Source organism: Geodermatophilus sp. SYSU D00691, assembly GCF_054050275.1.
This window is the reverse complement of the sequence record NZ_JBJGYZ010000021.1, coordinates 54,687-95,620: the sequence shown is the minus strand read 5'-3', so window position 1 is coordinate 95,620 and position 40,934 is coordinate 54,687. Positions and strand designations below refer to the sequence as shown.

Annotated in this window: 45 protein-coding genes and 1 tRNA gene (1 of these 46 only partly in view); 30 read left to right on the top strand and 16 right to left on the bottom strand. The window is 74.3% G+C overall.

Features of this window, described 5'->3' with window-relative positions:
• Positions 1–35 precede the first annotated feature (35 nt).
• Entirely contained in the window at positions 36–1,217 is a 1,182-nt protein-coding gene (locus tag ACI797_RS16385; protein WP_456859787.1) for a zinc-dependent alcohol dehydrogenase, read from the bottom strand.
• 313 nt (positions 1,218–1,530) lie between these two features.
• Here ACI797_RS16385 and ACI797_RS16380 point away from each other — a divergent pair, with 313 nt between their 5' ends.
• Positions 1,531–2,754 (top strand): peptidoglycan DD-metalloendopeptidase family protein, encoded by a 1,224-nt coding sequence (locus ACI797_RS16380; RefSeq protein WP_456859786.1) that lies wholly within the window; start codon positions 1,531–1,533, stop codon positions 2,752–2,754.
• 42 nt (positions 2,755–2,796) lie between these two features.
• A complete protein-coding gene (locus ACI797_RS16375) occupies positions 2,797–3,756 on the top strand; it encodes a cytochrome c oxidase assembly protein (RefSeq protein WP_456859785.1) in 960 nt (319 codons plus the stop codon).
• Positions 3,757–3,807: 51 nt separating this feature from the next.
• Here ACI797_RS16375 and ACI797_RS16370 read toward each other — a convergent pair whose 3' ends face one another.
• On the bottom strand, positions 3,808–5,370 hold the full coding sequence (locus ACI797_RS16370; protein WP_456859784.1) for an MFS transporter: 1,563 nt from the start codon (positions 5,368–5,370) through the stop codon (positions 3,808–3,810).
• An 87-nt stretch (positions 5,371–5,457) separates the two neighbouring features.
• Here ACI797_RS16370 and ACI797_RS16365 point away from each other — a divergent pair, with 87 nt between their 5' ends.
• Both ACI797_RS16365 and ACI797_RS16360 read left to right on the top strand, forming a co-directional pair.
• Entirely contained in the window at positions 5,458–5,961 is a 504-nt protein-coding gene (locus ACI797_RS16365) for a metallophosphoesterase family protein (protein WP_456859783.1), read from the top strand.
• A gap of 14 nt (positions 5,962–5,975) precedes the next feature.
• The gene (locus ACI797_RS16360; protein WP_456859790.1) at positions 5,976–6,809 is read left to right on the top strand and encodes a putative RNA methyltransferase; all 834 of its coding nucleotides are present in this window, start codon (positions 5,976–5,978) and stop codon (positions 6,807–6,809) included.
• Here the strand turns inward: ACI797_RS16360 and ACI797_RS16355 are convergent.
• Together ACI797_RS16355 and ACI797_RS16350 are read right to left on the bottom strand one after the other, a co-directional pair.
• Positions 6,787–7,923, bottom strand: coding sequence for a DNA glycosylase AlkZ-like family protein (locus ACI797_RS16355; protein ID WP_456859782.1), 1,137 nt, complete (start codon positions 7,921–7,923; stop codon positions 6,787–6,789). The two genes, ACI797_RS16360 and ACI797_RS16355, sit on opposite strands and share 23 nt — an antisense overlap.
• A 20-nt stretch (positions 7,924–7,943) precedes the next feature.
• Positions 7,944–8,225: a GlsB/YeaQ/YmgE family stress response membrane protein gene (locus ACI797_RS16350; protein WP_456859780.1), complete on the bottom strand. Its 282-nt coding sequence runs from the start codon at positions 8,223–8,225 to the stop codon at positions 7,944–7,946.
• Positions 8,226–8,330: 105 nt separating this feature from the next.
• On the opposite strand from ACI797_RS16350, the gene ctaD reads away from it, so the two are divergent.
• Both ctaD and serB read left to right on the top strand, forming a co-directional pair.
• Positions 8,331–10,088: an aa3-type cytochrome oxidase subunit I gene (gene ctaD / locus ACI797_RS16345; RefSeq protein WP_456859779.1), complete on the top strand. Its 1,758-nt coding sequence runs from the start codon at positions 8,331–8,333 to the stop codon at positions 10,086–10,088.
• 106 nt (positions 10,089–10,194) lie between these two features.
• Complete coding sequence (serB, locus tag ACI797_RS16340) at positions 10,195–11,472, top strand: phosphoserine phosphatase SerB (RefSeq protein ID WP_456859778.1); 1,278 nt, start codon at positions 10,195–10,197, stop codon at positions 11,470–11,472.
• Positions 11,473–11,499: 27 nt separating this feature from the next.
• Here the strand turns inward: serB and ACI797_RS16335 are convergent, their stop codons facing one another.
• A complete protein-coding gene (locus ACI797_RS16335) occupies positions 11,500–12,075 on the bottom strand; it encodes a nicotinamidase (RefSeq protein WP_456859776.1) in 576 nt (191 codons plus the stop codon).
• Entirely contained in the window at positions 12,072–13,373 is a 1,302-nt protein-coding gene (locus tag ACI797_RS16330; RefSeq protein ID WP_456859775.1) for a nicotinate phosphoribosyltransferase, read from the bottom strand. Before ACI797_RS16330 ends, ACI797_RS16335 begins: the two co-directional genes overlap by 4 nt.
• Positions 13,374–13,429: 56 nt before the next feature.
• Between ACI797_RS16330 and clpS the strand changes: the two genes are divergently transcribed.
• Together clpS and ACI797_RS16320 are read left to right on the top strand one after the other, a co-directional pair.
• Complete coding sequence (gene clpS, locus ACI797_RS16325) at positions 13,430–13,726, top strand: ATP-dependent Clp protease adapter ClpS (RefSeq protein ID WP_456540063.1); 297 nt, start codon at positions 13,430–13,432, stop codon at positions 13,724–13,726.
• Entirely contained in the window at positions 13,723–14,220 is a 498-nt protein-coding gene (locus tag ACI797_RS16320) for a DUF2017 family protein (RefSeq protein ID WP_456859774.1), read from the top strand. The genes clpS and ACI797_RS16320 overlap by 4 nt, the downstream gene beginning before the upstream one ends.
• On the opposite strand, the gene ACI797_RS16315 is transcribed toward ACI797_RS16320, so the two are convergent.
• Entirely contained in the window at positions 14,159–14,503 is a 345-nt protein-coding gene (locus ACI797_RS16315) for a hypothetical protein (RefSeq protein WP_456859772.1), read from the bottom strand. The genes ACI797_RS16320 and ACI797_RS16315 overlap by 62 nt on opposite strands.
• A gap of 98 nt (positions 14,504–14,601) precedes the next feature.
• Here ACI797_RS16315 and ACI797_RS16310 point away from each other — a divergent pair, with 98 nt between their 5' ends.
• From ACI797_RS16310 to ACI797_RS16275, 8 genes are all read left to right on the top strand, one after another.
• Positions 14,602–15,075, top strand: a complete 474-nt coding sequence (locus ACI797_RS16310; RefSeq protein WP_456859771.1) for a Mov34/MPN/PAD-1 family protein — start codon at positions 14,602–14,604, stop codon at positions 15,073–15,075.
• 128 nt (positions 15,076–15,203) lie between these two features.
• Positions 15,204–15,482 carry a MoaD/ThiS family protein gene (locus ACI797_RS16305; RefSeq protein WP_456540067.1) on the top strand — a complete coding sequence of 93 codons (279 nt, stop codon included), beginning with the start codon at positions 15,204–15,206 and terminating at the stop codon, positions 15,480–15,482.
• A gap of 44 nt (positions 15,483–15,526) precedes the next feature.
• Positions 15,527–16,477, top strand: coding sequence for a PLP-dependent cysteine synthase family protein (locus ACI797_RS16300; protein ID WP_456859770.1), 951 nt, complete (start codon positions 15,527–15,529; stop codon positions 16,475–16,477).
• 107 nt (positions 16,478–16,584) lie between these two features.
• Positions 16,585–16,821, top strand: a complete 237-nt coding sequence (locus ACI797_RS16295) for a hypothetical protein (RefSeq protein WP_456859769.1) — start codon at positions 16,585–16,587, stop codon at positions 16,819–16,821.
• Between the two features lie 120 nt (positions 16,822–16,941).
• Entirely contained in the window at positions 16,942–17,784 is an 843-nt protein-coding gene (murI, locus tag ACI797_RS16290) for a glutamate racemase (RefSeq protein ID WP_456859768.1), read from the top strand.
• Positions 17,781–18,524 (top strand): MBL fold metallo-hydrolase, encoded by a 744-nt coding sequence (locus ACI797_RS16285; RefSeq protein WP_456859766.1) that lies wholly within the window; start codon positions 17,781–17,783, stop codon positions 18,522–18,524. Before murI ends, ACI797_RS16285 begins: the two co-directional genes overlap by 4 nt.
• A gap of 27 nt (positions 18,525–18,551) precedes the next feature.
• Positions 18,552–19,508 (top strand): DNA polymerase domain-containing protein, encoded by a 957-nt coding sequence (locus ACI797_RS16280; RefSeq protein ID WP_456859765.1) that lies wholly within the window; start codon positions 18,552–18,554, stop codon positions 19,506–19,508.
• Between the two features lie 86 nt (positions 19,509–19,594).
• Positions 19,595–20,080 (top strand): DUF4262 domain-containing protein, encoded by a 486-nt coding sequence (locus ACI797_RS16275; protein WP_456859764.1) that lies wholly within the window; start codon positions 19,595–19,597, stop codon positions 20,078–20,080.
• Positions 20,081–20,088: 8 nt separating this feature from the next.
• Here the strand turns inward: ACI797_RS16275 and ACI797_RS16270 are convergent, their stop codons facing one another.
• The gene (locus ACI797_RS16270; protein ID WP_456859763.1) at positions 20,089–20,499 is read right to left on the bottom strand and encodes a DUF6157 family protein; all 411 of its coding nucleotides are present in this window, start codon (positions 20,497–20,499) and stop codon (positions 20,089–20,091) included.
• Between the two features lie 109 nt (positions 20,500–20,608).
• On the opposite strand from ACI797_RS16270, the gene ACI797_RS16265 reads away from it, so the two are divergent.
• Positions 20,609–21,127 (top strand): DUF4188 domain-containing protein, encoded by a 519-nt coding sequence (locus ACI797_RS16265; protein ID WP_456859762.1) that lies wholly within the window; start codon positions 20,609–20,611, stop codon positions 21,125–21,127.
• A 77-nt stretch (positions 21,128–21,204) separates the two neighbouring features.
• On the opposite strand, the gene gndA is transcribed toward ACI797_RS16265, so the two are convergent.
• The 3 genes from gndA to ACI797_RS16250 are packed head-to-tail and all read right to left on the bottom strand — an operon-like array spanning position 21,205 to position 23,642.
• Positions 21,205–22,638 (bottom strand): NADP-dependent phosphogluconate dehydrogenase, encoded by a 1,434-nt coding sequence (gene gndA / locus ACI797_RS16260; RefSeq protein ID WP_456859760.1) that lies wholly within the window; start codon positions 22,636–22,638, stop codon positions 21,205–21,207.
• A 52-nt stretch (positions 22,639–22,690) separates the two neighbouring features.
• Positions 22,691–23,179, bottom strand: a complete 489-nt coding sequence (gene bcp / locus ACI797_RS16255) for a thioredoxin-dependent thiol peroxidase (protein ID WP_456540077.1) — start codon at positions 23,177–23,179, stop codon at positions 22,691–22,693.
• Between the two features lie 58 nt (positions 23,180–23,237).
• Positions 23,238–23,642, bottom strand: coding sequence for a YjbQ family protein (locus tag ACI797_RS16250; protein ID WP_456859759.1), 405 nt, complete (start codon positions 23,640–23,642; stop codon positions 23,238–23,240).
• Positions 23,643–23,676: 34 nt separating this feature from the next.
• Between ACI797_RS16250 and rph the strand changes: the two genes are divergently transcribed.
• The 4 genes from rph (at position 23,677) to ACI797_RS16230 (ending at position 28,230) form a co-directional block, all read left to right on the top strand.
• Complete coding sequence (rph, locus tag ACI797_RS16245; protein WP_456859758.1) at positions 23,677–24,399, top strand: ribonuclease PH; 723 nt, start codon at positions 23,677–23,679, stop codon at positions 24,397–24,399.
• On the top strand, positions 24,396–25,001 hold the full coding sequence (gene rdgB / locus ACI797_RS16240; RefSeq protein WP_456540080.1) for an RdgB/HAM1 family non-canonical purine NTP pyrophosphatase: 606 nt from the start codon (positions 24,396–24,398) through the stop codon (positions 24,999–25,001). The genes rph and rdgB overlap by 4 nt, the downstream gene beginning before the upstream one ends.
• Positions 25,002–25,171: 170 nt before the next feature.
• A complete protein-coding gene (locus ACI797_RS16235) occupies positions 25,172–27,082 on the top strand; it encodes a putative bifunctional diguanylate cyclase/phosphodiesterase (RefSeq protein WP_456859757.1) in 1,911 nt (636 codons plus the stop codon).
• 56 nt (positions 27,083–27,138) lie between these two features.
• Entirely contained in the window at positions 27,139–28,230 is a 1,092-nt protein-coding gene (locus ACI797_RS16230) for an HPP family protein (RefSeq protein ID WP_456859756.1), read from the top strand.
• Here the strand turns inward: ACI797_RS16230 and ACI797_RS16225 are convergent.
• Positions 28,227–30,230 carry an HNH endonuclease gene (locus ACI797_RS16225; protein ID WP_456859755.1) on the bottom strand — a complete coding sequence of 668 codons (2,004 nt, stop codon included), beginning with the start codon at positions 30,228–30,230 and terminating at the stop codon, positions 28,227–28,229. The genes ACI797_RS16230 and ACI797_RS16225 overlap by 4 nt on opposite strands.
• A gap of 122 nt (positions 30,231–30,352) precedes the next feature.
• Between ACI797_RS16225 and ACI797_RS16220 the strand changes: the two genes are divergently transcribed.
• The 5 genes from ACI797_RS16220 to ACI797_RS16200 all read left to right on the top strand — a co-directional run bounded on the left by ACI797_RS16220 (position 30,353) and on the right by ACI797_RS16200 (position 36,542).
• A complete protein-coding gene (locus tag ACI797_RS16220) occupies positions 30,353–31,207 on the top strand; it encodes an aldo/keto reductase (RefSeq protein ID WP_456859754.1) in 855 nt (284 codons plus the stop codon).
• A gap of 29 nt (positions 31,208–31,236) precedes the next feature.
• Entirely contained in the window at positions 31,237–32,157 is a 921-nt protein-coding gene (locus ACI797_RS16215; RefSeq protein WP_456859752.1) for a DUF6910 family protein, read from the top strand.
• Positions 32,158–32,338: 181 nt separating this feature from the next.
• Positions 32,339–32,575 (top strand): hypothetical protein, encoded by a 237-nt coding sequence (locus ACI797_RS16210; protein ID WP_456859751.1) that lies wholly within the window; start codon positions 32,339–32,341, stop codon positions 32,573–32,575.
• Between the two features lie 42 nt (positions 32,576–32,617).
• Positions 32,618–35,008, top strand: a complete 2,391-nt coding sequence (locus tag ACI797_RS16205) for an ATP-binding cassette domain-containing protein (RefSeq protein ID WP_456859750.1) — start codon at positions 32,618–32,620, stop codon at positions 35,006–35,008.
• 124 nt (positions 35,009–35,132) lie between these two features.
• Positions 35,133–36,542, top strand: a complete 1,410-nt coding sequence (locus ACI797_RS16200; protein WP_456859749.1) for an FAD-binding oxidoreductase — start codon at positions 35,133–35,135, stop codon at positions 36,540–36,542.
• A gap of 129 nt (positions 36,543–36,671) precedes the next feature.
• Here the strand turns inward: ACI797_RS16200 and ACI797_RS16195 are convergent.
• Positions 36,672–36,752, bottom strand: a tRNA-Leu gene (locus ACI797_RS16195).
• Positions 36,753–36,841: 89 nt separating this feature from the next.
• Here ACI797_RS16195 and ACI797_RS16190 point away from each other — a divergent pair.
• Both ACI797_RS16190 and ACI797_RS16185 read left to right on the top strand, forming a co-directional pair.
• Positions 36,842–37,069 (top strand): DUF3618 domain-containing protein, encoded by a 228-nt coding sequence (locus ACI797_RS16190; RefSeq protein ID WP_456859748.1) that lies wholly within the window; start codon positions 36,842–36,844, stop codon positions 37,067–37,069.
• Between the two features lie 15 nt (positions 37,070–37,084).
• Positions 37,085–37,582 (top strand): DUF427 domain-containing protein, encoded by a 498-nt coding sequence (locus tag ACI797_RS16185; protein WP_456859747.1) that lies wholly within the window; start codon positions 37,085–37,087, stop codon positions 37,580–37,582.
• A gap of 4 nt (positions 37,583–37,586) precedes the next feature.
• Here the strand turns inward: ACI797_RS16185 and ACI797_RS16180 are convergent, their stop codons facing one another.
• Positions 37,587–38,198, bottom strand: coding sequence for a TetR/AcrR family transcriptional regulator (locus tag ACI797_RS16180; protein WP_456540092.1), 612 nt, complete (start codon positions 38,196–38,198; stop codon positions 37,587–37,589).
• A gap of 135 nt (positions 38,199–38,333) precedes the next feature.
• Between ACI797_RS16180 and ACI797_RS16175 the strand changes: the two genes are divergently transcribed.
• Entirely contained in the window at positions 38,334–39,431 is a 1,098-nt protein-coding gene (locus tag ACI797_RS16175) for an EAL domain-containing protein (RefSeq protein ID WP_456859746.1), read from the top strand.
• On the opposite strand, the gene ACI797_RS16170 is transcribed toward ACI797_RS16175, so the two are convergent.
• Both ACI797_RS16170 and ACI797_RS16165 read right to left on the bottom strand, forming a co-directional pair.
• Positions 39,409–39,990, bottom strand: a complete 582-nt coding sequence (locus ACI797_RS16170) for a histidine phosphatase family protein (RefSeq protein ID WP_456859745.1) — start codon at positions 39,988–39,990, stop codon at positions 39,409–39,411. The genes ACI797_RS16175 and ACI797_RS16170 overlap by 23 nt on opposite strands.
• A 50-nt stretch (positions 39,991–40,040) precedes the next feature.
• Positions 40,041–40,493 (bottom strand): STAS domain-containing protein, encoded by a 453-nt coding sequence (locus ACI797_RS16165; RefSeq protein ID WP_456540095.1) that lies wholly within the window; start codon positions 40,491–40,493, stop codon positions 40,041–40,043.
• Positions 40,494–40,677: 184 nt separating this feature from the next.
• Here ACI797_RS16165 and ACI797_RS16160 point away from each other — a divergent pair, with 184 nt between their 5' ends.
• Positions 40,678–40,934, top strand: the beginning of a protein-coding gene (locus ACI797_RS16160; protein WP_456859744.1) for an acyl-CoA dehydrogenase family protein. 898 nt of this gene lie beyond the right edge of the window; the window shows 257 of its 1,155 coding nt (coding positions 1–257); it begins with the start codon at positions 40,678–40,680; the stop codon falls past the right edge of the window.

Below are 40,934 nucleotides of genomic sequence, written 5' to 3'. Positions count from 1 at the left end.
CCCGGGCCGGGAAAACCCGGCCCGGGCGCCCGCCGTCACGGCTTGAGCAGGACCTTGACCGCGCCGTCCTTCTTCTCGCGGAAGTTGGCGTAGGCCTGCGGCGCCTCCTCCAGCGGCACGTGGTGCGTGGCGAACTCCTCGACGCCGAGGAAGTCCTCGGCCTCGACCAGCGGCAGGATGTCGGGCACCCAGCGCCACACGTTGGCCTGGCCCATGCGCAGCTGGATCTGCTTGTCGAACATGCGCATGAGCGGCAGCGGGTCGGTGGCACCGCCGTAGACCCCCGACAGCGAGATCGTGCCGCCGCGCCGGACGGCCTCGATCGCGGTGTTCAGGGCGGCGAGCCGGTCGACGCCGGCCACCTGCATGACCTTCTCCATCACCGCGTCGGGGACGATCGCCGTCGCCTTCTGCGCGATGGTGGCCAGCGGCGAGCCGTGCGCCTCCATGCCGACGGCGTCGATCACGGCGTCGGGCCCGCGGCCGTCGGTGGCGTCCCGGACGGCGGCGACGACCTCGTCCTTCTTCGTCGTCTCGATGGTCGACACGCCCCGGGCCCGCGCCCGCGCCAGCCGCTCGGGGACGTCGTCCACGCCGAAGACCTGCGCGGCACCCAGGTGCTGGGCGATGCGGGCGGACATGTCGCCGATGGGCCCCAGGCCGAGCACCATGACGCTGCCGCCCTGGGGGATGCCGGCGTACTGCACGGCCTGCCACGCGGTGGGCAGCACGTCGGAGAGGTAGACGAACCGGTCGTCCGGCGGGCCGTCGGGCACCTTGATCGGCAGCGTGTTGCCGAAGGGCACCCGCAGGTACTCGGCCTGCCCGCCGGGCACCTGCCCGTAGAGCTTCGTGTAGCCGAACAGGGAGGCGCCGAAGCCCTTCTCCCGGTTCTGGGTCGTCTCGCACTGCGACTGCAGGCCCTGCGAGCACATCCAGCAGGTGCCGCAGGAGATGTTGAACGGGACGACGACGCGGTCGCCGGGCTTGACCGCGGTGACCTCCGGCCCGACCTCGCGGACCACGCCCATCGGCTCGTGGCCCATCACGTCGCCGACGGTCATGAAGGGCGCCATGACCTCGATGAGGTGCAGGTCGGACCCGCAGATGCCGCTCGAGGTGATCTCCACGATCACGTCGGTCGGCTCCTGGATCGCCGGGTCCGGGACGGTGTCCACCCGGACGTCGGCACGGCCGTGCCACGTCACTGCGCGCATGTAAGGACTTCTCCCTCGAACGGGCCGCCGATCGGCCTCCGAAGGACCCTCCTGCCCCTCCGTGACGCTCGTCGCTCGTTTCACTGGCTCAGGACGGCGTGTCGATCACACTCCGCAAACAAGGCTTTACGCAGCGCTGAACGACATCGATGAGGCTATGTGACCCAGCTCATGATCTGAGCCCCTATTCCCAGCCGCTCAGGTCACGAACAGATCACGACGTGTTTACATGGCTCTCGCCCGCCTCCGCCGGCTGGGCGCACGCCCTCCTTCCCGGGGCGAACGAACTTGTCCGCCGACGGAAGTCAGGTGCATGTCCTCGCACGACCACGACCGCCTCCCCGACGAGGGCTCGGCGCCCCCCACGCGCGCCGGAACCTCCCTCGCCCCAGCCGGAGGGACGCGGTCCCGGCGGCGGCCGGCCGCCTCGGCCGGGGAGAAGGCCTCGAAGGCTGCCCCCGCGCCGCGCCAGGGTGACGCGCAGAAGCCCCGGAGCACCCGCCCCGGCTCGACCTCCACCGCCAAGGAGGCGACGGCTGCGAAGCCCGCCCCGGCGCCGAGGAAGGCGAAGGCCACGACGGCCGAGCCCGCGGCGACCGGGATCACGGCCCCCGAAGAGTCCTCCGCGCCCACCGCCGAGGCCGCGCCGAAGCCGCGCCCGCGCCCCACGCCGCGTCCGCGCCCGGCCGCCGAGGCGAGCGCCGAGCCGACCCCGGAGCCGACCCCCGAGGTCGCCGTCGAGCCCGCCGACGTCGTCGGGGAGCCCGCCACCGGCGAGGAGGACGGCGACGGCACGCCTGCCCGCCACCTCGCCCGCCGGCCGTGGCGCGGCCGGCTGCTGCGCCGCCGTCCCGCCCTCTACGCGGCCGCCACCCTGGTGGGCGCGCTGGGCGTCGTCGCCGTCTACGCCGGCCCGGCGGCGCAGGCCGACCCGGCCGAGGAGCCCAGCCACTCGATGAGCGTGGCCGCCGAGCTCGGCATCTCCTCGGAGACGCCCGCCGCGCCCGACGCGCACGACACCGACCGCCTCGCCGAGCTCGCGGCCAGCCGCGCCACCCGCGAGGCCCAGCAGACCCAGGCCATCGCGGCGCAGGCCGAGGCCGACCGGCTGGCCGCCGAGGCCATCGCCGAGGCCAACCGGCCCAAGGCGGTGCTGCCCGTCAACGGCGCCCGGCTCACCAGCGGCTTCGGGTTCCGCTGGGGCACCCTGCACGCCGGCATCGACCTCGCCGCGCCCATGCTGACGCCGGAGTACGCGGCCATGGACGGCGTCGTGCTCGAGGCCGGCCCGGCGTCCGGCTACGGCAACGCGGTCTACATCCAGCACGAGAACGGCGACGTCACCGTCTACGGGCACATGGAGGAGATCCTCGTGCAGCCCGGCCAGGTGGTGAAGGCCGGCGACACCATCGCCCTGCTCGGCAACCGCGGGCAGTCCACCGGCCCGCACCTGCACTTCGAGGTGCACGTCGGCGGTCTCGACGGGGAGAAGGTCGACCCGATCCCGTGGCTGCGGGAGCGCGGCGTCCAGATCTAGGCGCGCCCCCGGGCCGCCCCGCCGAGGTGGGAGACTGAGCCGGTGGAGCACGACCACTCGGGCATGTGGATGCCCGACCAGCCGCCGACGTGGGGCCGGATGTTCGTGCCGCACCTCGACGGCTGGTCGGTCGTCGCCGTCCTGAGCCTGGTGGCGCTGCTGGCCTACCTGGTGGGCGTCGTCCGGCTGCGCCGCTCCGGGATCGCCTGGCCGTGGTGGCGGACGGCGTCGTTCGTCGCCGGGGCGGTCTCGCTGTTCGCCGTCACCGGGACCTGGCTGTCCGGCTACGGCATGGTGCTGTTCAGCATCCACATGGTGCAGCACATGGTGCTGACGATGATCTCGCCGCTGCTGCTGCTCTGCGGCTCACCGGTGACGCTCGCGCTGCGGGCGCTGCCGCGGGGCAGGGGCGCGGCCGGGGCGCCGCGGGCGCTGCTGCTCGAGGCGCTGCACAGCCGGGTGGCCCGGATCCTCTCGCACCCGTTCTTCACGCTGCCGCTGTTCCTGGGCAGCCTCTACGGCGTCTACTTCACGCCGGTCTTCGACGACCTGATGGCCGATCCGCTGGGCCACCAGTTCATGCTGGCCCACTTCCTGGTCACCGGGCTGCTGTTCTTCGGGCCGATCCTGGGCCAGGACCCGTGGCCGGGGACCCTCGGCCACGCCGGGCGGATCCTCGAGCTGGTCGTCCCCGTGCCGTTCCACGCCTTCTTCGGGGTGGCGATCATGATGGCCGGGTCGCTCGTCGTGGAGGCGTTCGCCCGGCCGCCGGCGTCGTGGGGCGTCGACCCGCTCGCCGACCAGGGCACCGCCGGCAGCATCGCGTGGGCCTTCTCCGAGCTGCCCACCGTGCTCGTGCTGGCCGTCGTCTTCTTGTCCTGGGCCGGCTCGGAGGAGCGCCGCGGCCGCCGCGACGACCGCCAGGCGAAGCGGGACGACGACGCCGAGCTCGAGGCGTACAACGCCCACCTGCGGGCCCTCGCCGCGCAGAACCGCCCCTGAACGCACGACCGCCCGCGCCCGAGCGGGCCGCGGGCGGTCGGGGTGCGCCTCCTACCCGGCGTGCACGAGGGCGTCGCCCTCGGCGGGCAGGTCGTCCTTGGTGGCCTTGATCAGCACCGCGGAGACCAGCGCGCCCAGGAGGAGCAGGCCGGCGGCCCAGGTGAAGGCCGTCGTGTAGCCCTCGACCTGCGCGCTGAGGTTGATCGCCTGCGTCACGGCGGGGTCCTCCGGGTTCGTCCCGGACGCGGCGGCCCGCGCCGCCTGGTCGGCGAACGACGCGGTGATGGCCGACACCGACAGGGTGGCCAGCAGCGCGGTGCCGATCGAGGCGCCGACCTGCTGGACCGCCTGCAGCACCGCGCTGGCGGCGCCGGCGTCGGGCGCGCCCACGCCGATCAGGGCGAGGTTGGCCAGCGGCACGAAGGTGAAGCCCAGGCCGAGGCCGAGCAGCAGCTGGCCGGGGAAGGCCAGGCCCCAGAACCCGCTGTCGACGTCGAGGAACGACAGCAGGAACAGCCCGCCCGAGGCGATCACGCCGCCGACGACCATCAGCGGCTTGGGCCCGATCCTGGGCACGAGGCCGCTGGCGAGGCCGGCGGAGACCAGCACGCCCAGGGTGGACGGCAGCGAGGCGAAACCGGCCTCGACCGGCTCGTAGCCGAGCACCTGCTGGAAGTAGAGGCTCAGGAAGAAGAACGCGCCGATGAGCCCCGCGCCGACCAGCGTGGAGGTGAGGTACGCGCCGCCGCGGTTGCGGTCGAGGACCAGCCGCATCGGCAGCAGCGGGTTGCGCACCCGCAGCTCGACGACGACGAACAGCGCCACCAGCAGCACGCCGACGCCGATGAAGAACAGCGCCCAGGGCTCGGACCACCCCGTCTCGCTGCTGCCCGCCGCCGCGTTCTCCTGCGAGGCCTCGGCCACGCGGGTGAACCCGTAGACGAACGAGGTGAGGCCGAGGGTCACCAGCACGGCTCCGGGGATGTCGTAGCTGGTCTCGCCGGGCGCCTTGCTCTCGGGCACGAACGGGATCGCCGCGGCGATCGCGATCACCGCGACCGGCACGTTGACCCAGAAGCACCAGCGCCAGTCGACGTACTCGGTGAGGACGCCGCCGAGCAGCAGACCGACCGCGGAACCACCGCCGGCGATCGCGCCGTACACCGCGAACGCCTTGGCGCGTTCCTTGGCGTCGGTGAACAGCACGGTCAGCAGCGCGAGCGACGCCGGGCCGAGCAGCGCGCCGAAGGCACCCTGCAGGGCGCGCGCGGCGAACAGCAGGGCCTCGTCGGTCGCGACGCCGCCGAGGGCGGAGGCGAGGGCGAAGCCACCCGCACCCACCAGGTAGGTGCGCTTGCGGCCCCAGAAGTCGGCGATCCGGCCGCCGAGCAGCAGGAAGCCGCCGAAGGTCAGGGTGTAGGCGGTGACGATCCACTGCTGCGACGCCGCGCTGATGTCGAGGTCGGCGGAGACCGCCGGCAGCGCGATGTTCACGATCGTGGCGTCGAGGATGATCATCAGCACGGTCACGGCGATGACCGCGAGGGCGAGCCACCGCCGGGGGTAGGGCTCGTCCGCGCCGGGGGGTGTGGTCACGGGTACGGGGTCGGTCACGTCTCTTCCTTCGTCGTCTCGGCCTTCGTCTCGGCGCGGTGGCCGGGGAGCCGATCGGGGAAGGTATCGGCCTGCGACCATCTCGTCGTGCCTGTTTCGCTGGTGTTGACCGCAGATACGCACATCCCGAAGCGGTCGCGTGACCTACCTCATTCCTTGTGGGCCGCGATCGACGCCGCGGACGTCGTCGTGCACGCCGGCGACTGGGTGGACGTCGCCCTCCTCGACGAGCTCGAGGCGCGCTCCCGGCGGCTGCTCGGGGTGCACGGCAACAACGACCACGGCCCGCTGCGCGAGCGGTTGCCCGAGGTGGCGCGAGCGGAGGTCGAGGGGGTCCGCCTCGCGGTGGTGCACGAGACCGGCGACAAGAAGGGCCGCGAGGAGCGGTGCGCCGCGCAATTCCCCGACACCGACGTCCTGGTCTTCGGGCACAGCCACATCCCGTGGGACACCACCGCCGGCACCGGCCTGCGGCTGATCAACCCCGGCTCGCCCACCGACCGGCGGCGGCAACCGCACGGCACCTTCGTCACCGCGGTCGCGTCCGACGGCGGCCTGCACGACGTCACCTTCCACCCGGTGCCGCGCTGACCGCCCGACCGCCGCTGCCGGCCCGCGCGGTCGAGCTGCTGGCCTGCCCCGTCTGCGGCGCCGGCCTCGCCGCGACGCCCGACGGGCTGCGCTGCGCCGCGGGACACGCGTTCGACCGGGCGCGGCAGGGGCACCTGACGCTGCTCCCGCCGGGGCACCGCCCGCCGTCGGGTGACTCGGCCGCGATGGTCGCCGACCGGGTCGCCTTCCTGGACTCGGGCGCCTACGCCGGCGTCACCGCGGCGCTGACCACCGCCGTCCTCGCCGACGGCGGCCCCGGCTCCCTGCTCGACCTCGGCGGGGGTACCGGCCACCACCTGGCCGCCGTCCTCGACCGGGTGCCCGACGCCGCCGGGGTCGTCCTCGACTCCTCCCCGTACGCCGCCCGGCGGGCGGCCCGGGCGCACCCGCGGGCGATGGCCGTCGTCGCCGACACGTGGGCGCGGCTGCCGGTGCGCGACGCCGTGCTGGACCGCGTGCTCGTCGTCTTCGCGCCGCGCAACGGCCCGGAGACCGCGCGGGTGCTGCGGCCGGGCGGGCGGCTGGTCGTGGTCACCCCGGCGGCCGACCACCTCGCCGAGCTGGTGGCGCCGCTCGGCCTGCTGCGCGTCGACCCCGCCAAGGGCGCGCGGACGGCGGCCTCGCTCGAGCCGCACCTGCGGCCGGTGCGCGCGGCCGCGCACCGCGAGCAGCTGTCGCTCGGCCGGGACGCCGTGGCGCCGCTGGTCGGCATGGGCCCGCACGCCCGCCACCTCGCCCCGGAGCAGCTGGCCGCGGCCGTGGCGCGGCTGCCCGAGCCGGTGCGGGTGACCGTCGCGGTCGACGTCACGACCTGGGCGCCGGCCTGACCTCGACGCCGGTCAGCTCCGCCCCGCGCAGCGCCGCCACCTCGGCGAGCCCGTCGGTGACGCGCCGTTCGTGCGCGGGGCGCCAGTCGGGAAGCGGCAGCAGCGCCACCTCCAGGCCGCGTCCCTTCTTGCGGGCCCGCCACGCGCAGGACACCGCGCCGTCGACCACCGCCACGCCCGGGTTGGCGACCATCCGCCAGACCTCCCGGTGCAGGGCGGGGTCGGGCACGAGCGTCGAGCGGTCGGGCCCCTCCAGCGCGCTGTCGTAGGGCGGCAGCAGCCGGACGCCGTCGGCCGGCTCGGCCGCGAGGAGGGCGTCGAGGTCGGCCGCGGGCACCCAGGCGCGGCGGCCGTCGACCGCCACCTCGGCGAGCTCGGGTGCCGACGCCCACCGCTGACGGGCCTCCGCGGCGCCGACGGCGAGCCAGGCGGCGAGCTCGGCGGGCGTGGTGGGGGAGAAGGCGCGCAGGAACCAGGCCAGCAGGGCCGTGGCCGCCGCCCCCGGGTCGCGGTCGGGAGGCTCGGCCAGCCGCTGCTCGGGCAGCACGAACGCGCCGTCGTCCCCGCGGACCCAGCCGACGGCCAGCGCGACCATGCCGAACAGCCCGACGTCGACGTGCACGGCGTCGCACGCGCGGCAGAACGCCGACGCCGAGGCGGGCAGCCCGCGGGTCACCGCCTGGGAGAGCTCGGCCTGCGTCCGCGGCCCGTCGGCCAGCGCGGCGCGGGCCGCGGCGGTCCCCTCGCGCAGCAGCGCGCCGGGATCGGCGCCGGTCGCCGCCCCGCGACGGCGCAGCCGGTCGGCCAGCGCCTCGTCGTCCGGGGGCAGGGCACCCACGGTGAGGGCGGCGTGGTCGCGGGGGTCGAGGACCCGGGCGCCGCGGGCGGTGGGTCCCTCCACCCAGCGGCGCCCGGTCAGGGCGTCGTCCAGGTCGCCCCGCCTCACCCCCTCGGCCCGCGCGTGCCAGCCGACGAGGGCGGAGTCGGGCCCCCCGGTGCGCAGCCCGGCCGGCCGGACCGCCTCGGCCCGGCGCCCGGCGGGCAGCCGCTCGGCCAGGCCGTGGCCGGCCAGCCGCCACGCCAGCACCTGCGCGCGACCGACCTGGGGTGCCACGGCCGGATCGTGCCGCGCGGTCAGCGACGGCGCGACCGGCGGCGACCCCCGGGGACGAGCGCGACCCACAGCACGAGGACGACGACGGCGCCGGCGATCGAGGCCCACCAGCCGCCCACGTCGATGCGCGGCTCCTCGCCGCGCAGCAGCGCGGCGAGGAGGTTGCCCACCACCGAGCCGACCAGCCCGAGCAGCAGCGTGGCCAGGACGCCGAAGTTCTGCCTGCCCGGGACGACGGCGCGGGCCACCAGGCCGGCCACGAAGCCGATCGCGAGGACGAGGGCCAGGCCGGCGAGGGTCACGGCGGGGGACGCTACCGCCGTCGGGCGTAACGACCCGGTCGCGATCAGGGCGTGCCGCAGGGCGTCGGCGAGCGCCGTCGGGGGCACCGTTTAAGCTCCGAAGTCGTGACGATCGCACCGGCGCCCATCGTGAGCCGGCCCAGCCCGGTTCACGTGGCCCAGAAGGGGTCGCGGCTCTCGAACCTGCTGCGGACCACGGACCACAAGACCATCGGCCTGATGTACCTGACCACGTCGTTCGTGTGGTTCCTGGTCGGCGGGTTGATGGCACTGCTCATGCGCGGCGAGCTCGCCAGGCCGGGTCTGCAGTTCCTGTCGCCGGAGCAGTACAACCAGCTGTTCACCATGCACGGCACGGTGATGCTGCTGTTCTTCGCCACCCCGCTGTTCTTCGCCTTCGCGAACCTGATCATGCCGCTGCAGATCGGCGCGCCCGACGTGGCGTTCCCGCGGCTGAACGCGTTCTCGTACTGGCTGTTCCTGTTCGGCAGCATGACCGCGGTCTCGGGCTTCCTGACCCCGGGCGGCGCCGCCGACTTCGGCTGGACGGCCTACACGCCGCTCTCCGACGTCGTGAACTCCCCGGGCGCCGGCGCCAACCTCTGGATCGCCGGCCTGGCCGTCTCCGGTCTGGGCACGATCCTCGGCGGCGTCAACTTCGTGGCGACGATCGTCTGCCTGCGGGCACCCGGCATGACCATGTTCCGGATGCCGATCTTCACCTGGAACACGCTGGTCACCAGCATCCTGGTGCTGCTGGCCTTCCCGATCCTCACCGCGGCGCTGTTCGGCCTGCTGGCCGACCGCAATCTCGGCGCGCTCATCTACTCCGATGAGAACGGCGGCCCGATGCTGTACCAGCACCTGTTCTGGTACTTCGGCCACCCCGAGGTCTACATCATCGCGCTGCCGTTCTTCGGCATCATCACCGAGGTCATCCCGGTGTTCAGCCGCAAGCCGCTGTTCGGCTACAAGGGCATGGTCTTCGCGACGCTGTCCATCGCGTTCCTCTCGCTGGCCGTGTGGGCGCACCACATGTTCGCCACCGGCGCGGTGCTGCTGCCGTTCTTCAGCTTCCTGACCTACCTGATCGCCGTCCCGACCGGCATCAAGTTCGTCAACTGGATCGGCACCATGTGGAAGGGCCAGCTGACCTTCGAGTCGCCGATGCTGTGGTCGGTCGGCTTCCTGGTGACCTTCCTCCTGGGCGGCCTCACCGGCGTGCTGCTGGCCTCGCCGCCGCTGGACTGGCACCTCTCCGACAGCTACTTCGTGGTGGCCCACTTCCACTACGTCGTCTTCGGCACCGTGGTGTTCGCCGCCTACGCGGGCATCTACTTCTGGTTCCCGAAGATGTGCGGCCGCATGATGGACGAGCGGCTCGGCAAGATCCACTTCTGGCTGACGTTCGTGGGCTTCCACGGCACGTTCCTCGTGCAGCACTGGCTGGGCAACGAGGGCATGCCGCGCCGCTACGTCGACTACCTGCCCACCGACACCTTCACCACGCTGAACACGATCTCGACGATCTTCAGCTTCGTGCTGGGCGCCTCGGCGATCCCGTTCGTCTACAACGTGATCCGTTCGTGGAAGTACGGGCAGCTGGCGCTGCGCGACGACCCCTGGGGCCACGGCAACTCGCTGGAGTGGGCGACGTCCTCGCCGCCGCCGCGGCACAACTTCCTGGAGATCCCGCGCATCCGCGGCATCCGCCCGGCGTTCGAGGCGCACTACCCGCACCTCATCGAGCGGCTCGACGCGGAGGCGCACCTGGGCAAGCGGCACCAGCCGTACGCCGGGGTCAGCGAGGTCGGCCTGACCGAGGGCACGCGCGCGGGCTCCAAGGACCCCGACCCCAGCTGAGCGCAGCAGCTCCCGCGACGCCCCGTCGGCCACCCGGCCGGCGGGGCGTCGTGCGTCCGCCGGGCCGGTGCCCGGGCCGCCGGGCGCGGTGCGGCACGATGACGACGTGTCGCTGCACCCCGCCCACCCGGGCCCCCGCGCGCTGCTGACCGTCACCGGGGTCGACCGGCCAGGGGTGACCGCCCGCCTGTTCGGCGCGCTGGCCGGCTCGGGGAACGGGGCGGCCTCGCTGGAGGTGCTCGACGTCGAGCAGGTCGTCGTCCACGGCCAGCTCGTGCTCGGCGTCGTCGTCGGCGCGCTGCCGGCGGACGGGGCCGGCGAGGAGGGGGAGGACGCGCTGCTGGCGCGGCTGGTCCGGCTGGCCGGCGAGGTCTCCGGCGCCACGGGCGTCCAGGTGCGGGTCGAGCCGGCGTCCGGGCCCGAGCCGGAGCGGCCGGGTCGCCCGCACCACGTGATCGTCCTCGGCCGCCCGGTGCCGCCCGGTGCCGTGGCGGGCGCCGCGCAGGCGATCGCGGCCATCGGCGGCAACATCGACGCGATCCGGCGGCTGTCGGACTACCCGGTCACCAGCTTCGAGCTGACCGTCTCCGGTGCCGACTCCACCGCCCTGCGCACGGAGCTGGCCTCGGTCGCGGCCGCCACCGGCGCCGACATCGCCGTCGAGCAGGCCGGCCTGGCCCGGCGCAGCAAGCGGCTGATCGTGCTCGACGTCGACTCCACCCTGGTGCGCGGCGAGGTGATCGACGAGCTGGCCGCCCGCGCCGGCCGGGCCGCGGAGGTCGCCCGCATCACCGCGGCGGCGATGAACGGCGAGCTGGACTTCGCCGAGTCGCTGCGCAAGCGGGTGGCTGCGCTCGCCGGGCTGCCGGTCGAGGTGCTCGACGAGGTCCGCGAGGCGCTGGTGCTCACCCCGGGCGCCCGCACGCTGATCCGCACCCTCAAGCGGCTGGGCTTCCGCTGCGGCATCGTCAGCGGAGGGTTCACCCAGATCACCGACCCGCTCGCCGAGGAGCTCGGCCTGGACTTCGCCGCGGCCAACACCCTCGAGGTGGCCGACGGCCGGCTCACCGGCGGCCTCGTCGGCGAGATCGTCGACCGGCCGGGCAAGGCCAAGGCGCTGCAGCGGTTCGCCGACGAGCACGGCATCCCGCTCGAGCAGACGGTCGCCGTCGGCGACGGCGCCAACGACCTCGACATGCTCAACGCCGCCGGCCTCGGCATCGCGTTCAACGCCAAGCCGGTGGTGCGCGAGCAGGCGCACGCCGCGCTCAACCAGCCCTACCTCGACGCCGTCCTGCAGGTCCTCGGCTTCACCAGGGACGAGGTGCTCGACGCCGTCCCCCTCGACGATCATGGCGTCCCGACCACCGCGAGGCGCTCCTGAGCGGTCGCGGCGCCATGATCGCGGCGGTCAGCGGGGCGCGTGGACGGCGCCCTCGAGCTCCACGCCGGCCGTGCGCAGCTGGTCCAGCGCGGCGTCGGTCGACGCCTCGGCCACGCCCGCGGTGAGCGGCAGCAGCACGCGGGTGCGGAAGCCGGCGGCGACGGCGTCGAGGGCGGTGGCGCGCACGCAGTGGTCGGTGGCGATCCCGACGACGTCGACGGCGTCCACGCCGCGCTCGCGCAGCCAGTCGGCCAGCCCGACGCCGTCCGAGCTGCCCTCGAACCCCGAGTACGCCGCCGAGTAGTGGCCCTTGTCGAACACCGCCTCGACCAGGCCGCGGTCGAGGTTCTCGTGCAGCTCCACGCCCTCGGTGCCGGCGACGCAGTGCGCCGGCCAGGTCTCGACGAAGTCCGGGGTCTCGTGGAAGTGGCCGCCGGGGTCGACGTGGTGGTCCCGGGTGGCGACGACGTGGTCGTAGCCCCCGGTCCCCGCCCGGACGTGCTCGGTGATCGCCTCGGCCACGGCCGTGCCCCCGGCGACGGCGAGGCTGCCGCCCTCGCAGAAGTCGTTCTGGACGTCGACCACGATCAGCGCACGCGTCATGGGGTCATGATCTCCAACGCGCACTCGCCGCGGGAGAGCGCCCACGCCTCCGGGGGCAGGGCGGCGCGCACCCGCTCGTGGTGCGCCCGCGCCTCGGCCAGCGCCGCGGAGGGCGTGGCGTCGCTGAGCACCTTGCCCCCCGACACCAGGGGGACCACCAGGTCGCGGTCGCCGTCCTCGGGCGCGATCGGCGCGGCGCTGATGACCTCGGCGGTCGCCGTGCCGTTCGCGTCGTGCCGCCGGACGGCGTTCTTGCGCCCGCCCACCGAGTTCTTGCCCTCGCTGCGCTTGGCGACGGGCACGCCCTCCCGCTCGACCAGCTTGTAGACCATGCCCATCGTCGGCACGCCCGAGCCGGTGACCAGCGAGGTGCCCACGCCGTAGCCGTCGACCGGCGCGGCCATCAGCCCGGCGATCGCGTACTCGTCGAGGTCGCTGGTGACGATGATCCGGGTCCGGGTGGCGCCGAGCTCGTCGAGCAGCTCCCGCGCGCGGGTGGCCAGCGTCGGCAGGTCGCCGGAGTCCAGGCGGATCCCGCCGAGCTCCGGGCCGGCGACCTCCACCGCCGTCCGGATGCCCTGCTCGACGTCGTAGGTGTCGACCAGCAGCGTCGTCCCGGTGCCGAGGGTGGCCACCTGCGCCTCGAAGGCCGCCCGCTCGCTGTCGTGCAGCAGCGTGAAGGCGTGCGCGCTGGTCCCCGTCGTCGGCACCCCGTAGCGGCGGCCGGCCTCGAGGTTCGACGACGACGCGAACCCGACCAGGTACGCCGCGCGGGCCGCGGCGACCGCGGCCTCCTCGTGGGTGCGCCGCGAGCCCATCTCGATGCACGGGCGGCCGCAGGCCGCGCCGATCATGCGCGCGGCGGCCGAGGCGATCGCGCTGTCGTGGTTGAGCACCGACAGCGCGAGGGTCTCCAGCAGCACGCCCTGGGCGAACGGCGCCCGGACGGTCAGCACCGGGGAGCCGGGGAAGAACAGCTCGCCCTCGGCGTAGCCCTCGACCTCGCCGGCGAACTCGAAGTCGGCCAGCCAGCCGAGCAGGCGCTCGTCGGTCAGCCCCTGCACGCGGAGGGTGGCCAGCTCCTCGTCGCCGAAGCGGAAGCGGGGGAGCGCCTCGAGCAGCCGGCCGGTGCCGGCCAGCACGCCGTAGCGGCGCCCGTGCGGCAGGCGGCGGGCGAACACCTCGAACACGCAGTCCCGGTCGGCCGTGCCGTCGGCCAGCGCCGCGGCGACCATCGTGAGCTCGTACCGGTCGGTGAGCAGCGCGGGGTGGGTCGGCGCGGCCTGCGGGATCGCCATGATCGGGAGCGTAAGCACCCGGACCGGTCCGGCGCGCGGCGTCCTAGAGTTGACCCGTGGCCGGACCCCTCGCGCCTGTCAGCACCCCGGAGACCACGGTCGACGAGGAGCAGGACCTCGACCGGCCGTGGGTCACCGTCGTCTGGAACGACCCGGTGAACCTCATGACCTACGTGACCTACGTCTTCCAGGAGCTGTTCGGCTACGACGAGGCCACCGCCACGAAGCTGATGCTGCAGGTCCACCACGAGGGCCGGGCGATCGTCAGCTCGGGCCCGAAGGAGCGCATGGAGCACGACACCAGCCGGCTGCACGCCTACGGGCTGTGGGCCAGCTACCAGCGGGACTCATGAAGCCGTTCAAGCGCAAGGGCCAGGACGTCGTCGCCCGGCTCGAACCGGCCGAGTCCGGCATCCTCGGGCTGCTGCTCGACCAGCTGGAGCAGCTGCTCACCGCCGACGCCGACGACGTCGCGGGTGACCCGGTGCTGGCCCGGCTGCTGCCCGAGGGCCACCGCGGCGACCCGCGGCTGGCCGCCGACTACCGCGAGCTGACCGAGTCGGCGCTGCGCAGCGGCAAGGCCGACGACCTGGCGACCGTGCGCGCCACCCTCCCCCCGGGCGGCGGGGAGCTGCGGCTCGACCCCGACCAGGCCGCCGCCTGGCTGCGCAGCTCCAACGACCTGCGCCTGGCGCTCGGCACCCGGTTGGACATCAGCGAGGACACCGAGCCGCCGGACGACGTCACCGGCGAGGAGGGCCAGCAGCTGGCCGTCTACTACTGGCTCACCTCGCTGCAGGGTTCGCTGGTCGACGCACTCGCCGCCGGTCGCGCCGGCCGAAGGTGAGCAGGATCAGCAGCCCGAGCAGCAGGTCGAGCACGAAGAACGTGTAGACGAGGGAGGGCAGCTCCAGGTCGCGGACCATCGCGCCGATCGCGGCCAGCAGGACGACGCCGGAGAGCAGGAACACCAGCAGCAGGGTGAACACACGCAGCGCGATCAGCACCACCAGCGACGCCCGGTCCTCGGCCGAGTGACCGCGATGACGGCGGACCCCGAGCACCCCCAGCACCAGCGCGGGCAGCGGCAGCACCACCACGCCGGCGACCAGGAGCGACTCGATCAGCACGAGACCGCACGGTAACGGGTGATCACCCGCCGTCCGCACCGTGCTCGACCAGGGGCGACCCGCAGGCCGCCTCGCGCGGCCGCATACACTGGGCAACCGTGCTGCGCATCGACCGCGCGACCTACGACGCCATCGTGGCCCACGCCCGGGAGGACCACCCGGACGAGGCCTGTGGCGTCGTCGCCGGTCCCGAGGGCAGCGACCGCCCCGAGCGGTTCATCCCCATGCTCAACGCGGCCCGCTCGCCCACGTTCTACGAGTTCGACTCCGGCGACCTGCTGAAGCTGTACCGGGAGATGGACGACCGGGACGAGGAGCCGGTGGTCATCTACCACTCGCACACCGCCACCGAGGCCTACCCCTCGCGCACCGACATCAGCTACGCCTCCGAGCCGAACGCCCACTACGTGCTGGTGTCCACGCGGCACCACGGCGCCGAGACCGGCCTGGCCGGCGACGAGGTGGAGTTCCGCAGCTTCCGGATCGTCGACGGTGCGGTGACCGAGGAGGACGTCGACGTCGTCGAGTCCTACAAGTTCGGCCACACGCCGACCACCGTCGTCTACGACTGAAGCGTGATCCGCCGTACGCGGCGGAATCCCCGACGGCGGACGGGCGTTGCCCGGACCGACGCTTCCCACACGCCGTGCCGAGCACCGACCGCGGCGACCCCCGACCCTCCCGAGGAGACGCACACCCCATGGCCATCGAGGTCCGGATCCCGACCATCCTGCGCACCCACACCGGCGGCGCCAAGACCGTGGAGGGCTCCGGCGCGACCCTCGGCGCGCTCATCGACGACCTGGACGCCCAGCACTCCGGCCTGAAGAACCGCCTCGTCACCGAGGAGGGCAAGCTGCACCGGTTCGTGAACGTCTACGTCAACGACGAGGACGTCCGCTTCACCGGCGCGCTCGACACCGAGGTCAAGGACGGCGACTCGGTGACGATCCTCCCGGCGGTCGCGGGCGGCTGCTGAGCGGTCCGCCGCTCGCCCCCCACCCCTCTCCGGAAGAGTTCCCCATGGCCCGCTTCGCCTCGCTCGTCGACTCCCTCGGGGGCACGCCCCTCGTGGGGCTGCCCAACCTGTCGCCGGCCCCCGACGTGCGGCTGTGGGCCAAGCTCGAGGACCACAACCCCACCGGGTCCATCAAGGACCGCGCCGCCATCTCGATGATCGAGGCGGCGGAGAAGGAGGGGAAGCTCAAGCCGGGCGACACGATCCTCGAGCCGACCAGCGGCAACACCGGGATCTCCCTGGCGATGGTGGCCCGCCAGCGCGGCTACCGGCTGATCTGCGTCATGCCGGAGAACACCTCGATCGAGCGGCGGCAGCTGCTGGAGATGTACGGCGCGCAGATCATCTCCTCGCCGGCCGCGGGCGGTTCCAACCAGGCGGTGGCGGTGGCCAAGGGGCTGGCCGCCGAGCACGACGACTGGGTGATGCTGTACCAGTACGGCAACCCGGCCAACGCCGAGGCGCACTACACGGGGACGGCGCCGGAGATCCTGGCCGACCTGCCCTCGATCACGCACTTCGTGGCGGGGCTCGGCACCACCGGCACGCTCATGGGCTGCTCGCGCTACTTCCGCGAGCACAAGCCCGACGTGCAGGTGATCGCCGCCGAGCCCCGGTACGGCGAGCTGGTCTACGGGCTGCGCAACATCGACGAGGGGTTCATCCCCGAGCTCTACGACGCCTCGCTGCTCGACTCGCGGTTCTCCGTCGGCCCCGACGACGCGATCCACCGCACCCGCCAGCTGGTGGAGCGGGAGGGCATCTTCGCCGGCATTTCCACCGGCGCGATCCTGCACGCGGCGCTCGGCATCGCCGACAAGGAGGTCGCGGCCGGCCGCAAGGCCGACATCTGCTTCATCGTGTGCGACGGCGGATGGAAGTACCTGTCCACCGGCGCCTACGCGGGCACGCTGGAGGAGGCGACCTCCGCGCTGGAGGGTCAGCTCTGGGCCTGACGACTGGTGATCACCGCCGGGTTGCGCTGCACTGGGGGTGCCGGCGTCCGCGCGGGCACCCCGGGCGGCGCCGGCGGTGGATCCGCGTCGACCCGAGGAGCGGTGTCATGAGCAGCATGACCAGCGAGACCGGCAACATCACCGGCACGACCGACAAGGACTACAACCTCATCTGGTTCACGGAGTCCTGCCTGAGCAACGCCCTGCGGCTGGACCTCTACATCCAGGACGCCGAGCGGGCGGGCGACGGCGAGCTCGCCGAGTTCTTCCGCAAGGCGCAGGCCGACAGCCGCAAGGGCGGCGAGATGGGCAAGGCGATGCTGGCCCGCCGGCTCGCGAGCTGATCGATCCCCCCGCGCCCTCCCGCGCCCCCTGCGGGAGGGCGCTCGCACGCCCGGCGCGTCACCTGATCGAGGGCGGTGCGCGGCGGCCCGTCGGTGCCGGCGGCTAGCCTGACCGGCGACATGGGGACGACGCAGCCGGGCGCCAGCCCTCCGGACAGCTCCGCGCCGATCGGCATCTTCGACTCGGGCGTGGGCGGCCTCACCGTCGCCCGCGCCGTCCTCGACCAGCTGCCCCACGAGGCGATCCGCTACATCGGCGACACCGCGCACGGCCCCTACGGCCCGCTGCCCATCGCCGAGGTGCGCCGGCACTCCCTCGCGGTCATGGACGACCTGGTCGCCGGCGGCGTGAAGATGCTCGTCGTCGCCTGCAACTCCGCCAGCGCCGCCTCGCTGCGCGACGCCCGCGAGCGCTACGACGTCCCGGTGGTCGAGGTGGTCCTGCCCGCCGTGCGCCGGGCGACGGCGGCCACCCGCAACGGCCGGGTCGGCGTCATCGGCACCCAGGCCACGGTGACCAGCGGCGCCTACGACGACGCGTTCGCCGCCGCCCCGCAGATCGAGGTGGTCAGCGCCGCCTGCCCCAGCTTCGTCGACTTCGTCGAGCGCGGCGTGACCAGCGGCCGCCAGCTGCTCGGCCTCGCGCAGTCCTACCTCGACCCGCTGCTGGTGGCCGGCGTCGACACCGTCGTCCTGGGCTGCACCCACTACCCCCTGCTCACCGGCGTGATCTCGCTGGTGATGGGCGAGGGCGTCACGCTGGTCTCCAGCGCCGAGGAGACGGCCAAGGACGTCTACCGGGTGCTCACCCGCGCCGACCTGCTGCGCTCGGAGGACGCCCCGCCCCCCGAGCACGCCTTCCTCGCGACCGGCGACCCCGAGCCGTTCGCCCGGCTGGGCCGCCGCTTCCTCGGCCCCGAGGTGGGCGCGGTGCGGCACGCCCGGTCGGTGGGTGCGGCGTGAGGCTGACCGTCGTCGGCTGCTCCGGCAGCGCGCCCGGCCCGGCGTCCCCGGCGTCCTGCTACCTCGTCGAGCACGACGGGTTCCGCCTCCTCCTCGACCTGGGCAACGGGGCCTTCGGGCAGCTGCAGGCCCTCGCCGACCCGGCCGCCGTCGACGCCGTCTTCCTCTCCCACCTGCACGCCGACCACTGCCTCGACGTCGCGCCGTTCGTCGTGTGGCACCGTTACTCGGGCCGGTCGCGCCGGCGGCTGGTGCCGCTGTACGCCCCGGTCGGCGCGGAGCGCCGGCTGGCGCTGGCCTACGACGGCGACGGCGAGACGCTCACCGACGTCTTCGACTTCGTGCCGGTCGGCCCGGGCGCGCTGGAGATCGGCCCGTTCGCCGTCGAGCTGGCGCGCACCGCGCACCCGGTCGAGTGCTACGCGATCCGGCTCACCGCCGACGGCCGCTCGCTGGTCTACACCGGCGACACCGGCCCGTCGCCGCGGGTGGTCGCGCTGGCGGCCGGCGCCGACGTGCTGCTCGCCGAGGCGGCGCACCCCGACGGCGACGCCGCCCAGCCGCCCGGCCTGCACCTGACCGGCCGGCAGGCCGGCGAGCACGCCGCCGACGCCGCGGTCGCCCGGCTGCTGCTCACGCACGTGCCGGCGTGGGTGGACGCCGCGGCGCAGCTCGCGCACGCCCGGGCGGTCTTCCCGGCCGCCGAGCTGGTCGCGCCCGGCGCCAGCTACGACGTCTGACGGGTCGTCTGACGGCAGGATGGCGGTGTGGCCGAGGTGATCGAGCGGGACGGCGTCGCGCTGACCAGCCTGGACGCGTCGCTGGGCGACGGTCTCGGGGTGACCAAGGGCGACCTGGTCGACTACGTGGACGCGTTCGCCGACCGGTTGCTGCCGCAGCTGGCCGGGCGGCCGCTGTCGGTGAAGCGGGTGCGGCCGGGCCAGCAGCCGTTCATGCAGCGCAACGTGTCCAAGGGCGCCCCCGACTGGGTGCGCACCGTCGCGGTCTGGTCGGTCGGGGCGAACCGCGAGGTGCACCAGGTGCTCTGCGACGACCGGCGGACGCTGCTGTGGCTGGCCAACCAGCGCGCCGTCGAGTTCCACGTGCCGTTCTTCCGGGCGGGGCACGAGCTCGAGCCGACCGGGCTGGTCGTCGACCTCGACCCGCCGGAGGACGCCGGCTTCGACGTCGTGGTGCGCGCGGCGGGGCTGGTGCGGCAGGCGCTGGCCGACAGCGGCCTGGCCGGCGCCGTGAAGACCAGCGGCTCCAAGGGCGTGCACGTCGTCGTGCCGGTGCGCGGGTCCGGGCCCGAGGACGTCGCCGCGGCCACCCGCGCCCTGGCCGCCCGCGCCGCCGCGCTCGACCCGGAGCTGGCCACGACGGCGTACATCAAGGAGGACCGGCACGGGCGGGTGTTCCTCGACTCGACCCGGTCGGGCTCCTCGACGATCGTGGCCGCCTACAGCCCCCGCCTCCGGCCGGGCCTGCCCGTGTCGACCCCGGTGGCGTGGGGCGCGCTGGCCGACGTCCGGCCGGCGGAGATCACGGTGACCACCGCGGCCGAGCGGATCGGCGCGGGCGACCCGTGGGCGGAAGCGCTGCCCGAGCCGCAGGAGCTGCCCGCCGACCTGCTGGCCGAGGGGCACACCATCCCGGTCGCCCGCGTGGCCGCCATGCACGAGGGCAAGCGGCGCAAGCGCGCCCGCGAGGCCTCGGACGGCTGACGCCGCCGTCCACAGGCCGCCCGGTCGTCCACAGAACCGGAAAGGCTCCAGGCCGGTTGTCGGTGCCCGGGCGCACTCTCTCGCCCATGACGACCGATCCGCAGCTCACCGCCTGGCTCGACCAGGAGGACGCCCGCCTCGCCCAGGTCATCCGCGCCCGCCGGTGGGCCGTGCAGTACGTCTGGCCGGGCGAGGGGCCCGACGAGCCGGCGTTCGGCTACACGATCGGGCTGTTCGGCCTCGGCCACCCCGAGCTGGTGCTCGTCGGCCTCGATCCCGACGTCACGCACGGGGCGCTGGAGCACGTCGCCGGGCTCGTCGCCGGCGGGCGCGACCTGGTCCCGGGCGAGCTCCTCGACGGCCCGGGCGGCCGGCCGGGCCTGGTCGTGGAGGAGCTGCCGAACCCCGGTGAGGTGGTGCTGGGGGCCAACCGGTTCTACGAGCGGCCGGCGGAGTACTCGGTGCCGGCCTTCCAGCTCGCCTGGCCCGACGACGAGGGGCGCTGGCCCTGGGACGACGGCTTCCGGTGGGGGCGGGAGGCCCAGCCGCGGCCGGGGGCGTGGCGGGCGTGACGCGCCGGTCAGGCCCGCTTCGAGCGCATGGCCCGCAGGTGCGCGAGCGCCGGGTCGGCCGCCAGCGCCGCGTACTCGGGCGAGTCCACGGCCACCAGCGCCATCCGGCCCTCGCCGTCGCAGTGCACGCCCCAGCCGTACTGCTTGGTCAGCGGCGATGCGCGGAAGCAGGGCTGGCCCTTGGCGAAGAAGGCGTCCCGTTCGGCGGCGAGGTCGGCGTCGGGCACGCCGCGCCGCTGCGCGTGCACCGCGAACAGCACGTCGTCGGAGGTGTGCACGTACGGGGCGTCGGCGAGCATCGCGTACTGCAGGCCGGCGACCGTGGGGGCACCGCCGCGCGCCGGTGGCACCTCACCGCTGGTGGCGCGGCAGTCCTCGGCCACCTCGATGAAGGTGTCGGTGTAGTTGGTCGTCGTCACGTCGCGCAGGCTGCCACAGGGCGGGGATGCGAACGGGTGTACCGCGCGGCCGGGGGCCACGACGATGGGCCGTGCACCCGCACGGCAGGAACGTCTCCCGGGAGGACCCGTGGCCGACATCCGACGTGGCCGGTACGCGGCCGAGATCGACGGGGACTTCGTCGTCCTCCTGATCGGCTTCCGCTTCAACAAGCCGTGGCTGGCGCTGAAGAGCTTCGCCGACTTCGGCGGCCGGCGCGGCATGGGCGCGATGCTCACGTACCTCACCGAGCACCCGGAGAAGGGGCTGCTCGGCTTCCGCAACAACTTCCCGACGATCATCCAGTACTGGCGCAGCTTCGAGCACCTGGAGGCCTTCGCCCGGGACGACGAGCTGCTGCACCGCGAGGCCTGGCTCAACTGGTACCGCCGCGACCCGACGGGCCGCACCGGCATCTGGCACGAGACCTACCTCGTGCGGGCCGGTGAGTACGAGGCCATCTACGCCGACATGCCGGTCCAGGGCCTCGCCGCGGCCGGCCGGGCGGTGCCCCTGCAGGGGAACAGCACCGCCCGGCTGCGACTGCGGGCCGCTGCGTCGGCCGACCGCGAGGCGGCGTCGGCGATGCGCGGGGTCGCCCGGCCGTGACCGCCGGACGACGAGCCCCGGGGCCACCGGCCGGTCGGTCCTGACGCGCGACGTCCCGACGGGGAGAACTGCACCCGTCAGGCGGGCTCCTCGCGCCGGTCCTCGCCCCAGTAGGTGTGGAAGGCGCCGTCGCGGTCGACCCGCCGGTAGGTGTGCGCCCCGAAGAAGTCGCGCAGCCCCTGGATGAGCGACGCGGGCAGCCGCTCGGCGCGCAGCCCGTCGTAGTAGGCCAGCGCGCTGGCGAAGCCCGGTGCCGGGATGCCGTAGCGGGCCGCGTCGGTGACCACCAGGCGCCAGCCGTCCTGGCCCGCGGCGACGGCGTCGCGGAAGTAGTCGTGGGTGAGCAGCGTGGTCAGCCCCGGCTCGTCGGCGAAGGCCTGCCGGATCCGGTCGAGGAAGCGCGCCCGGATGATGCAGCCGCCGCGCCAGATGGTGGCCAGCGCGCCCCGGTCGACGTCCCACCCGTTCTCCTCGGCGCCGGCCGCGATCTGGTCGAAGCCCTGCGCGTAGGCCACCACCTTCGACGCGTACAGCGCCTGGCGGACCGCCTCGACGTAGCCGTCGCGGTCGGTGACCGGCTCGGGGTCGCCGGCCGGGCCCGGCAGCACCTTCTGCGCCGCGGCCCGCTGGTCGGCGTGCCCCGACAGCGCCCGGGCGAACACCGCCTCGGCGATGCCGCTGACCGGGATGCCGAGGTCGAGCGCCGACTGCACGGTCCAGCGGCCGGTGCCCTTCTGCTCGGCCTGGTCGAGGACGACGTCGACGAACGGCTTCCCGGTCGCCGGGTCGTCGTGCCGCAGCACCTCCGCGGTGATCTCGACCAGATAGGACTCCAGGTCGCCCTCGTTCCAGGAGGCGAACACGTCGCCGATCTCGCGCGGCGTCATCCCCAGCCGGGCGCGCAGCAGGTCGTAGGCCTCGGCGATCAGCTGCATGTCGGCGTACTCGATGCCGTTGTGCACCATCTTCACGAAGTGGCCGGCGCCGTCGGTGCCCACGTGCGTGCAGCAGGGGGTGCCGTCGACGACCGCCGCGATGCTCTCGAGCATCGGCCCGACGATCGCGTAGGACTCCGCCGAGCCGCCGGGCATGATGCTCGGCCCGTTGAGCGCGCCCTCCTCGCCGCCGCTGACCCCCGTCCCGACGAAGTGCAGGCCGCGCTCGGCCAGCGCCACCGTCCGCCGCTGGGTGTCCTGGTAGCGGGCGTTGCCGCCGTCGATGACGATGTCGCCCTCGTCGAGCAGCGGCACCAGCTCGTCGATCACCGCGTCGGTCGGCGCGCCGGCCTTGACCATGATCAGGATGCTGCGCGGCCGTTCGAGCGCCTGCACGAACTCCTCGGTGGTCCTCGTCGGCACGAAGTCGCCCTCGCCGCCGTGGGCCGCCATCAGCGCGTCGGTGCGCGCCTGGGTCCGGTTGTGCAGCACCACCTGGTGGCCGTGGCGGGCGAGGTTGCGCGCCAGGTTGGCGCCCATCGTGGCGAGGCCGGTGACACCGATCTGCGAGGTCATGGCGGGCATCGTCGCGGGTCGGGCCCCGCGCGTGCCAGCCCTTGGCGCGCGGTCAGTCCAGCCCGAGGTCGCGGCGGAGCTTCGCCACGTGGCCGGTGGCCTTGACGTTGTACTGGGCCCGCTCGACCCGGCCCTCGGCGTCGACGACGAAGGTCGAGCGGATCACGCCGACGACCTCCTTGCCGTAGAGCTTCTTCGGTCCGAAGGCGCCGTAGGCCTGCAGCACGGCCTTGTCCTCGTCGGAGACCAGCGTGATCCCGAGGTTCTCCTTCTCGCGGAAGCGCATGAGCTTCGCCGGCGGGTCGGGGGAGATGCCGATGATGTCCAGCCCGGCCTCGGCCAGGTCGCCGGCCGCGGCGGTGAAGTCGACGGCCTGGGTGGTGCAGCCCGGCGTCAGCGCAGCGGGGTAGCAGTACACGATCACCCGGCGGCCGCGGTACGACGACAGGGAGACGGGGGTGCCGTCGGCGTCGGGCAGCGTGAAGTCCGGCGCCGGGTCGCCGGGGGACAGGCGGACGGGTGCGACCTCGGTCGAGCTCATGCCCGGCATCCTGCCCTGAGCGGAGGACGGTCCGACACCGGGATCCCCGGCCGGCCGGTCAGCCGGCGAGGAACGAGAACCGGACGTGCCGGGTGTGGTTGTCCGTGTTCGTGTCCACCAGGCAGATGCGCTGCCAGGTGCCGAGCATCAGCCGGCCCTCGAGCACCGGGACGCTGGCGTGCGGCGGCACGAACGCCGGCAGCACGTGGTCGCGGCCGTGGCCCCGGGATCCGTGCCGGTGCCGCCAGCGGTCGTCGCGGGGGAGCAGCTCGTCGAGCTGGGCCAGCAGGTCGTCGTCGCTGCCGGCGCCGGTCTCGATGATCGCCAGCCCGGCGGTCGCGTGCGGGACGAAGACGTGCAGCAGCCCGTCGCCCTCCTGCCGCACGAAGTCGGCGCACTCGTCGGTCAGGTCGACGACGACGGGGACGCCTCCGGTGCGGACGCTGCGGACCTCGGACCTCATGCCCCCGGATCCTGCCCGGTTAGGCTGGCGACCCGTGACCCGCCCCGACGGCCGCGCGGCCGACCAGCTCCGCCCGGTGACCATCACGCGCAACTGGCTCGACCACGCCGAGGGCTCCGTGCTCGTCGAGTTCGGCCGCACCCGCGTCCTGTGCGCGGCCAGCGTCACCGAGGGCGTGCCGCGCTGGCGCAAGGGCTCGGGCCTGGGCTGGGTCACCGCCGAGTACGCGATGCTGCCGCGCGCCACCCACACCCGCAGCGACCGCGAGTCGGTGAAGGGCCGGATCGGCGGGCGCACCCACGAGATCAGCCGGCTGATCGGCCGCTCGCTGCGGGCCGCGATCGACCTCGGCGCCCTCGGCGAGAACAGCATCGCGATCGACTGCGACGTCCTGCAGGCCGACGGCGGCACCCGCACCGCCGCCATCACCGGGGCCTGGGTCGCGCTGGCCGACGCGGTGAACTGGCTCGACGAGCGGAAGAAGCTCGCCAGGAAGAAGGCGATCGTGAACTCGGTCGCCGCGGTGAGCGTCGGGGTCATCGACGGCGAGCCGCGTCTCGACCTCGCCTACGAGGAGGACGTGCGCGCCGGTTCCGACATGAACGTCGTCTGCACCGGGGACGGCGGGTTCGTCGAGGTGCAGGGGACCGCCGAGGGCGCCGTCTTCGACCGGGCCGCCCTCGACGCGCTGCTCGACCTGGCGGTCGCCGGCTGCGGCGAGCTGACCGCGATCCAGCAGGCGGCGCTGGCGCGATGAAGCTGCTGCTCGCCACGCGCAACGCCGGCAAGCTCGCCGAGCTGCAGCGGCTGCTCGCCGACGCCGTCCCGGGGGTCGAGGTGGTCGGCCTGCGCGACGTCCCCGAGTACCCCGAGGCGCCGGAGACCGGCGCGACGTTCGCCGACAACGCGCTGCTCAAGGCGCGCGAGGCGGTCCGGTACACCGGCCTGCCCGCGGTGGCCGACGACTCGGGCATCACGGTCGACGCGCTCAACGGGATGCCGGGGGTCCTGTCGGCCCGCTGGTCCGGCCGGCACGGGGACGACGACGCGAACACCGCGCTGCTGCTCGCCCAGATCGGCGACGTGCCCGACGAGCGGCGCGGGGCGGCGTTCGTCTGCGCGGCGGCCCTGGTCACGCCCGACGGCGCCGAGCACGTGCTCGAGCGGCAGTGGCGCGGGCGGGTGATCCGCGAGAAGCGGGGCACCAACGGCTTCGGCTACGACCCGGTGTTCGTGCCGGAGGGCCTCGACGTCACCTCCGCCGAGCTGGCGCCGGCGGAGAAGGACGCCCGCAGCCACCGCGGTCAGGCGTTCCAGGCCTTGGTGCCGGTCGTCGCGGAGGCGCTCGCCGGGCGCTGACCCTGCTCACCCCTCGGGGTGATCCGGCGTCGAGGTGGAACGGGATCGGTCCGATCTCCCTGGCACACGGCCGCACAGGTGCGCCGCTGACCGAGGGACCGACGATGACGAGCCGGCTCACTGCTGACTCCGCCGACCGACCGCGAGGCCCCGGGCTGCTGTCCGCCCACATGGCCGCAGCGGGGCTGGTGGCGGTCCTCGCCCTGCTCACCGTCTTCTCCGTCGGAGCGGCGGTGAGCAACGCCTCCGCCGCGGCCGAGGCGGAGACCAGCGTCGACGTCTCCGAGTGGGCCGACCAGGCCGAGGAGTCCCTGGCCGCCCAGGAGGAGCTGGCCGAGCAGCTCGCCGTCGCCGAGGACCCCGCGGTGCGGGCGGAGTACGCGGCCGCCGTCGCGGCGACCCGGGAGGCGCTGCGCTCGATCGGCGTGACCGCCCACGGGGACGCCCCGGAGCTGACGGCGGCGTGGATGCGGCTGCAGGACGACTACGAGGCGGCGGTCGCCGAGCTCGTCCTCGTCGCGCGGACCACGCCCGACGCCGTGCCGCAGTTCGAGAGACAGCACGTCGACCCGTACTACGACATGATCGCCGACGTCGTCTCCGGCCACATCCAGGGGCACCGGCACGAGGCCGAGGAGGCCATCGCCGGGCTGCGCAGCAACCAGCAGCTGCTGCTGTGGGTCACGCCCGTCGTGTTCGGCGTGGGCCTGCTGCTGGTCGCGTGGTGCACGAGGGTGCTCACCCGCAGCCGCCGCGAGGCCGCCGCGCGGGCCGAGGAGAACCGGCGCCAGGCGCTGCACGACGCGCTCACCGGGCTGCCCAACCGCACCCTGCTGCGGCAGCGCGCGGAGCGGGCGCTGGGCGTCGCGCGGCGGACCGGCGGCACGGTGGCGCTCATGCTGATCGACCTGGACCGCTTCAAGGAGATCAACGACACGCTGGGCCACGCGTACGGCGACCTGGTGCTCGAGGCCGTGGCCGGTCGGCTGCGGACCGCGGTCCGGCGCACGGACACCGTCGCCCGCCTCGGCGGGGACGAGTTCGCGATCCTGCTCCCGGACGTCGACTCGGTGGACGCGGCGCGGGAGCTGGCCGACCGGGCGCTCGCGGCCATGGAGGCCAGCATCGCGGCCGACGGCGTCATGCTCGACGTCGACGCCAGCATCGGCATCGCGCTGTCCGGCACCGACGGCGCGGACGTGGAGTCGCTGCTGCGCAACGCCGACATCGCCATGTACGCGGCCAAGGACCGCGGCCTCGGGACCTGCGTGTTCGACCCACGGCTGGACGACCACAGCCCCGAGCGGCTCGGCCTGATCGGGGAGCTGCGCCGGGCCATCGACGCCGGCGAGCTGGTGCTGCACTACCAGCCCAAGGTGGACCTGTCCGGGACGGTGCGCGGCGTCGAGGCGCTCCTCCGGTGGCAGCACCCGGTGCGCGGGATCATCGCGCCGTGCCAGTTCGTGCCGCTGGCGGAGAAGACCCCGCTGATCCACCCGCTGACCCGCCATGTGCTCGACACGGCCCTCGTGCAGTGCGCCCGCTGGCGTTCCGACGGGCGTGACCTGCGGGTCGCGGTGAACATCTCGCCGCGCAACCTGCTCGACGACCGGTTCGTCGACGACGTGCTCGCCCTGCTGAGCGACCACGACGTGCCCGCGGCCCACCTCGAGCTCGAGGTGACCGAGAGCGCGATCATGGCCGACCCGGTCCGGGCGCGGCTCGTCCTCGGCCGCCTGGCCGACGCGGGGATCACCCTGTCGATCGACGACTTCGGCGCCGGCTACACCTCGCTGGCGCACCTCAAGGACCTGCCGGTGCACCAGCTGAAGATCGACCGGTCCTTCGTCTCCCACATGGCCGCCGACGCCAGCGACGCGCTCATCGTGCGGTCGGTCGTCGAGCTGGGCCACAACCTGGGACTGACCACGGTCGCCGAGGGCGTGGAGGACGAGGCCACCTGGGAGCAGCTGCGCGACGTCGGCTGCGACCAGGCCCAGGGCTACCTGCTCTGCCGCCCGCTGCCGGCCGGGGCGCTGGACGCCTGGTACGACGCCGCGCGGGCGGGCGCCCTCGTCTGACGGCATCCGCCACGTACTCTCCCCGGGCGGCGACGGGGCCGGTGAGAGGAGCGAGGGTGCACGCGGACCTGCGGGCCTGGCGGACGTCCCTGCGGCCGGGGCCGCTCGGCTACCGGCGGATCGACTACCTGCGCGGCGGTCTGGGCGCCTTCGTCGGGATCGCCCTCGCCGCGCTCGCCGCTCAGACGGTCCCCGGTGGGCCGGCGATGCTGCCGTTCATCGTGGCGCCGATGGGCGCCACCGCCGTCCTGCTGTTCGCCGCGCCGGCGAGCCCGCTGGCCCAGCCGTGGTCGCTGCTGGTGGGCAACGTCGTGTCGACCCTCATCGGCGTCACGGCCGGGCGGGTGTTCGACGACGTCACGCTGGCGGCGGCGGTGGCCGTCGGGGCCGCGATCGCGGTCATGATGCTGCTGCGCTGCGTGCACCCGCCGGGCGGCGCCTGCGCGCTGTTCGCCGCGGTCGGGACGTCGGCGGTGGCCGAGCAGGGGTACGCGTTCGCCGTCTGGCCGGTCGGGGTGAACACGGTGGTGCTGCTGGTCGTCGGCGCGCTGGTGAACAACCTGACCGGCCGGCCCTACCCGCACGTGCCCGAGCCGCCGGCGCCCAAGGTGGGCGCCGACGCCGCGCCCAGCGACCGGATCGGCGTGCGGACCGAGGACATCCGCGAGGCGATGGCCCGCCTCGACCGCGGCCTCGACGTGCTGCCCGGCGACGTGCTGGCGCTGGTGCGGGAGGCGGAGGCGCAGGCGCTGGACCGCCGGCTCGGCTCGCTGCGGGTGGGCACGCTGATGGCCCGCGACGTGCAGACGGTGCGCGCGGAGGAGTCGCTGTACCGCGCGCGCATGCTCATGAACCAGCACCACGTGAAGGCGCTGCCGGTCGTCGACGAGGAGCAGCGGGTCGTCGGGATCGTGACCGTCTACGACCTGTTCAACCTCGACGTGGTCGATCTGGACCCGGTGTCCAAGGTGATGAGCAGCCCGGTGACGACGGTCGAGGTGGACACCCCGGTCGCCCGGCTGGTGGCGCTGATGAGCGACAGCGGGCTGCGGCACCTGCCGGTGGTCGACGCGGAGGGCCGGCTGGCCGGCATCGTCACCCGCACGGAGCTGATCGCCGTCCTCAACCGGGCGCTCGTCGGTTCCTAGAAGGGCGGCGGCTGGGTCGTCGCGGTGAGGCCGCTGGGCGTGGTGACGGTGACGGTGCCGTCGGCGGCCAGGTCGTGCGTGAACCCGGGTGCCTGGTGCTTGAGCCGGTGGTCGCCGGTGCAGTAACCGGCCAGGTTGTCCGCCGACGTCGGGCCCAGCGGGTAGGGCACGTGGTGGTCGAGCTCGCCGCTGCGCACCGGGCGGCGGCAGCCGGGGAAGCGGCAGCGCCGGTCGCGGTGCCGCACGTACCGGTCGAGCTCGGCCCCGGGCCGGTAGCCGTCCGTCGGCAGGGGCGGGCCGAGGCCGGGCCGGTCGGTGAGGTCGTGGTCGCACCGGTCGGGCCGCCGCCGGCAGGCCGGGCGGCCGCAGTGCGCGAGGCGGCGCAGCCCCGGCAGGTCGGTCAACCCGACGAAGGCACCGGTCAGCGCGTCGACCAGCGCGATGCGTGGTCGCTCGGCCAGTCCGCCGTCGGCGGAGCGGTGCAGCAGGTCCGCCAGCGCCTCCCGATCCATGTCGGCCGCGGCGCGGAGCGCGGCGAGCGCATCGGCGGCGGCGTCGACCCGACCGGCCGGGCCGGCCCGTCGCGCGGCCTCGTCGGCGGCGTCGGCGCGCTCGGCCGTGGCGACCACCCGCGCGGCGTGCCCGATCGCCCGCGTCGCGGCCAGCACCGCCACCGAGGCGTCGTCCACCGCGCGATCGGCGTCGGCCCACCACCGGTCGCCCGGCGACGACGTCGCCGGCTCGTCGGGCACGGGCTCGTCCCCGACGTCGGGGTCGCTCGCCAGCCGGGCCTCCAGCTCGGCCCACCAGCGGTCGTCCAGGTCGCGCATCAGCCGGTCGAACTCGGGGTCGAAGTCGTCGAGGGTCACCGGCCGCGCCGGAGCCGGCGCCGGATCGGGGTCGTCGAACTCCCCGGCCGCGCACCGCCGGTCCCAGCCGTCCTCCCACTCGGCCAGCGCCGCCCGCATCTCGGGGGTGTACTCCCAGGGCTCCCAGCCGGGGTCGTCCAGGAACTGCTCGTCCACCCGGTCGGTCACGGTGGCCGGCTGGAGCTCCGCGAGGGCCGCGGCACCCAGCTCCGACCCGGTCAGCGCGATCAGCAGCTGCCGGATCTCCTCGGCGGAGGCCACCTGGCCGTTGACCTCGCCGGGCTGATCGCCGCCGAGCAGGGTCTGCAGCTGCGCGACGACGGTCAGCACCACCTGGACCGGCGGGAGCTCGGACTCCCCGGGCCGAAGCACGCGGTCGAGCAGGCAGTCGAACATCTTGCGCGGCCGCGCGCGCGTGTCGTCGGGGTCGCCCGGCAGGGCGTCGGCGCAGGCGCCCAGGGCCGCGAACAGCGTCTCGATCTCCGCTCGGGTACCGCCGACCGCGAGCCAGGCCGAGCCGTCGTCGTCGCGCCCGCACTGCCGGTGGACGCCGTGCCGGCGCGCCGCCGCCTCGGCCCGCTGCGCCCCGGAGCGGGCGTCCCGGCGCTTCACCTCCCGCAGCGCCCGGTCGCGCAGCTGGGGCGGCGTGGTGATCGTCCGCCGCACGGCCCGCTCGGCGACCCAGCCGAGCAGTTCGTCCTCGATCTCCCCGCGCAGCCGGTCGTCGGCGACCGGGGCGACGTGCTGCAGCAGCGGCCACAGGTGGTCGGGCGTCAGCAGCCCCGCCTCGAGGGCGGCCAGCGTGCCCGGCAGCCGCAGTTGCAGCGTGCACCCCTGCTCGATCAGCTTCTCGGCCGACTGCTGCGACCGCGTCAGCCCGATCGACGCCTCCTGCGCCGCCCACTCCGAGACCGGCCTCAGGACCTCCGGCCGGCGGGCCCACCGGTCCCTGCTCATCGCCCCCGGCTCGCCCTGAACGCGATCGGCGGTCGCCGGCATCGAGTCCGCGTACGCCGCCAGGGCGCGCGCCCGCCGGGCCGTCCAGCGGGCGATCTCCCGGTCGGCCCGCTGCGCGTCGCCGAGCGGGCCGTCGGCGAGGCCGGTCTGCGGGCCGGGAGCGGGTGCGTGCACGTGTTCGATCATATGTTCGAACAGGTCCCCGTGGCAACCGCTGTGGACAGGGAGATGCGCTGGTCAGAGGTCCGTTCCGCAGCGCCGGGAACACCGCGGACCCTGGGCACGCTGCGCCCGGCATGACCGTATCCGCAGTGTCCGACACGTGCCTCATCGGCGGGGACCTCCCCGTCCACCGCCTCGGCTACGGCGCCATGCAGCTGCCCGGCCCGGGTGTCTGGGGCGAGCCGGCCGACCGGGACGCCGCCGTCCGCGTGGTCCGCGCCGCCGTCGAGCAGGACGTCGACTTCATCGACACCGCCGACTCCTACGGCCCGGCGGTCAGCGAGCAGATCATCGCCGAGGCCCTGCACCCCTACCCCGAGGACCTGGTCATCGCGACCAAGGCGGGCTTCACCCGCACCGGACCGGGGGAGTGGACCGTCGTCGGCCACCCCGCCTATCTCAAGCAGCAGGTGGAGCTCTCGCTGCGGTACCTGAAGGTCGACCGGATCGACCTGCTCCAGCTGCACCGCATCGACCCGGCGTTCCCGCTCGCCGACCAGCTCGGTGCCTTCAAGGCGCTGCAGGACGAGGGCAAGGTGCGCCACATCGGCCTCTCCGAGGTGTCGGTGGAGCAGATCGAGTCGGCACGGCAGATCGTCGACGTCGTCAGCGTGCAGAACCTCTACAACCTGACCTACCGGAAGTCGCAGGACGTCCTCGACCACTGCACCCGCGAGGGCATCGCGTTCATCCCGTGGTTCCCGATCGCGACCGGCGACCTGGCCGCGCCGGACAGCCCGGTGGCCGCCGTCGCCCGCGAGCTCGACGCCACCCCGGCACAGGTCGCGCTCGCGTGGCTGCTCCGGAAGTCGCCGGTCGTGCTGCCCATCCCGGGCACGAAGTCGGTCGAGCACCTCACCGAGAACATGGGTGCGGCCGGCCTGAGCCTCTCGGACGACGAGATGGTCCGACTGGACGCCCTGGCCTAGAACCCACCGCGGCCGGGCACAGTCCTCCAATGCGGGTTGTCGTGGACGCCGTCCGGGCGCTGTGGTTCGACGACGGGTCACCGGTGCGGGCGGCCTCGGGGATCGCGCCGCTCGGCGACGGCTGGCTGGTCGTCCAGGACGACGCCACGGCCGCGGCCTGGCGTCGCCCCGGCGGCACCACCGCCGTGCGGGTGTTCCCGCCGGTCGAGGGGCACGACGTGTTCAGCGAGGCGGCGGGGACCAAGCACCTCAAGCCCGACCTCGAGGTCGCCTGCCCGGCCGAGGTGGACGGCGCACCGGCGGTCCTGCTGCTCGGCTCGGGCTCGTCGGACCGGCGCACCCGCGGCGTGCTGGTCCGGCTCGTCGACGACCGCCCCGAGGTGCGGGTCGCCGACCTGGCCCCCCTGTACCGGCGGGCCGGGCAGCGCCTCGACGTGCCCGGCGACCAGCTCAACCTGGAGGGCGCCAGCCGGCACGGGGACGCGGTGCGCTGGTTCCAGCGCGGCAACCTGGCCGCGGGCGTGCCCTCGTGCAGCGTCGACGTCCCGCTCGACGCGCTGGTCGCGGCGGTCCTCGGCCGGGCCGACCCGGCGGCGGTCGAGCTCGCCGGCCGACGGTCCTACGACCTCGGCGAGGTGGAGGGAGTGGGCCTGGCGGTCACCGACGCCGTGGCGCTGCCCGACGGGCGCGTGCTGCTGAGCGCGGCCGCCGAGGACACCCCCAACGCCGTCGACGACGGCCCCGTCGTCGCCACCGCGCTCGTGCTGGTCGACGACGAGGACGTCGTCGCGGTCGCGCCGATCCCCGAGGTGGACGGCCACGTGCACAAGGTGGAGGGACTGGCGCTGCGCGAGGTGGGCGACGGCGCGGTGCACCTGCTGGCGGTCGTGGACGACGACGACCCCGACCACCCCTCGACCGAGCTGGAGCTGCGCGCCGTCCTGGAGTGACCGGGACCGATGAGTCCCGGGCCGCGGACCGGTCCAGACGTGCGTGGATCGGAACCGGTCAGGAATCGAGAAGACCCGGCACGCGCGCCGTGCCTAGCGTGTCCGCCGTGCCCGAGCCCCGAGACCGCGCGACCCGCAGGGCCGATGCGCTGGCGATGCTGGCCACCCCCGCGATCGACGTGTGGGTCGCCACGGCGTCGTCGGTCGGGAAGCCGCACCTCGTGCCGCTCTCGCTGGCCCCGACGTCGCCGCCGACGAGGCGCTGGGCGCGGCGTACGTCGCGCAGGCCGACTGGGACCCGCGCCGCAGCCCGGGCTACGTGTTCCTGGTGCTGCGGCCGGTGCGGCTGCAGGCCTGGCGCGAGGCGGACGAGATCCCCGGCCGCACCCTGATGCGCGACGGCGCCTGGCTCGTCTGACCCGTACGCCATGATCGACCCCGCCCGACGGATGGAGACACGATGAGCACGCTCACCAGCGCGGATCCGCAGACGTCCGCGCACCCCGCCGACAGCCACGACCTGATCCGCGTGCACGGCGCCCGCGAGAACAACCTCAAGGACGTCAGCATCGAGATCCCGAAGCGGCGGCTGACCGTGTTCACCGGCGTCTCCGGGTCGGGCAAGAGCTCGCTCGTCTTCGACACGATCGCCGCGGAGTCGCAGCGGCTGATCAACGAGACCTACAGCGCCTTCGTGCAGGGGTTCATGCCGACGCTGTCGCGGCCGGAGGTCGACCTCCTCGAGGGCCTGACGACGGCGATCCTCGTCGACCAGGAGCGGATGGGCGCCAACCCGCGCTCCACCGTCGGCACCGCCACCGACGCCAACGCGATGCTGCGCATCCTCTTCAGCAGGCTCGGCACGCCGCACATCGGTCCGCCCACCGCGTTCTCGTTCAACGTCCCGACCCGCAAGGCGAGCGGGGTGCTGAGCACGGAGAAGTCCGGCGGGCGGGTCGAGAAGAGCGTCGTGCGCGACGTGGTTTACCTCGGCGGCATGTGCCCCCGCTGCGAGGGCATGGGCTCGGTCTCGGACTTCGACCTGACGGCGCTGTACGACGGGACCAAGTCGCTGAACGAGGGGGGCCTGACCGCCCCCGGCTACAGCATGGACGGGTGGTACGGCCGCCTCTTCCAGGGGATCGGCCTGGACCTGGACAAGCCGATCGGGAGGTACACGAAGAAGGAGCTGGACGACCTCCTCTACAAGGAGCCGACCAAGATCAAGGTCGAGGGGATCAACCTGACCTACGAGGGCGTGATCCCCAAGATGCAGAAGTCGATGCTGTCCAAGGACGTCGACGCGCTGCAGCCGCACGTCCGGCGCTTCGTCGAGCGGGTGATCACGTTCCAGACCTGCCCCGACTGCGAGGGGACGCGGCTGACCCGGGAGGCCCGGTCGTCGACGATCGGGGGGAAGAACATCGCCGACCTCTGCTCGATGCAGATCAGCGACCTCGCCGGGTGGGTCCGCGCGCTCGACGAGCCGTCGGTGGCCCCGCTGCTGGCCGGCCTGCGGCACCTGCTCGACTCCTTCACCGAGATCGGGCTCGGCTACCTGTCGCTCGACCGGCCGGCGGGGACGCTGTCCGGGGGCGAGGCCCAGCGCACCAAGATGATCCGGCACCTCGGCTCGTCGCTCACCGACGTCACCTACGTCTTCGACGAGCCGACGATCGGCCTGCACCCGCACGACATCCAGCGCATGAACGACCTGCTGCTGCAGCTGCGGGACAAGGGCAACACCGTGCTCGTCGTCGAGCACAAGCCGGAGACGATCACGATCGCCGACCACGTGGTCGACCTCGGCCCGGGTGCGGGCACCGGGGGCGGCGAGGTCGTCTTCGAGGGCACCGTCGACGGGCTGCGGGCCAGCGGCACCCTCACCGGCCGGCACCTGGACGACCGGGCGGCGCTCAAGCCGTCGGTGCGCACGCCGTCCGGGGTGCTCGAGGTGCGCGGCGCGAGCACGCACAACCTGCAGGACGTCGACGTCGACATCCCGCTCGGCGTGCTCGTGGTGCTCACCGGCGTGGCCGGCTCGGGCAAGAGCTCCCTGGTGCAGGGCTCGGTGGCCGGCCGGGACGGCGTCGTGACGGTCGACCAGGGCGCGATCAAGGGCTCGCGGCGGAGCAACCCGGCCACCTACACCGGCCTGCTGGAGCCGATCCGCAAGGCGTTCGCGAAGGCCAACGGCGTGAAGCCGGCGCTCTTCAGCTCGAACTCCGAGGGCGCCTGCCCGACCTGCAACGGCGCCGGCGTCATCTACACCGAGCTCGGCGTCATGGCCACCGTCGAGTCGCCCTGCGAGGACTGCGAGGGCAGGCGGTTCCAGGCGTCGGTGCTGGAGTACACGCTCGGCGGCCGGAACATCGCCGAGGTCCTGGCCATGTCGGTGACCGAGGCCGAGGAGTTCTTCGGCGACGGCGAGGCGAGGACGCCGGCCGCGCACGCGATCCTCGACCGGCTCGCCGACGTCGGGCTCGGCTACCTGTCGATAGGCCAGCCGCTCACCACGCTGTCCGGCGGCGAGCGGCAGCGGCTCAAGCTGGCCACCCGCATGGCCGAGAAGGGCGGCGTCTACGTCCTCGACGAGCCGACCACCGGCCTGCACCTGGCCGACGTGCAGAACCTGCTCGGCCTGCTCGACCGGCTGGTCGACTCGAGCAAGTCGGTGCTGGTCATCGAGCACCACCAGGCGGTCATGGCGCACGCCGACTGGATCATCGACCTCGGGCCCGGCGCCGGTCACGACGGCGGGCGGATCGTCTTCGAGGGGACGCCGGCCGACCTGGTCGCCGCCCGCTCGACGCTGACCGGCCGGCACCTCGCGGAGTACGTCGGCGGCTGACCGCGCGGACGGGGACCTTCGGCCGTGTGCGGGTCCCCGGGGCCGCTCCTACGGTGGGCGCTTCTTCCGGTCTCGCGCCCCCGAGCCCGAGGGCGTGCGGCACGTCCGCCCCCGAGGAGCAGTCATGACACAGGCACAGGCGCAGGCGCTGGAGTCGCTGGCCGGTCGCGTCACCGGACGGGTGGTCCTCCCCCGAGACGAGGAGTACGAGCCGGCCCGCAGGGTCTACAACGGCATGATCGACGCGCGCCCGGCCGCGATCGTGCAGTGCGCGTCCGCCGACGACGTCGCCGCCGTCGTCCGCGAGGCGGCCGAGCTGGGCATGCTGCTGGCGGTCCGCGGCGGCAGCCACAGCGTGCCCGGGTACGGGACGGCCGACGGCGCGCTGGTCGCCGACCTCTCCCCGATGCGGACGGTGGCCGTCGACGCCGACGCGCGGACCGCGACGGCCGGCGGCGGGACGACGTGGGGCGGGTTCAACGACGCCGCGGCCGCGGCGGGTCTGGCCACGACCGGCGGCATCCTGTCCACGACGGGCATCGGGGGGCTGACGCTCGGCGGCGGGGTCGGCTACCTGTCCCGCGCCCACGGCCTGTCCTGCGACAACGTGCTCTCCGCCCGGGTGGTGCTGGCGACCGGCGAGCAGGTCACAGCCAGCGAGGAGGAGAACCCGGACCTGTTCTGGGCGCTGCGCGGCGGGGGCGGCAATTTCGGCGTCGTCACCGAGTTCACCTACCGGGTGCACCCGATCCCGGAGAACGTGCTGGTCGGCATCATGTTCTTCGAGCTGGCCGACGGCCCGGCGATCTTCCGGTTCTTCGACGACGAGCTGGACGAGGCGCCCCGGGAGTACGGCGGCTACCCGGCGATGCACCTGGCGGCGCCGCTGCCGTTCATCCCCGAGGACCGGGTCGGCGACCCGTTCGCGGTCGTCATCTCCTGCTGGACCGGTGAGCCGGCGGCGGGGGAGCGGTACCTCGACCGGTTCCGCCAGGTGGCGCGGCCGGCGGCCGAGATGGTCGGTCCGATGCCGTACCCGGCGCTCAACGCGCTGTTCGACCCGCTGCTGCCGCCAGGGCTGCAGCACTACTGGAAGGCCGCGTTCCTCACGGAGCTGACCGACGAGGCGATCGCCGCGCACATGGAGCACGGGGCGCGCATGCCGGCCGTCACCTGCGCGATGCACATGTACCCGCTCACCGGTGCCGTGCAGGAGGTCGCACCGGACGCGACGGCGTTCGGGCACCGCGACGCGCGGTACGTCGCCAACATGGCCGGCATGTGGCCGGAGCCGGCCGACAACGAGCGCGGCATCGCGTGGGTCCGCGACTACTTCGCCGCCATCGGCCCGCAGTCGCAGCCCGGCGGCTACACCAACTTCGCCTCGGGCGACGAGCAGGACCGGGTGCCGGAGAACTACGGCGCCAACTACACCCGGCTGGCGACCCTCAAGCGCCGCTACGACCCGGACAACCTGTTCCGCCTCAACCAGAACATCCCGCCGCTGGCCGTGCCGGGACCGCGGCAGGGGTAGCCGGCACGCGGCCCGGGCCGTTCCGCTGTCGAGGGGGCAGCGGAACGGCCCGGGCCGCCTGGCGCTGCGAGAGATGTCCACGGAGTCGCGGCCGCAAGCGGCGGGCGGTTGCCGGATCGGTTGCTGTCGTGCGGGAGGCGGGAGTCGAACCCGCACGCCCGAAGGCACCAGATCCTAAGTCTGGCGTGGCTGCCGTTACACCACTCCCGCGCAGGCCCTGAAGTCTAGGAGTCGCCCGGACGGGTGCGCCGTGACCACGCGGACGCGCTGCGCCGGGCGCGGTCTGGCAGGCTGTCGCCGTGCCTCGCGACCCTCGACAGATCCAGCTGGAGATCGACGCCGCCCGCGAGTCGCTCGCGGCCACCCTGGACCAGCTGGTCTACCGGGGCAGCCCCACCCGGCTGAGGGCCAAGGGGCAGGCCGCGGTGCAGTCGTTCCTGGCCACCCCGGTGGGCATGGCCGCCGTCGGCGCGGTGGGCCTGCTGCTGACCGTCGCCGTGGTCCGGCGCATCCGCAACCACGACTGAGGCCGAAGGCCGGGTGTGAGAGCCCCGCGCCCGGATCCCGTCGGTCCCGGCCAGGAGTCGGTCTGGGACTACCCGCGCCCGCCCTCGGCCGAGGTCACCCCGCGCCGGGTGGTCGTCGAGCTCGGCGGCCGCGTCGTGGCCGACACCACCCGGGCGGTCCGCGTCTGCGAGACCAGCCACCCGCCGGTCTACTACGTCCCCCGCGCGGACGTCGCCGACGGCGTGCTGGAGCGCGCCGCGGGCGGCTCCTGGTGCGAGTGGAAGGGCGCGGCCACCTACTGGGACGCCGTCGTCGGCGGCCGGCGCGTCCCGGCGGCCGCCTGGTCCTACGAGCAGCCGACCGCCGGCTACGAGCACCTGCGCGGCGCCGTCGCCTTCTACCCGGGGAAGGTTGACCGCGCCCTCGTCGACGGCGAGGTCGTCCGACCGCAGCCGGGCGACTTCTACGGCGGGTGGATCACCGACGAGGTGGTCGGCCCGTTCAAGGGCGGGCCGACCACCCTGGGGTGGTGAGGGGTCAGCCCCGCTTGAGCAGCGGCAGGACCACCGTCTCGAGCACGTCGTCGGCGTAGGCGTCGTCCACCGGCTCGCCGGTGAGCAGCCACCGCTGCACCAGCAGCGCGCTGGTCATCTCGGCCGAGAGGCTGCCGCTCACGCCGGGCTGGAGTTCGCCGCGCTCCTCGGCCCGCTGCCACACCTCGTCGAAGGCCGCCCGCCAGACGCCCAGCGGACCGCTGCGGAAGGCCTCGGCCAGCGCCGGCTGGTGCGGCACCGTGGAGAGCAGGGACAGGGTCGCCGCGCCCACCGGCCCGTTGATCACCGTGACGAGCCGCCGCAGCAGGGTCCGGAGGTCCTCCTCCAGCGACCCGGTGTCGGGCGCGGTCGCCTCCTCCCGGTTGAGGTCGGCGATGGTGTCGACGACGAGGTCCTGCTTGGTGCGCCAGCGGCGGTAGATCGTCGCCTTGCCCACGCCGGCCTCGGCGGCCACGGCGTCCATGGTCAGCGCCCCGTAGCCGACGTCGGCGAGCAGGCGCAGGATCGCGGCCCGGATGACGCCGTCCCGGCTCGGGTCCCGGGGGCGTCCGCCCCTGCTGCTCCGAGGGGGTTCGAGGGTCGTGAGTGCGGCCATGCCGCAGACTTTAGACACTAAAGTCAGGAATGCCAGTGCTCCGGCCCGTTCGTTGAGACTTTCACGGGTCGGAACTCATCCTGCCGTACCGCGCGCCTGTGCGGGAGGGGCCCGTCGGTCGGTCATCCTCGGGCGGTGGGCACGCAGCGATCCCAGCCGTGGGAGGTGCCGGGACGCGCGACCCGGGCGCTCCTGGCCACCCCCATCAGCCACGTCCTGCCGGCCATCGCGCGGACGGCGCGGACGATGGGCCTGTCCGTCGAGGCCTCGCCCCGCATGCTGGACGTCGTCGACGAGCGGGGCGGCCGCTGGCTGGAACGGCTCTTCGCCCGGCTCGCCCACGAGCTGACCGACGCCGAGACCCGCGCCGTCCGGGTGGTGACCGACCCGCCGGAGGACGACGTCGCCTTCAGCACCGCGCTGCTCAACGCGCCCACCTTGGCCGTCGAGCTCGCCCGCCGCGGGATCACCGTCGAGATCGGTGTCCTCGCCGAGGCCGAGTTCTGGTCGGTCTACCAGCCGGTCGTCTCGCTGGCCGACCGGTCCAAGGTGGGCCACGAGGCCCTGCTGCGCGGCCTGGTCGACGGCCGGGAGGTGCCCGGGGGCGACCTGTTCTTCGTCGCCGGCTCGGCGGGCTGGCTGCACCGGCTCGACCGCATCGGCCGCGAGGCCGCCGTCGCCGGCGCCGCGGGCTGGCTCGGCGAGGCCGACCTGTTCGTCAACACCTCGCCGCGGGCGATCTTCCGGGCGCAGGTGTGCCTGGCCAGCACCGAGCGGGCCGCGCACGACGCCGGCCTCGCGCCCCGGCAGCTGGTCCTCGAGGTCGCCGAGCCCGACGCCCTCGCCGACCAGGGGCACCTCGACCAGGTGCTCGAGCACGTCCGCGCGGTCGGGTTCCGGATCGCCCTGGCCGACGTCGGCGCGGGGTGGTCCAGCCGCGCGCTGCTCTCCGCCGTCCGCCCGGACGTCGTGAAACTGGACAAGGCGCTGGTCCGCCAGCTGCCCGACGAGCGCGCCTGCGCCATGATCCGCGACGTCGTCGAGCAGGCCCACGGGTTCGGCGCGCTCGTCGTCGCCGAGGGCGTCGAGAGCGAGCGGACGGCCCGGGAGGTGGCCGCGCTCGGCGCCGACCTGGGTCAAGGCTGGCTGTTCGGCCGCCCGTCGCGGCCGCGCGCCGCCGTGGAGGAGCCGGTCAACGGCTGGCAGCCGGTCAGCGCAGTCCCCAGCCGGTGAGCGCCGGGCGGGCGTGCTCGTGCCCGAGCACCCCGAACGACCCGGCCGGCAGGGCGAACAGCGCGCCGGCCTCGGGCGCCAGCCCCAGCCAGCGGGCGGTGAGCACGCGCAGCACGTGGCCGTGCGCCACCAGCGCGACGTCGCCGTCGTCCAACCTCGGCCGGAGTCGGTCGAGCACGCGGTCGACCCGCGCCGCGACCTGCTCGAGCGTCTCGCCCGGCGTCGCCCCGGGGACGACGGGGTCGCGCCACACCGACCACTCCCGGCCGAGCTCGTCGCTGATCTCGGCCGTCGTCCGGCCCTCGTAGCCGCCGTAGTCCATCTCGACGAGGTCGTCGTCGACCGCCGTCTCCGCCAGCCCGGCCAGCTCGGCGGTCCGCCGGGCGCGCTGCCGCGGGCTGACCCACACCGCGGCGAAGGTGCGCCCGCTCAGCGCCTCGCGCAGGGCGCGGGCACGCTCCTCGCCCTCCGGCAGCAGCGGCAGGTCGGTGACCCCGGTGTGCTGACCGCTCCGGCTCCACTCCGTCTGCCCGTGCCGCAGCACCACGACCTCGCCCATGCGCCCTTCCTACCCGCCCCGCCCCCGGTCGGCGCAGGTAGGAGGGGCGCTCAGCGCCAGCGGTGCAGCGGGATGGCGCTGCCCGCGGTCCGCGCGGGGCGGACCGCCGGGCGGGCGCGCAGGCCGGCCGGCCGGCGGGGCGTGCCCGCACCGGCGGCCACCGGGTCGGGGGTGGCGCGCTCGACGACGAGGCCGTCGAGGTCGAGGCTGTCGCCGAGGTCGGCCGCCCGCACCAGCCGGCGGGTGGCCGCGCCGGCGCCGACGATCCGGCACGAGCGGCCGGCGGTCCTCAGCTCGCCGCTGATGGACGCCAGCGTGCGCAGGGCGGAGCTGTCCCAGAAGCGGGCCGAGGCGACGTCGACGACGAGGTGGGTGGTGCCCAGGCCCGCGGCCTGGGTGAGCGCGTCGGTGAGCAGCGGGACGGTGGAGAGGTCGGCGTCGCCGGTGAGGCGGACGACGACCTGGTCGGGAGCGGGGACGAGGGCGACGTTGAGCAGTGGCACAGGGTCTCCGGGGCGGTCGGACCGTAGGGGGCCGGTCGTTGCAGCCGCTTCCGAGCCTAGGCGGTTCACCCGTTCGAGCACAACAGAAAGTTATGACTTGACTCCGTTGTGTTTAGAACATGTCGCCAAGGTTCCCGCTCGACCCGCGTCGGTGGCCGGGCCGGACACCCGGCACCATGAGCGCGTGGACGCCGAGGACTTCCGCCAGATCCGGGACGCCGTGCGCCAGCTGGTGCGGGAGGAGGTCGTCCCGCGCGAGGAGCAGATCGAGGACGACGACCGCATCCCCGACGACCTGCGCGCCAAGGCCGCCGACATGGGCCTGTTCGGCTACGCGCTGCCCGAGGAGCACGGCGGGCTCGGCGTGACGATGTCCGAGGACGTGCAGCTGGCCTTCGAGTTCGGCTACACCACCCCGGCGTTCCGCTCGCTGTTCGGCAC

Coding starts and splice junctions, on each gene's coding strand:
- ACI797_RS16275 (WP_456859764.1), top strand. CDS start 19,595: ATGACGACCGATCCGCAGCTCACCGCCTGGCTCGACCAGGAGGACGCC.
- rdgB (WP_456540080.1), top strand. CDS start 24,396: ATGAAGCTGCTGCTCGCCACGCGCAACGCCGGCAAGCTCGCCGAGCTG.
- ACI797_RS16385 (WP_456859787.1), bottom strand. CDS start 1,217: ATGCGCGCAGTGACGTGGCACGGCCGTGCCGACGTCCGGGTGGACACC.
- ACI797_RS16305 (WP_456540067.1), top strand. CDS start 15,204: ATGGCCATCGAGGTCCGGATCCCGACCATCCTGCGCACCCACACCGGC.
- ACI797_RS16170 (WP_456859745.1), bottom strand. CDS start 39,990: ATGGGCGAGGTCGTGGTGCTGCGGCACGGGCAGACGGAGTGGAGCCGG.
- ACI797_RS16235 (WP_456859757.1), top strand. CDS start 25,172: ATGGCCGCAGCGGGGCTGGTGGCGGTCCTCGCCCTGCTCACCGTCTTC.
- ACI797_RS16320 (WP_456859774.1), top strand. CDS start 13,723: ATGAAGCCGTTCAAGCGCAAGGGCCAGGACGTCGTCGCCCGGCTCGAA.
- ACI797_RS16250 (WP_456859759.1), bottom strand. CDS start 23,642: ATGAGGTCCGAGGTCCGCAGCGTCCGCACCGGAGGCGTCCCCGTCGTC.
- ACI797_RS16300 (WP_456859770.1), top strand. CDS start 15,527: ATGGCCCGCTTCGCCTCGCTCGTCGACTCCCTCGGGGGCACGCCCCTC.
- ACI797_RS16335 (WP_456859776.1), bottom strand. CDS start 12,075: ATGACGCGTGCGCTGATCGTGGTCGACGTCCAGAACGACTTCTGCGAG.
- ACI797_RS16295 (WP_456859769.1), top strand. CDS start 16,585: ATGAGCAGCATGACCAGCGAGACCGGCAACATCACCGGCACGACCGAC.
- murI (WP_456859768.1), top strand. CDS start 16,942: ATGGGGACGACGCAGCCGGGCGCCAGCCCTCCGGACAGCTCCGCGCCG.
- ACI797_RS16220 (WP_456859754.1), top strand. CDS start 30,353: ATGACCGTATCCGCAGTGTCCGACACGTGCCTCATCGGCGGGGACCTC.
- ACI797_RS16380 (WP_456859786.1), top strand. CDS start 1,531: ATGTCCTCGCACGACCACGACCGCCTCCCCGACGAGGGCTCGGCGCCC.
- gndA (WP_456859760.1), bottom strand. CDS start 22,638: ATGACCTCGCAGATCGGTGTCACCGGCCTCGCCACGATGGGCGCCAAC.
- ACI797_RS16330 (WP_456859775.1), bottom strand. CDS start 13,373: ATGGCGATCCCGCAGGCCGCGCCGACCCACCCCGCGCTGCTCACCGAC.
- ACI797_RS16180 (WP_456540092.1), bottom strand. CDS start 38,198: ATGGCCGCACTCACGACCCTCGAACCCCCTCGGAGCAGCAGGGGCGGA.
- ACI797_RS16215 (WP_456859752.1), top strand. CDS start 31,237: ATGCGGGTTGTCGTGGACGCCGTCCGGGCGCTGTGGTTCGACGACGGG.
- ACI797_RS16200 (WP_456859749.1), top strand. CDS start 35,133: ATGACACAGGCACAGGCGCAGGCGCTGGAGTCGCTGGCCGGTCGCGTC.
- bcp (WP_456540077.1), bottom strand. CDS start 23,179: ATGAGCTCGACCGAGGTCGCACCCGTCCGCCTGTCCCCCGGCGACCCG.
- ACI797_RS16205 (WP_456859750.1), top strand. CDS start 32,618: ATGAGCACGCTCACCAGCGCGGATCCGCAGACGTCCGCGCACCCCGCC.